The 53,745-nt window shown below is 68.2% G+C and carries 60 protein-coding genes (1 of these 60 only partly in view); 33 read left to right on the top strand and 27 right to left on the bottom strand.

Annotated elements, in window-relative coordinates; translation table 11 throughout:
- Positions 1 to 196 precede the first annotated feature (196 nt).
- The 3 genes from HPC46_RS17065 to HPC46_RS17075 all read right to left on the bottom strand — a co-directional run bounded on the left by HPC46_RS17065 (position 197) and on the right by HPC46_RS17075 (position 1,963).
- Entirely contained in the window at positions 197 to 508 is a 312-nt protein-coding gene (locus HPC46_RS17065) for a hypothetical protein (protein ID WP_179471954.1), read from the bottom strand.
- Between the two features lie 65 nt (positions 509 to 573).
- Positions 574 to 1,431 (bottom strand): cytochrome c biogenesis CcdA family protein, encoded by an 858-nt coding sequence (locus HPC46_RS17070; RefSeq protein ID WP_179471956.1) that lies wholly within the window; start codon positions 1,429 to 1,431, stop codon positions 574 to 576.
- A 4-nt stretch (positions 1,432 to 1,435) separates the two neighbouring features.
- Positions 1,436 to 1,963 carry a protein disulfide oxidoreductase gene (locus tag HPC46_RS17075; protein WP_179471958.1) on the bottom strand — a complete coding sequence of 176 codons (528 nt, stop codon included), beginning with the start codon at positions 1,961 to 1,963 and terminating at the stop codon, positions 1,436 to 1,438.
- A 113-nt stretch (positions 1,964 to 2,076) separates the two neighbouring features.
- Between HPC46_RS17075 and HPC46_RS17080 the strand changes: the two genes are divergently transcribed.
- Genes HPC46_RS17080 through HPC46_RS17090 form a run of 3 tightly spaced genes read left to right on the top strand, consistent with a single transcriptional unit; the run spans position 2,077 to position 5,020 of the window.
- Positions 2,077 to 2,706 carry a TetR/AcrR family transcriptional regulator gene (locus HPC46_RS17080; protein ID WP_325096693.1) on the top strand — a complete coding sequence of 210 codons (630 nt, stop codon included), beginning with the start codon at positions 2,077 to 2,079 and terminating at the stop codon, positions 2,704 to 2,706.
- Complete coding sequence (locus HPC46_RS17085) at positions 2,706 to 3,776, top strand: DUF1214 domain-containing protein (RefSeq protein ID WP_179471960.1); 1,071 nt, start codon at positions 2,706 to 2,708, stop codon at positions 3,774 to 3,776. Before HPC46_RS17080 ends, HPC46_RS17085 begins: the two co-directional genes overlap by 1 nt.
- On the top strand, positions 3,773 to 5,020 hold the full coding sequence (locus HPC46_RS17090; protein WP_179471962.1) for a sulfotransferase family protein: 1,248 nt from the start codon (positions 3,773 to 3,775) through the stop codon (positions 5,018 to 5,020). Before HPC46_RS17085 ends, HPC46_RS17090 begins: the two co-directional genes overlap by 4 nt.
- Here HPC46_RS17090 and mug read toward each other — a convergent pair.
- Positions 4,993 to 5,514 carry a G/U mismatch-specific DNA glycosylase gene (gene mug, locus HPC46_RS17095; protein ID WP_179471964.1) on the bottom strand — a complete coding sequence of 174 codons (522 nt, stop codon included), beginning with the start codon at positions 5,512 to 5,514 and terminating at the stop codon, positions 4,993 to 4,995. The genes HPC46_RS17090 and mug overlap by 28 nt on opposite strands.
- A gap of 91 nt (positions 5,515 to 5,605) precedes the next feature.
- Between mug and HPC46_RS17100 the strand changes: the two genes are divergently transcribed.
- Positions 5,606 to 6,466, top strand: coding sequence for an aldo/keto reductase (locus HPC46_RS17100; protein ID WP_179471966.1), 861 nt, complete (start codon positions 5,606 to 5,608; stop codon positions 6,464 to 6,466).
- Positions 6,467 to 6,589: 123 nt separating this feature from the next.
- Here HPC46_RS17100 and HPC46_RS35765 read toward each other — a convergent pair whose 3' ends face one another.
- Complete coding sequence (locus tag HPC46_RS35765; RefSeq protein ID WP_179471968.1) at positions 6,590 to 7,165, bottom strand: restriction endonuclease; 576 nt, start codon at positions 7,163 to 7,165, stop codon at positions 6,590 to 6,592.
- Between the two features lie 111 nt (positions 7,166 to 7,276).
- Here HPC46_RS35765 and HPC46_RS17110 point away from each other — a divergent pair, with 111 nt between their 5' ends.
- The 3 genes from HPC46_RS17110 to HPC46_RS17120 all read left to right on the top strand — a co-directional run bounded on the left by HPC46_RS17110 (position 7,277) and on the right by HPC46_RS17120 (position 9,440).
- Entirely contained in the window at positions 7,277 to 8,239 is a 963-nt protein-coding gene (locus HPC46_RS17110) for an LLM class flavin-dependent oxidoreductase (RefSeq protein ID WP_179471970.1), read from the top strand.
- 169 nt (positions 8,240 to 8,408) lie between these two features.
- The gene (locus HPC46_RS17115) at positions 8,409 to 8,840 is read left to right on the top strand and encodes an STAS domain-containing protein (RefSeq protein ID WP_179471972.1); all 432 of its coding nucleotides are present in this window, start codon (positions 8,409 to 8,411) and stop codon (positions 8,838 to 8,840) included.
- Positions 8,841 to 8,885: 45 nt separating this feature from the next.
- Positions 8,886 to 9,440, top strand: a complete 555-nt coding sequence (locus HPC46_RS17120; protein WP_179471974.1) for an Rv1352/Rv1906c domain-containing protein — start codon at positions 8,886 to 8,888, stop codon at positions 9,438 to 9,440.
- Between the two features lie 29 nt (positions 9,441 to 9,469).
- Here HPC46_RS17120 and HPC46_RS17125 read toward each other — a convergent pair whose 3' ends face one another.
- A complete protein-coding gene (locus tag HPC46_RS17125) occupies positions 9,470 to 10,249 on the bottom strand; it encodes a CDP-diacylglycerol diphosphatase (RefSeq protein WP_179472197.1) in 780 nt (259 codons plus the stop codon).
- Positions 10,250 to 10,375: 126 nt separating this feature from the next.
- Between HPC46_RS17125 and HPC46_RS17130 the strand changes: the two genes are divergently transcribed.
- From HPC46_RS17130 to HPC46_RS17140, 3 genes are read left to right on the top strand one after another with little or no spacing between them, the layout of a single operon-like run.
- Complete coding sequence (locus HPC46_RS17130) at positions 10,376 to 10,780, top strand: TOBE domain-containing protein (protein WP_179471976.1); 405 nt, start codon at positions 10,376 to 10,378, stop codon at positions 10,778 to 10,780.
- Positions 10,781 to 10,791: 11 nt separating this feature from the next.
- Positions 10,792 to 11,559, top strand: coding sequence for a molybdate ABC transporter substrate-binding protein (gene modA, locus HPC46_RS17135; protein WP_179472199.1), 768 nt, complete (start codon positions 10,792 to 10,794; stop codon positions 11,557 to 11,559).
- A gap of 21 nt (positions 11,560 to 11,580) precedes the next feature.
- Complete coding sequence (locus HPC46_RS17140; RefSeq protein WP_179471978.1) at positions 11,581 to 12,717, top strand: alkaline phosphatase family protein; 1,137 nt, start codon at positions 11,581 to 11,583, stop codon at positions 12,715 to 12,717.
- Here the strand turns inward: HPC46_RS17140 and HPC46_RS17145 are convergent.
- Together HPC46_RS17145 and HPC46_RS17150 are read right to left on the bottom strand one after the other, a co-directional pair.
- Entirely contained in the window at positions 12,708 to 13,340 is a 633-nt protein-coding gene (locus HPC46_RS17145) for a nitroreductase family protein (protein WP_179472201.1), read from the bottom strand. The two genes, HPC46_RS17140 and HPC46_RS17145, sit on opposite strands and share 10 nt — an antisense overlap.
- A 47-nt stretch (positions 13,341 to 13,387) precedes the next feature.
- Positions 13,388 to 14,668 carry a sensor domain-containing diguanylate cyclase gene (locus HPC46_RS17150; protein ID WP_179471987.1) on the bottom strand — a complete coding sequence of 427 codons (1,281 nt, stop codon included), beginning with the start codon at positions 14,666 to 14,668 and terminating at the stop codon, positions 13,388 to 13,390.
- A gap of 157 nt (positions 14,669 to 14,825) precedes the next feature.
- Between HPC46_RS17150 and yaaA the strand changes: the two genes are divergently transcribed.
- From yaaA to HPC46_RS17165, 3 genes are all read left to right on the top strand, one after another.
- Entirely contained in the window at positions 14,826 to 15,572 is a 747-nt protein-coding gene (yaaA, locus tag HPC46_RS17155) for a peroxide stress protein YaaA (protein WP_179471989.1), read from the top strand.
- Between the two features lie 20 nt (positions 15,573 to 15,592).
- The gene (locus tag HPC46_RS17160) at positions 15,593 to 16,222 is read left to right on the top strand and encodes a class I SAM-dependent DNA methyltransferase (protein WP_179471991.1); all 630 of its coding nucleotides are present in this window, start codon (positions 15,593 to 15,595) and stop codon (positions 16,220 to 16,222) included.
- Positions 16,223 to 16,373: 151 nt separating this feature from the next.
- Complete coding sequence (locus HPC46_RS17165) at positions 16,374 to 17,498, top strand: GGDEF domain-containing protein (RefSeq protein WP_179471993.1); 1,125 nt, start codon at positions 16,374 to 16,376, stop codon at positions 17,496 to 17,498.
- Positions 17,499 to 17,501: 3 nt separating this feature from the next.
- On the opposite strand, the gene HPC46_RS17170 is transcribed toward HPC46_RS17165, so the two are convergent.
- Positions 17,502 to 17,885: a nuclear transport factor 2 family protein gene (locus tag HPC46_RS17170; protein WP_179471995.1), complete on the bottom strand. Its 384-nt coding sequence runs from the start codon at positions 17,883 to 17,885 to the stop codon at positions 17,502 to 17,504.
- Positions 17,886 to 18,039: 154 nt separating this feature from the next.
- Between HPC46_RS17170 and speB the strand changes: the two genes are divergently transcribed.
- Positions 18,040 to 19,038 (top strand): agmatinase, encoded by a 999-nt coding sequence (speB, locus tag HPC46_RS17175; RefSeq protein ID WP_179472203.1) that lies wholly within the window; start codon positions 18,040 to 18,042, stop codon positions 19,036 to 19,038.
- Positions 19,039 to 19,061: 23 nt separating this feature from the next.
- Here speB and HPC46_RS17180 read toward each other — a convergent pair whose 3' ends face one another.
- Positions 19,062 to 20,189, bottom strand: coding sequence for a hypothetical protein (locus HPC46_RS17180; protein WP_179471997.1), 1,128 nt, complete (start codon positions 20,187 to 20,189; stop codon positions 19,062 to 19,064).
- Positions 20,186 to 21,505, bottom strand: coding sequence for a hypothetical protein (locus HPC46_RS17185; RefSeq protein ID WP_179471999.1), 1,320 nt, complete (start codon positions 21,503 to 21,505; stop codon positions 20,186 to 20,188). The genes HPC46_RS17180 and HPC46_RS17185 overlap by 4 nt, the downstream gene beginning before the upstream one ends.
- A 66-nt stretch (positions 21,506 to 21,571) precedes the next feature.
- On the opposite strand from HPC46_RS17185, the gene HPC46_RS17190 reads away from it, so the two are divergent.
- Positions 21,572 to 22,231 carry a hypothetical protein gene (locus tag HPC46_RS17190; protein WP_179472001.1) on the top strand — a complete coding sequence of 220 codons (660 nt, stop codon included), beginning with the start codon at positions 21,572 to 21,574 and terminating at the stop codon, positions 22,229 to 22,231.
- Positions 22,232 to 22,266: 35 nt separating this feature from the next.
- Here the strand turns inward: HPC46_RS17190 and HPC46_RS17195 are convergent, their stop codons facing one another.
- The 5 genes from HPC46_RS17195 to HPC46_RS17215 form a co-directional block, all read right to left on the bottom strand.
- A complete protein-coding gene (locus tag HPC46_RS17195) occupies positions 22,267 to 23,643 on the bottom strand; it encodes a CHAT domain-containing protein (RefSeq protein ID WP_179472003.1) in 1,377 nt (458 codons plus the stop codon).
- Complete coding sequence (locus tag HPC46_RS17200; protein ID WP_179472005.1) at positions 23,640 to 25,313, bottom strand: hypothetical protein; 1,674 nt, start codon at positions 25,311 to 25,313, stop codon at positions 23,640 to 23,642. Before HPC46_RS17200 ends, HPC46_RS17195 begins: the two co-directional genes overlap by 4 nt.
- A gap of 100 nt (positions 25,314 to 25,413) precedes the next feature.
- Positions 25,414 to 25,911, bottom strand: a complete 498-nt coding sequence (locus tag HPC46_RS17205; protein ID WP_179472007.1) for a lipoprotein LpqH — start codon at positions 25,909 to 25,911, stop codon at positions 25,414 to 25,416.
- Positions 25,912 to 26,002: 91 nt separating this feature from the next.
- Complete coding sequence (locus HPC46_RS17210; RefSeq protein ID WP_179472009.1) at positions 26,003 to 26,809, bottom strand: SDR family NAD(P)-dependent oxidoreductase; 807 nt, start codon at positions 26,807 to 26,809, stop codon at positions 26,003 to 26,005.
- Positions 26,767 to 28,029: an amidohydrolase family protein gene (locus HPC46_RS17215; protein WP_179472011.1), complete on the bottom strand. Its 1,263-nt coding sequence runs from the start codon at positions 28,027 to 28,029 to the stop codon at positions 26,767 to 26,769. Before HPC46_RS17215 ends, HPC46_RS17210 begins: the two co-directional genes overlap by 43 nt.
- A gap of 25 nt (positions 28,030 to 28,054) precedes the next feature.
- Between HPC46_RS17215 and HPC46_RS17220 the strand changes: the two genes are divergently transcribed.
- Complete coding sequence (locus HPC46_RS17220) at positions 28,055 to 28,927, top strand: AraC family transcriptional regulator (RefSeq protein ID WP_179472013.1); 873 nt, start codon at positions 28,055 to 28,057, stop codon at positions 28,925 to 28,927.
- A 212-nt stretch (positions 28,928 to 29,139) separates the two neighbouring features.
- Here the strand turns inward: HPC46_RS17220 and HPC46_RS17225 are convergent, their stop codons facing one another.
- The gene (locus tag HPC46_RS17225; RefSeq protein WP_179472015.1) at positions 29,140 to 29,853 is read right to left on the bottom strand and encodes a hypothetical protein; all 714 of its coding nucleotides are present in this window, start codon (positions 29,851 to 29,853) and stop codon (positions 29,140 to 29,142) included.
- Positions 29,854 to 30,069: 216 nt separating this feature from the next.
- On the opposite strand from HPC46_RS17225, the gene HPC46_RS17230 reads away from it, so the two are divergent.
- The 3 genes from HPC46_RS17230 to HPC46_RS17240 are packed head-to-tail and all read left to right on the top strand — an operon-like array spanning position 30,070 to position 33,019.
- Positions 30,070 to 30,519 (top strand): hypothetical protein, encoded by a 450-nt coding sequence (locus HPC46_RS17230; protein ID WP_179472017.1) that lies wholly within the window; start codon positions 30,070 to 30,072, stop codon positions 30,517 to 30,519.
- A gap of 55 nt (positions 30,520 to 30,574) precedes the next feature.
- Entirely contained in the window at positions 30,575 to 32,065 is a 1,491-nt protein-coding gene (locus HPC46_RS17235) for an amidase (RefSeq protein WP_179472019.1), read from the top strand.
- 39 nt (positions 32,066 to 32,104) lie between these two features.
- Positions 32,105 to 33,019: an alpha/beta fold hydrolase gene (locus HPC46_RS17240; protein ID WP_179472021.1), complete on the top strand. Its 915-nt coding sequence runs from the start codon at positions 32,105 to 32,107 to the stop codon at positions 33,017 to 33,019.
- A 32-nt stretch (positions 33,020 to 33,051) separates the two neighbouring features.
- Here the strand turns inward: HPC46_RS17240 and HPC46_RS17245 are convergent, their stop codons facing one another.
- On the bottom strand, positions 33,052 to 33,582 hold the full coding sequence (locus tag HPC46_RS17245; RefSeq protein WP_179472023.1) for a hypothetical protein: 531 nt from the start codon (positions 33,580 to 33,582) through the stop codon (positions 33,052 to 33,054).
- Positions 33,583 to 33,639: 57 nt separating this feature from the next.
- Positions 33,640 to 33,870, bottom strand: a complete 231-nt coding sequence (locus tag HPC46_RS17250; protein ID WP_179472025.1) for a hypothetical protein — start codon at positions 33,868 to 33,870, stop codon at positions 33,640 to 33,642.
- Positions 33,871 to 34,098: 228 nt separating this feature from the next.
- On the opposite strand from HPC46_RS17250, the gene HPC46_RS17255 reads away from it, so the two are divergent.
- A complete protein-coding gene (locus tag HPC46_RS17255) occupies positions 34,099 to 34,341 on the top strand; it encodes a hypothetical protein (RefSeq protein ID WP_179472027.1) in 243 nt (80 codons plus the stop codon).
- On the opposite strand, the gene HPC46_RS17260 is transcribed toward HPC46_RS17255, so the two are convergent.
- The 3 genes from HPC46_RS17260 to HPC46_RS17270 are packed head-to-tail and all read right to left on the bottom strand — an operon-like array spanning position 34,338 to position 36,769.
- Positions 34,338 to 35,600 (bottom strand): competence/damage-inducible protein A, encoded by a 1,263-nt coding sequence (locus HPC46_RS17260; protein ID WP_179472029.1) that lies wholly within the window; start codon positions 35,598 to 35,600, stop codon positions 34,338 to 34,340. The genes HPC46_RS17255 and HPC46_RS17260 overlap by 4 nt on opposite strands.
- A 25-nt stretch (positions 35,601 to 35,625) precedes the next feature.
- The gene (locus tag HPC46_RS17265) at positions 35,626 to 36,090 is read right to left on the bottom strand and encodes a hypothetical protein (protein WP_179472031.1); all 465 of its coding nucleotides are present in this window, start codon (positions 36,088 to 36,090) and stop codon (positions 35,626 to 35,628) included.
- A gap of 13 nt (positions 36,091 to 36,103) precedes the next feature.
- Positions 36,104 to 36,769, bottom strand: coding sequence for a GNAT family N-acetyltransferase (locus HPC46_RS17270; protein WP_179472033.1), 666 nt, complete (start codon positions 36,767 to 36,769; stop codon positions 36,104 to 36,106).
- Positions 36,770 to 37,054: 285 nt separating this feature from the next.
- On the opposite strand from HPC46_RS17270, the gene HPC46_RS17275 reads away from it, so the two are divergent.
- Positions 37,055 to 39,760 carry a glycoside hydrolase family 2 protein gene (locus HPC46_RS17275; RefSeq protein ID WP_179472205.1) on the top strand — a complete coding sequence of 902 codons (2,706 nt, stop codon included), beginning with the start codon at positions 37,055 to 37,057 and terminating at the stop codon, positions 39,758 to 39,760.
- Positions 39,761 to 39,856: 96 nt separating this feature from the next.
- Entirely contained in the window at positions 39,857 to 40,795 is a 939-nt protein-coding gene (locus tag HPC46_RS17280) for a DMT family transporter (RefSeq protein WP_179472035.1), read from the top strand.
- Here HPC46_RS17280 and HPC46_RS17285 read toward each other — a convergent pair.
- Complete coding sequence (locus HPC46_RS17285; RefSeq protein WP_179472037.1) at positions 40,763 to 41,188, bottom strand: PPOX class F420-dependent oxidoreductase; 426 nt, start codon at positions 41,186 to 41,188, stop codon at positions 40,763 to 40,765. The two genes, HPC46_RS17280 and HPC46_RS17285, sit on opposite strands and share 33 nt — an antisense overlap.
- Positions 41,189 to 41,247: 59 nt before the next feature.
- Here HPC46_RS17285 and HPC46_RS17290 point away from each other — a divergent pair, with 59 nt between their 5' ends.
- From HPC46_RS17290 to HPC46_RS17305, 4 genes are read left to right on the top strand one after another with little or no spacing between them, the layout of a single operon-like run.
- On the top strand, positions 41,248 to 42,672 hold the full coding sequence (locus HPC46_RS17290; RefSeq protein WP_325096694.1) for an FGGY family carbohydrate kinase: 1,425 nt from the start codon (positions 41,248 to 41,250) through the stop codon (positions 42,670 to 42,672).
- Positions 42,669 to 44,042 (top strand): NAD(P)/FAD-dependent oxidoreductase, encoded by a 1,374-nt coding sequence (locus HPC46_RS17295; protein ID WP_179472041.1) that lies wholly within the window; start codon positions 42,669 to 42,671, stop codon positions 44,040 to 44,042. Before HPC46_RS17290 ends, HPC46_RS17295 begins: the two co-directional genes overlap by 4 nt.
- Positions 44,039 to 45,259: an NAD(P)/FAD-dependent oxidoreductase gene (locus HPC46_RS17300; RefSeq protein WP_179472043.1), complete on the top strand. Its 1,221-nt coding sequence runs from the start codon at positions 44,039 to 44,041 to the stop codon at positions 45,257 to 45,259. The genes HPC46_RS17295 and HPC46_RS17300 overlap by 4 nt, the downstream gene beginning before the upstream one ends.
- Before the next feature lie 53 nt (positions 45,260 to 45,312).
- Positions 45,313 to 46,137 carry an HAD family hydrolase gene (locus HPC46_RS17305; protein ID WP_179472045.1) on the top strand — a complete coding sequence of 275 codons (825 nt, stop codon included), beginning with the start codon at positions 45,313 to 45,315 and terminating at the stop codon, positions 46,135 to 46,137.
- On the opposite strand, the gene HPC46_RS17310 is transcribed toward HPC46_RS17305, so the two are convergent.
- Positions 46,134 to 46,877 (bottom strand): glucose 1-dehydrogenase, encoded by a 744-nt coding sequence (locus tag HPC46_RS17310; RefSeq protein WP_179472047.1) that lies wholly within the window; start codon positions 46,875 to 46,877, stop codon positions 46,134 to 46,136. The two genes, HPC46_RS17305 and HPC46_RS17310, sit on opposite strands and share 4 nt — an antisense overlap.
- A 107-nt stretch (positions 46,878 to 46,984) precedes the next feature.
- On the opposite strand from HPC46_RS17310, the gene HPC46_RS17315 reads away from it, so the two are divergent.
- Entirely contained in the window at positions 46,985 to 48,061 is a 1,077-nt protein-coding gene (locus HPC46_RS17315) for an NAD(P)H-dependent amine dehydrogenase family protein (RefSeq protein ID WP_179472049.1), read from the top strand.
- 78 nt (positions 48,062 to 48,139) lie between these two features.
- Positions 48,140 to 48,481 carry an aminopeptidase gene (locus HPC46_RS17320; RefSeq protein WP_179472051.1) on the top strand — a complete coding sequence of 114 codons (342 nt, stop codon included), beginning with the start codon at positions 48,140 to 48,142 and terminating at the stop codon, positions 48,479 to 48,481.
- Here the strand turns inward: HPC46_RS17320 and HPC46_RS17325 are convergent.
- Positions 48,478 to 48,756, bottom strand: a complete 279-nt coding sequence (locus HPC46_RS17325; protein WP_179472053.1) for a hypothetical protein — start codon at positions 48,754 to 48,756, stop codon at positions 48,478 to 48,480. The genes HPC46_RS17320 and HPC46_RS17325 overlap by 4 nt on opposite strands.
- A gap of 70 nt (positions 48,757 to 48,826) precedes the next feature.
- On the opposite strand from HPC46_RS17325, the gene HPC46_RS17330 reads away from it, so the two are divergent.
- Both HPC46_RS17330 and HPC46_RS17335 read left to right on the top strand, forming a co-directional pair.
- Positions 48,827 to 49,297 (top strand): hypothetical protein, encoded by a 471-nt coding sequence (locus HPC46_RS17330; protein WP_179472055.1) that lies wholly within the window; start codon positions 48,827 to 48,829, stop codon positions 49,295 to 49,297.
- Between the two features lie 109 nt (positions 49,298 to 49,406).
- Complete coding sequence (locus tag HPC46_RS17335) at positions 49,407 to 50,534, top strand: nitronate monooxygenase (RefSeq protein WP_179472057.1); 1,128 nt, start codon at positions 49,407 to 49,409, stop codon at positions 50,532 to 50,534.
- A gap of 52 nt (positions 50,535 to 50,586) precedes the next feature.
- On the opposite strand, the gene HPC46_RS17340 is transcribed toward HPC46_RS17335, so the two are convergent.
- On the bottom strand, positions 50,587 to 51,030 hold the full coding sequence (locus HPC46_RS17340) for a hypothetical protein (protein WP_179472059.1): 444 nt from the start codon (positions 51,028 to 51,030) through the stop codon (positions 50,587 to 50,589).
- 380 nt (positions 51,031 to 51,410) lie between these two features.
- Between HPC46_RS17340 and HPC46_RS17345 the strand changes: the two genes are divergently transcribed.
- The 3 genes from HPC46_RS17345 (at position 51,411) to HPC46_RS17355 (ending at position 53,296) form a co-directional block, all read left to right on the top strand.
- A complete protein-coding gene (locus HPC46_RS17345; RefSeq protein ID WP_005148070.1) occupies positions 51,411 to 51,722 on the top strand; it encodes an STAS domain-containing protein in 312 nt (103 codons plus the stop codon).
- Positions 51,723 to 51,731: 9 nt separating this feature from the next.
- Positions 51,732 to 52,550, top strand: a complete 819-nt coding sequence (locus HPC46_RS17350) for an ANTAR domain-containing protein (RefSeq protein WP_179472061.1) — start codon at positions 51,732 to 51,734, stop codon at positions 52,548 to 52,550.
- A gap of 65 nt (positions 52,551 to 52,615) precedes the next feature.
- Entirely contained in the window at positions 52,616 to 53,296 is a 681-nt protein-coding gene (locus HPC46_RS17355) for a hypothetical protein (RefSeq protein WP_179472063.1), read from the top strand.
- Here the strand turns inward: HPC46_RS17355 and HPC46_RS17360 are convergent.
- Positions 53,293 to 53,745: the 3' portion of an SDR family NAD(P)-dependent oxidoreductase gene (locus tag HPC46_RS17360; protein ID WP_179472065.1), read on the bottom strand. Its footprint extends 267 nt past the window's final position; 453 of the gene's 720 nt are visible here — the last part of the coding sequence; its start codon lies beyond the right edge, outside the window — the gene reads right to left on this strand; it ends in the stop codon at positions 53,293 to 53,295. The genes HPC46_RS17355 and HPC46_RS17360 overlap by 4 nt on opposite strands.

Consider the following 53,745-nt stretch of genomic DNA (forward strand, 5'->3'; position numbering starts at 1 on the left):
AACTGGGCCTGCTCTACTTTCACCGCGCCTGGACCCGATTCCAAGCGACCTAACGAACCGCCGGATGCGAGGCCCGCACGTCCGGTGGTGTGAGAGGGGGCCGGTAGCCCCGGCCCCCTACTCGATTGGGTGGCCCAGCGTGCGTGTCGGTCCGGGACACGCCGTGCACGGCGTACCGCACCGCACATTCGCCGGGCTAGCGGCAGCCGCCCGCGCTGACCCAGCGGCCGTTGTAACCCACGCAGCCGGTCACCGGCGGCGGTGGCGGAGGCGGCGGCGGATAGTCCTCGGGCAGCGGCGCGTAGTACGACGGTGGTGGGACATAGGGTGCCATCACATCGGACAAGTTGGCGCAGCCGCTGACCGAGATTCGGCGTCCGGCGCTCGCGCACACGTCGGCGTGCGCCTCACCGCTTGGCGCAATGGTGACGATCGTGACCGGTACGCCGGTCAGTGCCAGCACCGTTGCGCCGGCAATCCCCCAGGTTCGCATCGAATGTCGTTTCATCCGTCTCTCCTCCCCTGCATCGTGCAGCGCAGTATATCGCCGGGGGTGTGTGCGACTGTCGGGCTTCAGGGCCGGTGCCGTCGGGCGCGCCGCACCCGCACCACCGCAGCTGCCGCGATCAGCACCGCCAGTGCGACGGCCCACGGCCAGGCGCTCGTGCGGTACACCCAGCCGGCGAGCGCACCCTGCAGCCGGCCGGCCGCGGCGATCACCGGATCGGCAGGATTGCCGTCCGCGCTGAACAGCCGAATCTCGTAGAGACCGTAGTAACCCACATAGAGACCGACCGCGATCAGCACGACACCGCTGATCCTGTTGATGTAGGGCATCAGCTGTCGCATCCGCTCCACGAGTGCCGAACTGGTGAAGGCGATCCCGACCGCGAGTACGCCGACCACCAACGCCAGCCCGGCGGCATAGGCCGCGTACACCAGCACGCTGCCCGCCACCGAACCGCTGCGGACCGTGCTGCCGGTGACCGCCAGGAACGGGCCGATGGTGCAGGACAGGGACGCGATCGCGTAACCCACCCCGTAGCCGAACATCGAACCCAATCGCGTCGTCGGCGCCCACCGCAACGAGGATCCCATCGCAGCCCCGGCCAGTTCGCGGCCGGTCACCAACCAAATGCCAAGGGAGACAAGGCAGATACCGATGACGATGGTGGCGTAGGGCAGATAACCCTGCACGACGGTGGCGACCGGTACCGTGAGCAGGCCGAACAGGCCGAAGACTGCAAGGAAACCCAGTGCCATCGCGGCGGTGGCCGCCAGTGCGCGCCCCACCGCGGCGCACCGTCTGGGGTCGGCGCCTTCACCGCGAACGACGAGGGTCAGGTAGGCGGGCAGCATGGCGAATCCACACGGGTTGAGCGCGGCGACCATACCCGCGGCCAGTGCCAGCCCGGTCAGGTTTGCGTCCACGGGGTTATGACGTCAGCGCTCGCACCCGGTCGCTGAGTTCCTGCTCTGACATCGCCGACGTCGGATTGTTGACGAACGTCGACGACCCGTCGGGACGGAGGAACACATACGCGGGTTGCCACGGCACGTTGAATCGCGCCCAGATTGATCCGTCCGCATCGTTGAGGTTGGTGAAGTTCAGGTTGTATCTCGACACGAACGCCTGCATTTGCCCGACGTCGGAACGCGCCGCCACCCCGACGAAGGTGACCTTCGGGTTGGCCGCCGCCACCTGGCTGACGTTCGGGGCTTCCTGGTTGCAGAACGGGCACCACGGCGTCCAGAACCACAGCACCGCGGGCTTGCCCTGCAGGCTGCTGCCGTTGAACGGCGCTCCGGTCAAGGTTGTTCCGCTGAAGGCCAATTGGTCCTCGGCGATGGCGGCCGGGGGTGCCGCGACCGCGACGGTCAGCGCGGCCGTCAGCACGGCGAGGGCCCGGAGGAGGTGGTGCAACCAGGTTTGCGCCCAGCGCGCGCCGCGGGACTGTGTCATGGCATGGCCTCCTGGCCGTCGGGACGGACTGCTCTTGGTGTCACGTTTACCCGGGGCCGCCTGGTTCAATCCGCGCATTGACAGTTTACGTTACGCACTGGAACATAATCCGCGTGACAGCCCCGGATCCTGAGGCCGCACCGGTACCACCCGAACCGGTGCGTGGCCGTCCCCGTGACCCGCGCACCGATGACGCGATCATGACTGCCACCCGCAGCCTGCTCGTCGACGTCGGCTACGACCAGGTGTCGATGGATTCGATCGCCCGGGCAGCCGGCGTGAGCCGCCCGACCATCTACCGGCGCTGGCCGTCCAAGGCACACGTGGTTTTCGAGGCCGCATTCGGCACCGACAGCGGCAGCGCCGGACTACCGCGGTCTGGAGACTTCGAGACCGACCTGCGCGAGTTCATCCGTGGCTCGGTGGCGTTCTGGCGTGAGCCGGTGGTCGAGGCCGCGACCATGGGAATCCTCGCCGAACGCCACCGCGACTCCGAATTGCACATCCGCACACAGCAGTTGCTCGACGACAGGATCCGGCGCGAGCTCGCCGACCTGGTCCGCGCCGGTGCCGAACAAGGCGTGGTACGCCCCGATATCGACACCGACACGCTGTTCAACGTGGTGGTCGGCACCACCTTCTACGGCGCTCTCGTCGATGGACGCGCGGACACCGACCGCTTGGTCGACAAACTCTGCTCCCTGGTCATGCGGGGCGCGCAGGCACGAGAAAAGGAATGCTGATGTCCCACGACGAATTGTCGCTGGCCTTTCACGAACTGCTCGAGGAGCTCGGCACGCTCGAACGCAAGTTCCTGACGGCCGATCCCCCGCTCGAGGAAGCCGACATCCTCGACGGCTATCGGCTGACGTTCAGCCTGCTGCGCGTCGCGGTCGACGCCTATGTCTGGGGAGACAAGGACAATCCGCGGTTCGTCGACGTCATCGGCCCCTATCAGCGGTGGGGTGGGGACAACTCCGACGCGTTCTATCAACTGGCGCCGATCGATCCCAACCGCACCTACCGGGTGACCGGCAATCGGGGTGACTCGGTCTACCTGTCGATCACCGTCTACGGCGGACCCGACGACGGCCACTACAGCAATCGCATCGTGGGAACGATGAACGACCGCTCGCTGCAGTTCGACGCCGACGGCAACTTCGACTTCACCATCAGCCCCCACCCGCAGCCCGGTGCGTGGCTCAAGCTGGAGGACGACGCCGTCGTCGCGCTGACCCGCGACTACCTGGAGAACCCCGACACCGACCGGCGCGTGCAGTGGACGATCGAGGCCATCGACCCGCCGGCCCGCAAGCAGGACTCCCGGGCCGACCTCACGCGCCGCCTTCGGTCCGCCCGGACGTGGCTGGGCGAGCAGTGCTCCTTCATCCCCACCCGGGTCGAGCCGCCCAACGAGATCGCCGAACCCTATCCGGTGCCCCAGCAGACCTACGGCTGGGCGGCGGGGGACGCCGCCTACGCGATGGGCGCCTACGAACTGCAGCCCGGTCAGGCGTTGATCATCGACGGCAGATCGCCGGACTGCGTGTTCTGGAATCTGTGCCTGTGGAATCCCTTCCTGCACACCTACGACTACACCTATGAGCGGGTGACGATCAACGGCGCGCACGTCACCTACGAGCCCGACGGGTCGTGGCGAATCGTGGTGTCCGACACCGATCCCGGCCACCCCAACTGGGTGTCGACGGCGGGGCGTACCAAGGGTCTGATCTGGCTGCGCTGGTTCCTGCCCGAGGAGACGCCGAAGCGACCGGTCTGCCGGGTCGTGGACGTGGCCGAGGTCTCCGCATGACCGCCGGCGTCCAGCGCCCCAAGCCGATCAAGTTCACCGATCTGGCCGACCCGGTCTTTCCCGAGGCCGCCCGGCCGATGCGGGAAGCGCTCGCCGGCTACGGGTCGATCCTGGAATTGACGCCAGAAGCGTTGCTGACGACGGCACGTGAGCGCACTGGGCTCGATGGCTGGGGTGACGACGCTTTTCGGGAGCGCCTCGACGTGCTGGCCGGATCGTTGCGGGAGGAGGCTGGGCTGTCCGATGTCGGCGTCGCCGTGGTGTTCGAGCAGTTGGTCGGCAACCTGGTCAACCGGCTCCGCTTCGAGGCGCTGGTCGCAGAGCATCCCGAGATCGAGGACGTCGAAATCGAACGGCCGATCATCATCTGCGGGCTACCCCGCACCGGGACCACCCACCTGCACAACCTGATCGCCGCCGATCCCAACCTGCGCTACCTGCCCTATTGGGAGAGCCTGGAGCCCTTCCCCGGCCCTGACGACACCGAGCAGGCCCGCCGCGAGCGATGTTCGACCGGGCTGGATCTGGTGGATACGTCGATGCCCGAGTTCAAGCGAATGCACGACATGACCGTCGACCATGCCCACGAGGAAATCCAGCTGCTGGCCAACGACATCTCCGGCATGCTGTTCGAAACCACCTACCACATACCAACGTTCGCCGCGCACTACAAATCCCACGACCAAGGGCCGTCGTACGCTCATCTCAAGCGGCAGCTGCAGGCCATGCAGTGGCTGCGCGGCGGAACGCGTTGGGTGCTGAAATCCCCACAGCACCTGGAGCAGTTCCCCACCTTGTACGAAACCTTCCCGGACGCAACATTCGTTGTGACGCACCGTGATCCGGTCGAAGTGACTCGCTCGATGCTCACCATGATCGTCTATGCATCCCGAATGGCCTGCGCGCAACCGGATCCCGTCAAGATCGCGCGGAATTGGCTCGACCGCGCCGACGACCTGTTCAGCGGCTGCCTGCGCGATCGGGACGTGCTCCCGGCCGGCCAGTCGATCGACGTGCGCTTCACCGACTTCATGGCCGACGAGCAGGGCACGCTCTCGGCGATCTACCGACTCGCCGATCAGCCCTACGACGACGACGTGCGCACAGCGATGGCGGACTTCATCGCCGCGCATCCGCGGGGACGCTACGGCGAAGTGGCCTACGACCTCGCCGACGTCGGGCTCGATTCCGCGGAGGTGGCCGAGCGACTGGGTGCCTACCGGGAGCGCTTCGTCGCCAGGTAGGTGTGCAATTCGGCATACGCCGAGACCAGTGCCTCGGTGGTGAACCGGCGGTTGCGGCCACTGGGGTTGGGTAGCACCCATGTCTGCGAGCCGGCCACCGTGGCCGATTGCAGCCCCCAGTTCACTGCCCCGGTACCGAGCACCACCGAGATCGCCGGCTTCCCCAGGAACGCCAGCATGCGTGGGGCGACCGCATGGATTTTCGCTTCGAATGACGACAGTGCCTGCCGAATCTCGCGTGCGGACACTTCGCGTGCCTCCGCCGTCGGGCGCGTCACGACGGCGGTTATCCCGCAACCGAATTGCAAAAGACTGCGTTCCTCGCTGGGCGCCAGCCGATGGTCGGTGAACCCCGCGAGGTGGATCACCGACCAGAACCGATTGGTGGGGCTGGAGAAGTTGTATCCGTCGGCCTGCGCGGTCAGCGCCGGATTGATACCGCAGAAAACGACATCCAAACCGCTGGCCAGGATGTCTGGCTGATATTTCGCCATCAAGAAAGAAGTGAAGCACGGGCGAGGTGGACAGGCCCGGGCACCGGTGCCACGCTCGACGTGGACCGAAGCGACGACGAACGGAGCCACCATGACTACCGCTGCAGCAGCCGGCACCATCACCATCGGCGACCTGACCGTGAACCGGCTCGGCTTCGGATCGATGCGGCTCACCGGCAAGGGCGTCTGGGGTCCGCCAGATGATCACGACGAATCCATTCGGGTCCTGCGTCGCGCTGTCGAACTGGGCGTCAACTTCATCGACACCGCCGACTCCTACGGCCCTTACGTCGCCGAGGAGTTGATCCGCGAGGCCCTGCACCCGTACGGGGACGACGTCGTGATCGCCACCAAGGCGGGGCTCCTTCGCACGGGGCCGGATGTCTGGATACCGCTTGGCAACCCCAGCTACCTTCGCCAAGAAGTCGAACTCAGCCTGCGTCGCCTCGGCGTCGATCGCATCGACTTGCATCAGCTGCATCGCATCGATCCAAACTTCCCGCTCGAGGACCAGGTCGGTGAACTCGCGAAGTTACAGCAGGAGGGCAAGATTCGGCATATCGGACTCTCCGAGGTTGACGTCGACCAACTCAAGGCCGCTCAGAAGATCGCGCCCATCGTCTCGGTCCAAAATCTCTACAACTTGACGACCCGCACGGCCGAAGCGCTGCTCGACGAGGCCGAAGCCCAAGGTATCGCGTTCATTCCGTGGTTCCCGCTGGCTGCCGGACCACTCGCCGAAACCGATGGTCCCCTTGGCTCGTTGGCCGCCGACCACGGCGCCAGTCCGTCACAACTCGCGCTGGCCTGGCTGCTGAAGCGCTCGCCGGTGATGGTGCCGATCCCCGGCACTTCACGTGTCGACCACCTCGAACCGAACGTCGCGGCCGCGGGGATCGAACTGACCGAGGAGGAGTTCGCGGCCATCGACGCGGCAACCGCAAGCACCTAGCGTCGCGGAATGTTCTGCCACCCCGGCACTGCGCAGGTCGCGGGGCGGGGTCGGTTTTTGTCGGTGGTTCGCACCAGTTCGATTCAGCGACCCGCCAACCGAGGACACCGGCGACCCAGCTGCCTAGAGCCTGGATCGAGACAACCGGGCCAGCCGGGTGCGATCGACCAGCACGCAGCCGTGCACGTCGGCGAGCTGTTCGGCGGCTCGGGTGTAGCGATGGTTGGACACCACCATCGTCGCTTCGCACTCATGGACGGCCGCTCCGGCCACCACCTGCTGGACCGCGGCGCCGTTGACCACGCGGTTCTGCCGCTTGCACTGCACCGCGGTCCGTACGCCGTCCCTGGTGGCGATCAGATCAACACCGAAATCACCAGTGGCCCTGGTTATTTCGACATCGAATCCGAGACCCCGCAGAACCGCCGCGACATAGCGCTCGAACTCCACCCCCGTCATGGCATCGACCGCCACCAGCCCGGTGGCGCGGTACAGCGCGTCCTGCCTGGCGGCGCGGCGATGGTCGAGCCAGGCCAGCAGCGCGCGCCAAGCGCACACCAGGACCGCTGTCGCGCTGAGTACAGCCAGCGCCCAGACCGCCTTGTTGAGCAGGCCGATGAACGTCAACAGCACTGTCGTGAGAATCCACAAACCCAGCCACTGCGCTGCCGTCCTGGCTGCGGCCGCCTCCTCGCGCACGGCGCCACCGTAGCGACGGGTACCGACAGCCGGCGCTGCGACGTGCGACAGCAGCCAAATCGTGACCGGCCTGAGTCGGGTTTGCCGTAACTGCGGCAATACAGTGCTGGGATGCTCGCGATTCTGCGCTTCAATTTCGCCTCACCAGGGGGCGAACCCGGCGTGCAGGGTGAATTACTCTCCGCCGCACTGGAGTTGGCGCAGTTTGGCGACCGGCACGGGATCGCGGCCATCAGTGTCGACGAGCACCACGCCACCGGGCACGGCTGGAGCTGCAACCCGGTCATGATCGCGGGCATGTTCCTGGCCCGCACGGCCAACATCTTTGCGAGCATCGACTGTGCGCTGGGACCACTGTGGCATCCGGTCCGGATGGCTGAGGACATCGCCCTGATCGACGGGATGAGCCGCGGCCGGCTCCACACCACGGTCGGGCTGGGTTACCGGGAAGTCGAGTACGAAGCTCTCGGGGTGGACTTCAGCCGCCGCGGCGAACTCATGGACCAGCTACTGGAAACCATGCTGGCATCGTGGGCGCAGGGCTCGAACGTGGTGTCGGGAACCTGGACCAAACCTCATCCCCCGCTCTATGTCGGCGGCGGCGTGCGGGCCACCGCCCGCCGTGCCGTGCGGTTCGGGTTGCCGCTGAGCCTGCCCGACCACCGTCCCGACCTCGCGGAGTACTACGCCGAGCTGTGCCGGGACGCCGGGCAACGGCCGTTCGTGCTCATGCCGCCCGCGGTCAACCGCGGGATGATCTTCCTGCATGAAGACCCCGAGCGGGCCTGGGCCGAGCTCGGCGAGCACATTTTGTGGGAGGCCGTCACCTACGGAGCGTGGTCAGACGACCCGTCGCGGTCTCTTATGCATCTGCCGGGTGTGCAGACTCTGGCCGAAGTACGGGCCTCCGGACGGTACCGATTCCTCACCCCCGACCAGCTGATCGACGAGGTGCGGGCCTCGGCAAACTACGGCCCGATCGTCATGCATCCCCTGGTTGGAGGCATGCCGGTGGACGAGGCCTGGAAGTCGGTAACTCTACTTACGGACGAAGTCCTGCCCGCCCTGCGTTAGCCATCCGGCGGTCGACGTTGCCCGATTTCACGAGTCGGGCCGAAAGTTGGTTCTTAACAGAGTTTTAGCCACAGCTCCCGGTCACCTTAAATTTGCGGCATAACGTTCAGGTCAAGTTGAGGTGGCCGACAGGTCGCCACACACGCAACAGGACCGAATGGAGCAGCCCATGACGAGCTTCACGTCGCGGTACGGCAACCCCACCGTCGACTACAAGGGCGCCCATATCCGAGCACACTCCCGCCATGTGGCGACCGTAGTCGCGGTGAGCGGACGCATCGACTCCGCCAACCTCGACCACATCGCCGACTATGCGAAGAAGCTGGTCCTCACCGACAAGCCGTTCGTTCTGGACCTCTCCGGCGTCACCTCGTTCACCCCGCAGTCGATTCGTTTGCTGTGTGATATCGACGACGTCTGCTCCTCGGTGGGTGTCGAGTGGGCCGTCGTCGCCGGCGACGCGGTGAACCGCCGCCTGCGCCGGGACAGCGACGTGGTCTTCCCGGTCGTGGGTTCGGTCGCCGAGGCCGAGCACGAATTCGACGACGCGATCCTGAACCGTCGCCGCTTCCTGCTTCCTCTGCTGAGCAAGACCGCTTAACTAACGGTTAGGTCGGCTATGCGTTGCCGGGTTACCCTGGTTGACGTGCGTGTAGTTACGAGTGCGATCGCTGCTGGTGCGCTGGCTCTGACGGCCGGCGCCGGTGTCGCGGCAGCCGACCCCACCACCACTCCGGCGCCCGTCCCGAGCACGTCCGACGCGCCGACCGGGCCCGCTCCCGGGCCGACCACGTCTGCCACGCCGACGTCGCCCGGGGCGACTCCGGCCCCGGCACCGGCCGGCGGACCCAAGACGTCAATGGACACTGACGGCACCTACCGGGTCGGCGTCGACATCGTCCCGGGCACCTACGCCACGGCCGGGCCGGTCGAAGGCAGTGCGTGCTACTGGAAGCGGGTCGGCGGGCCCGACGGTCAGACGAACCTGGACAACGGGCTGACCAAGAAGGCCCAGATCCAGCAGATCGATCCCGGCGACGCGACCTTCAAGACCGACGGTTGCCAGCCGTGGACGCTGACCGATGCCCCGCCGCCCGCGGCCCCCGGCCCGCTGATGTCACAACTTCAGCTGCGCCATTACCTCGACCAGCTCAACGGGATGGCCGGGGCATCCGGCAACGGGCAGCTGCCGCCTTACTGAGCGAGCGCACCGGGCCGCGGGATCCGCAGCTATTTGGCGGTGCCCGGCGACGCCGGCAGCGGCGGCGGGCAGGTGTCGTGGTCCTGCAGTTCTTCGCCGCCGGCACCGGTTCCGGCGTCGGCGCGGTCGGCCAGGATGACGAAGCCCGGCCGGCCCGCGGGGTCGGTGGCCCCGACCACGACCAGCGTGTACAACCCCATGTCGGCACGCGCGCCCTCGAGCCCGTCGGCGAGCAGCGTGAACGGGTTGGCGTCCAGATCGGCGCCGCCGACGGCCATCGCCCAATAGGTATGTCCGAGCAGCGGGATCGGAAGCGGCGCCCATGTCGGTCCGATGGCGCCGGCCACCGACCGCAGCGCGTCATGGACGTCGGTGCGCAGGCAATCAATGTGGATGTGCAACTGGTTCTGGGTACGCGCGACCGCCGAGTTGATGGCCAGGCTGATCCAGTCCCGTGCGATGGTGCCGCCGGCCCTCTGCTCGACGAATGACCGGGCCTGCCAGGCCGCGCCGAAATAGTTCGTCGTATCCGGGTTGAGGATCTGCGGGCTCTCCATCCCGGCGATGCGCGCGGTCGGGATCAGCAGGTACTGCCGGTCGCCGACGATGTCCTTGAGCACCGCATAGCCACCGGCCTCGCCGCGGCTGAGATCGACACGGGAGCAGGGTGCCGGGTCGTGCCACTGCCGCACGTCGATGACGCACCTGTCATGGACGATCGTCCACAACGCGTTGGGGTCCGCCTGCGCGGTGGCCGATCCGACCAGCGCGAGTGCCAGTGCCGCTGCCAGCGGTGCCCGTCCGCGCATGTGTCGCACGGCCACACCCTACGGTCGCACCCCGAAGTGCCGTTCGCGCGTCTGAATGATCCGCATCTGCGGATCTATCCGCCGATACAGACCGCAGTTGCGGATATGATCGGCTAGCATTCGGTCGTGCCGATGCTGCGGGTTCGGGAGGCCGCCGAGTTGCTCGGCGTGAGTGATGACACGATCCGGCGATGGATCGACGACGGGGAGCTGCCCACCGGCAGCGACCAGTCCGGCCGCAAGACCGTCGATGGTGCGGCGCTCGCCGCCTACTCCCGCAAGAACGCCGCCGCGGCGCCCAAAGACCCATTATCCGTTGCCAGTTCCGCGCGTAACCGGTTCGCCGGGCTGGTCACCAGAGTGGTCGCCGACACCGTGATGGCCCAGGTGGACATGCAATGCGGCCCGTTCACCGTGGTCTCGCTGATGAGTAGCGAGGCCGTGCGGGAACTGAACCTCGAACCGGGAAGCGTTGCGGTCGCCGTCGTCAAAGCCACCACGGTCATCGTCGAGACCTCGGGAGACTCGTGATCAAGAGGGTGATGCCGGCGCTGGCCGTCGGCCTGCTCATCGCCGCGACCGCCGGTTGCGGCTCGTCGTCGCAACCGGCTTCGTCGACGACGGCATCGGCGGCGCCGCAGAAGATCATGGTGTTCGCCGCCGCGTCGCTGAAGAAAACCTTCACCGAGATCGGCGATCAGTTCAGCAAGGACAATCCCGGTGCCGCCGTGGAGTTCTCGTTCGCGGGTTCCTCGGACCTGGTGACCCAGCTGACCCAGGGCGCCCACGCCGACGTTTTCGCCTCCGCCGACATCAGGAATATGGACAAGGCCGCGCAGGCGGGTCTGCTGTCGGGCGCACCGGTGAGCTTCGCCTCCAACACGCTGACCATCGCCGTGGCTCCGGGAAACCCCAAGGGCGTCAACGTGTTTGCCGATCTGGCCAAGCCGGGTCTCAACGTCGTGGTGTGCGCCCCGCAGGTGCCGTGCGGATCAGCCACGCAGACCGTCGAGACCAAGACTGGGGTCACGCTGAATCCGGTCAGCGAGGAGTCCTCGGTCACCGACGTGCTCAACAAGGTGACCAGCGGGCAGGCTGACGCCGGCGTCGTGTACGTCACCGACGCCGCAGGTGCCGGCGACAAGGTCGCCGCGGTGTCGTTCCCCGAAGCGGCGGGCGCGGTGAACACCTACCCGATCGCCACGCTCAGGCAGTCCGGAAATCCTGCTCTGGCAAGCAAATTCGTCGACACGGTGACTGGACCGGTCGGTCAGCAGATCCTGACGAAAGCCGGTTTCGGCACACCCTGATGCTGTGGCAGGCTCGAACCCGTGGACCTGCCGCGCCCGGACCCCGACACCTCGCACCTCGCCGACGTGGTGCCGTCGGTCCTGGCGGCGATGGGCGTGGCCGGGTTCGAGCGCCGTTTCGAGCTACCCGAGCCGATCGCCGGGGCCTGCGTCCTGTTGATCGACGGACTGGGTGCCGAACTCCTCGACGCCCACGCCGCGGATGCGCCCGTGCTGGCCGGGCTGCGTGGACGCACGCTGCACGTCGGGTTCCCGTCCACCACCGCGGCCGGGCTCGCCGCGGTCGGCACCGGCTGCCCATCGGGTGGACATGGCATGGTCGGCTACTCGTTCCGGCTCCCCGACGCCGGCGTCATCAACGCGCTGAGGTGGCGGCCCCACCCCTGGGGTGAGGATCTGCGGGAGCGGTCGGTGCCCGAGGACGTGCAGCCACTGCCCACCACCTTCGAGCGGGCGGCCTCGGCCGGCATCGCGGTCAGCGTGATCTCCGGTGCGGAGTTCACCGGCTCGGGCCTGACTCGGGCGGTGTTACGCGGCGGGCGCTACGTTGGCGTGCACGGACTCGGTGACCTGGCCGCCAAGATTCGCGCCACCGTGGCCGACGGTGGGTTCTGCTACGGCTACCACGCCGACCTCGACCTCATGGGCCACGCCTACGGTCCGGGATCAATGGCCTGGCGGATGCAGCTGCGCCAGGTCGACCGCTTGGTGGAATCCGTCGTCGACGGGCTGCCGCCCGGCGCCCTGCTCGCCGTCGTGGCCGACCACGGGATGGTGGCCGTCGACAGCGCCGGTACCGTCGACATCGATTCCAGCACAACACTTCTGGACGGCACGGCCGCGATTGGGGGCGAGCCCCGCGCCCGCCACGTCTATGTGCGCGACGGCGCTGACGCCGACGTCCTGTCAGCCTGGCGAGAAACGCTGGCCGACCACGCCTGGGTGGTCTCGCGCGACGAGGCGATCGCCGCCGGCTGGTTCGGCGGCGCTGTCGACGACCGGGTGCGACCGCGCATCGGCGACATCGTGGCCGCCGCCAAGGGACGGGCCGCGCTGGTGCGACGGACGGTCGAGCCGATGGAGTCGGCGTTGATCGGCCACCACGGGTCGTTGACCACCGCCGAGCAGCGGGTGCCGCTGTTGTTGGCCTACGGCTGAGCCGCGTCCGTGGCGCCCAGCAGATCGTCGGCGGGTCCGTCCCAGCGATCGAGGTTGACTGCTGCCGTCAGCGGGCGACGCCGCAGCGGTCCGTGGTGGCCCCGCGGCCAGCCGACCACCACGTGGCCGGCGATCAGCCAATCCTCGGGCACCCCGACGGCGTCACGCAGCAGCTCGGCCCCGCCGTAGGACGCCCACCCGGTCGGGCACGCCCCCAGGCCCTGAGCCCTGGCCGCCAGCAGGAAGTTCTGCATCGCCGGAAAGATCGAGCCACCGAGCAGCAGCTCCGACGCGGTCGGATAGTGCTGCTGGGCGAACAGCACAGAGGTGAATTCGCCTGCGCGATCGTGTAATTCATAGGTGGCCCGGTTGTTGCGGGCCTGCCTGCTCGTGTCGTCGGGCGCGGGCCGGCTCATGCCGTAGACGGGTTCGATGACCTCCAGGGCGCGCGCCGCCGCCGCGGCGACGACCGCGCGCTGCTCCGGCGAGCGCAACACCACGAACCGCCAGCCCTGCGCGTTCGCCCCCGAGGGCGCCCATGTCGCGGCCTGCAGGCAGCGGCCCAACGTCACGTCATCGACCGGTTCGGCGGTGAACCGCCTGATGGTGCGGGCGGTCGACATCACGTCCCAGATATCGCTGCTCGTTGCTCTCACGCTTCAGACGTCTATCAGATGCTGCGGCCGCCCGGAACGGCGGACTCGCGGAGCCGGGTCTTGTGCCGATACATGTCGACGTCGGCCCTGCGGATCAGTTCCTCGGCGTCGTCGGCCTGGCCCCAGGTCCATCCGACCGACGCGGTCAGGTGGAATTCGTCCAGCTCGAGGGTGTAGCGCCCGGTCAGCACCGAGCATACGGTCGCGGCCAGCTCGGCGACCACGGCCTCCTGCCCCGCCTCGGGGACGAAGACGACGAACTCGTCACCGCCGAGACGGTAGGCCGAATCCGGTTCCGGGACAGCGTCGTTGAGCCTTCGGGCCACCTCGGCGAGGACGGTGTCGCCGGCCGCGTGACCGTGCTTGTCGTTGACCTGCTTGAAGCCGTCCAGGTCGATGAAAATGATGCCGACGGGCGCTGTCGGCTGCGTGGTTCGGTGCTCTTCGATGTGAGTGATCAGCGCATGGCGGTTGTTCAGGCCGGTGAGCTGATCGGTCACGGCCAGCCTGGCGAGCTCGGCTTCGGCAAGCTTGCGGGCCGTCACGTCCTGGAACTGCGCGATGATGACGTCCTCTGCGCCGTATTCGCCGCCTGGTGCCAGCGCCGCGTTGCGCTGCATCCAAATCGTGCTTGCATCGGAGCGAAGGTAGCGCCGCTCGGAAGAGATCTGTGTTGCCGTGCCGTTGAGGAACGACTCGACCTCTTCTTCCCCGGTAGGGCGATCGCAGGGATGGACGTAGTCGCGAAAGTCCACGCCGGTGAGTTCCTCGGCGGTGTAGCCGAGCAGCCGGCACAAGGCCGGGTTGACCAAGAGGGTCCGCCCTGTGGTCGTCAGCACGGCCTCGCCGAACGGGGCGTTGGCGACGCTGACCGCGAACAGCCGCAGTGCTTCGTCACGGCTCCGCTCGGCCTCAACGCGTGCGGTGACATCGGTGACGAGCACATAGAAGCCCTGCACCTCGTCGTCGACGATGTCGGGGATGTACGACGCCTGCGTATAACGGGTCGCGCCCCGAGCGTCGACGAGAGTGCGCTCGAACAATTGCTCGCGACCGGCCAGTGCGCCCTCAATGTAGGGCAGGTTCAGCGCGTAGACCGCGTCCCCGAGCACCTCCCGAATGTGCCGGCCCCGGATCTCACCAGGTGACATCCCGAAGAACTCCACATAGGCGTCGTTGGCGATGACGTTGCGCATGTCCTTGTCCCAATACCCGATCAGCGCGGGCAGGCGATCGATGAGCAGCCGAAACCGTCGATATTCCTCGTCATGCGTCGGCTGTTTTTCGATGGACAACGAACACCCCCGAAACGGCAACGTGGACTTGTGCACCCCAGCAATCCACGAACGCCGCCGCTCAATTTACCTCGCCGTCAACACGAACTGGCCATTTCGCCGCCGACATCGCGACGCGCCCCGCGCGTCTGAACTCGTTCCCGCTACCGTCTGCGTCGTGATCGTTCTGCTTCCGCCGTCAGAGACCAAACGCAGTGGCGGCGACGGGCCTCCGCTCCGGTTCGATGAGCTGAGTAGCCCGGTCCTGGGCCCGTTGCGCCGGGAGCTGGTCGACGAACTCGTCGCGCTGGCCGGCGATCCCGCCGCCTGCCGCCGCGCGCTGGGCATCTCCCCCGCGCAGGCTGCCGAGATCGAACGCAACGCCACGCTGTTGAGCTCACCGACGCTGCCGGCGATCAACCGCTACACCGGGGTGCTGTACGACGCGCTGGACGTGGAGTCGCTCAAGGGCGCGGCCGCGGCCCGGGCCTGTGCGCGGCTGGCCGTCGGTTCGGCCCTGTTCGGCCTGCTTCGGGCCGACGACCAGATCCCGGCCTACCGGCTGTCGGCGTCGTCGAAGTTGCCCGGCCGCGCCACGCTGGCCGCCCGCTGGCGTCCCGTCCTGGAGCCCGTGCTGGCCGAACTGGCGGCCGGCGAACTGGTCGTCGACCTGCGCTCGGGGTCTTACGCGGCACTGGGCAAGCTGCCCCATGCGGTGCGCGTCGACGTCCTCGCCGAACATGCCGACGGCCGCCGTACCGTCGTCACGCACTTCAACAAGGCGCACAAGGGGCGACTGGCGCGGGTGCTCGCATCAAGCCGGTCCGAGCCCGGTGACGCGGCCGCTGTCGCTGCCGTGGCCCGTCGAGCCGGCATGCAGGTCGAACGGAACGGCAACGAGCTCACCGTCGTCGTGCCGGCCTGACCGGTGTCAGGATGGACCGCATGAGCGACGACGCTTGCGGAGCGCAGCGGGCGAGCACCCGCTGGCAGAAGTCGGCGGCACCGCGTGGCGACGAGTACGACGCCCGGTGGAAATCGTTGGCCGACGCCGGCCAGAACATCCACGGCGAGGCAGATCTGGTCGAAAGCATCCTGCGTGAATCCGGTGGCCACTCGGTCCTCGACGCGGGCTGCGGCACCGGCCGGGTGGCCATCGAACTGGCCAGCCGTGGATTTGTCGTGGCCGGGGTCGACGCCGACGCCGCGATGCTGGCCGCCGCCCGAGCCAAGGCACCGGATTTGCGGTGGATCGAAGCGGATCTGGCCGACCTGTCCACGGCCGGGGTCGACCGCGTCAACCTGGTGCTGCTGGCCGGCAACGTGATGATCTTCCTCGAGCCGGGCACCGAGGCACGGGTGCTGGCCGGACTGGCGGGGCGGCTGACACCCGGCGGACTGCTGGTCGCGGGATTTTCGGTGCGCCCGGACCGCCTGTCGCTGCAGCAGTACGACCGGGCGGCCGAGGCGGCCGGCCTGCTGCCGGTGGTGCGCTGGGCGACGTGGGATCGCGAGCCCTACGATGGCGGGGATTACGCCGTGTCCGTGCACCGGTTGCGCCGTTCGCCACGCTGAGGAAACTGTCGCCGGCGAAAATGCTGGTGAAACGGGGGGTGGCCAGTGCAGAAAGCGTTCGCTAGGCTCGTTACCCGACGCCGGTAGGTTGTCGACGAGATCGTTGCTGGCGAGCCTTGCTCCATCGGTGCGATCAGGGAGGGATGGGTTGATGCGATCGGCGTTTTCGGCCCGTCCCGCGAACCAGTACTACACCCTCACCGCGTTGCTGGCCGCCCGCGGCGCGCAGACCTCCACCTCCCGGGTGATCGCCGGAAGCGTCTTCACCCTGGGTCTCATCACGTTGTCGACGATCGGCAGCTCCGCGACATTGCAGTGGCCGGGCAGCCGAATATTGCTGGCCGGGGTCGCGGTCCTGTGTTTCCTGTCGACGTTCATCTGGCTGCGACATCGCTGGCCGACCAGGACGGAATCGGGCGTGCTGGTCGGCATCGCGGCTGTCGCCATTCCGATCGGGACCATCGCCCCGGTTGACCCGATGTACGGTCTGCTCGGCACGGCGGCGTTCGCGTTGATCATCGGATACACCGCCCTCTTCCACGGCCCACGGCTGTTGGCCGCGATCTTGACCATCGCCGTCGCCACCCTGGTCTATCTCGCCGTCCGGATGGCCCCGGTCGACCTCCCGCTCACCCTCGCCGGCGTCGCACTGATGTTGCTGCTCTACGTGTTCGCCGCGTTCTCCTGCCGGCTGGTGGTCTGGCTTACCGGCACCGACGACGGCGCCGATGCCGTCGAACCGCTCACCGGCCTGCTCAACCGTGACGCCTTCTATCTGCAGACCTCGACGCTGCTGGCCTCCCGTAACCGCGACGACGACCGCTACCTCGTGATCGGCGTGGTCAACATCGACAGCTTCGCGGCGATGGTGGCCGTCGCCGGAAACCGTGGTGGCAACCGGGCGCGGATCGCCGCGGGCCAGGCGCTGCGCGAGACGGTGCGCAGAGATGCGATCTTGGGCCACGTCGGCGAGGCTGAATTCCTTGTCGCCGACTGCTTCACCACCCCCGACTCGTCGCCGTTGATCGAGCGGATCCGCGGTGCGATCGCGGCGACACCGAGCGGGATGACGGCCAGCATCGGGGTGGTCAGCACGCCGCTGCGCCCGCTCGTCGAGCACCCGCCCCACGAAATCCTCGACGAGATCGTCGCGCTGGCCACCACGGCGATGTATGAAGCCCGCCGGGCCGGTGGCAACCAGGCCCGCTACGTGGTGCACCCGAATCTGAGCATCAACGACGACGAGACCGACGGCTACGACACCCCGATGCTGTGAATCTCAGCGGGCGGCGGGCGCAGCAGGCGAATCCGGGTCGATTTCCACGCCGTAGGACGTGATCGACGCGATCTCGGCGCCGGCGAATCGGCAGATGTGGCAACTGGAGACGATGGTGACGCCGTCCGGCCGCTGGTAGCGCCCGAGCACCTCGACGACGACGGTGTCGTCCTGTTCGACAGTCAGGCAGTGGTCCCACGTCGCGACGGTCCCGGCCAGACCGCCCGCGGTCTCGCGGCAGGTGCCGGTGACCGCGTCGGCGCCCTCCAGCACCGAGTAGCCGACGATCGTCCACTCCACGTCACGGGCCAGATGCGGGAGGGCCTCGTCGAATCGGTGCTGTGCGAAGGCGCGCGCGATCTCAGCCCGGTCGGTCGGTCCGCTCACTGCTCAACTCCTGTCGAAGGCGCTGTCGTCGAGGCTATCCCGGCACGCTGCGCGGCCGCACCAATGTGTACCGCGCCGAGCGTGGGGCGGCGGTAGTGTCTGCCCAATGAGCTCCGGCCACGATCCCTCACCCCAGCGTGAACTCCCACCCGGCATGACCGGGCAGCTGGATCTGCCCTACGCGGGCCTCGCGTCGTTCGGGCACCGTCCGTTCCTGACCGAGCCCGAGCAGTTGGACAGCTGGCAGCCGGATGTGGCGATCGTCGGAGCGCCGTTCGATGTCGCCACCACCAACCGGCCCGGCGCGCGCTTCGGCCCGCGCGCGATCCGCGCCACCGCCTACGAACCCGGCACCTATCACATGGATCTCGGGCTCGAGATCTTCGACTGGCTGGAGGTCGTCGACTTCGGCGACGCGCACTGTCCGCACGGTCTGACCGAGGTGTCCCACGCGAACATTCGCGAGCGGGTGCACACCGTCGCCTCTCGCGGCATCGTCCCGGTGGTCCTGGGTGGCGACCACTCGATCACCTGGCCGTCGGCCACCGCGGTCGCCGACGTGCACGGGTACGGCAATGTCGGGATTGTGCATTTCGACGCGCACGCCGACACCGCCGACATCATCGACGGCAACCTGGCCAGCCACGGCACCCCGATGCGTCGGCTGATCGAATCGGGCGCCGTGCCGGGAACGCATTTCGTGCAGGTCGGGCTGCGCGGATATTGGCCGCCGCAGGACACCTTCGAGTGGATGCAAGAACAGGGCATGGTGTGGCACACCATGCAGGAGATCTGGGATCTGGGCTTCAAGGAAGTGATGCGCCGCGCGGTGAGCGAAGCGCTGGCCAAGGCCGACAAGCTTTATGTCTCAGTCGATATCGATGTCCTCGATCCGGCTCACGCACCCGGCACGGGAACTCCCGAGCCCGGCGGAATCACCAGCGCCGACCTGCTCCGCATGGTCCGGCAGCTCTGCTATGAGCACGATGTCGCCGGCGTCGACGTCGTCGAGGTCGCCCCGGCCTACGACCACGCCGAACTGACGGTCAACGCCGCACACCGGGTGGTGTTCGAAGCGCTGGCCGGGATGGCGGCCCGCCGCCGCGACGCGGCCAACGTCAAGCCGGGCCCGCCGTCGCCGCTGGCGACCTAGATACCCGCTCCTGCCCGCCGGATCTAGTAGTCGGACTCGGCGGCCAGGATCTCGGCCAGGTAGGCGTCGGGCCCGGGTTCGGCCAGCCGCCGTCGGGCGAATTTGCGGACCCGGTCTCGGGCTTGCGCGGTCTCCGTCGTCTGTGCGCCGACGATCACGGCGGTCGACGACCAATCCTGATCCCACGCTTTGGCCGTGGTCACCGGCTGGCTGGTCCGGTCGATGAGGTCGATCTTGGCTCGTCCGGCATCGTCGAGCGACCCGGCAGCTGTGTATGCGCCACAACGAAATTCGACCGGGATACCATCCGACGAGCCGGGACCGATCACCGGGATGTGGAGTACTGCGCTGACTCGGTCGTCGTCGGCGATGACGGCCCAGCGGACGGTGCCCTCAGCGGCGTCGAACACGCCACCGGGAACTCCGGACCAGGCCATGGACGTGGCCCCCCGTGCGATCGATCCGGCCGTCGCGGGTCCACCGTCCGAGCCGGCGGCCAGCGCGTAATCATCTTGGTGCGCCGGTGCTGCGACGGCTGCCGCGCGGTCGGAGACCGCGTCGGCCAGCTCGGCCCAGCCCGGTGCGTCGACGCCGATGTCCTCGGCCAGCCGCACACACCGTGACACCAGCTCGAGTACGCGCGGGTCACCCACGAGCAGGTGCATGGCCAGCGCGTCGGCGTGCGGCGCCAGCAGTGCGGCGATATCCGCGTCGAGGCTGTCCTCCCCCACGAAGTCCTCGGCATGCGCTGTCACCAGCGCGATCTCGGCGTCCAGTAGGGCGGCGTCCAGGCCGAGGATGCCGTCGCGGATGCTGGCCGGCCACCATCTGCGAAGCCAGTGCCCGATGGCCAGCCGGTGCAGCCCGTCCAATGCGCCGGGGGTCACCTCGACACCCGAAAGATCCACTGCGGCTGCGGTTTCGGCGGTCTGCGCCGCGGCGGTGGCGACCGCGTGGTGGCCGGATTCGCCGACTACCCGCCACAACCAGTCGGCCCGGTCGGCGTCGGTGAGGGTTATCTGGGCGGTGGACTGCTCCTCATCGACGGTCCACGCCAGCACCGCGCCATCGACCTCCACCACCGCCAACAACGGCACTTCGGCGACCGCGGGACCGATGCGCCACAGCCCGGATTCGGCGACCAACCTCATTGCGCCACCTGAACTTCCAGCATGGACTTGATTCGTTGGCGGTGATCCAGGCTCACCGAACGGGCGACGCCCTCCAGCAGGGCCCGCAGGTCGTCGACGTCGTCGCAGGATTCCTGCCAGACGTCGCGGCCGTGCAGTCGTGCCCACAGCCGGCTCAGGTACGGCCGGGCGAAGTCGGCCAGATCGTCGACCACCTGACGCTGGCGCGGATGAAGCGGTTCGAGTGCGGCCAGGGCGCGCCGCGCATGCAGCACATAGGCCTCCTTGCGCAGCCTGGCCTGAATCGTCGCCGCCAGCTGATACCGGCTCACGGCCCGCTCGTCGAGCGGACTCAGCTGGCCGGCGATCTCGATCCCGGCCACCAGCGCGGCCTGCTTGTCCTCGCCCAGGAAACCCCAAGGCGCGCAAGCGCGGTCGACCTCTTCGGCGCACAGCAGCGGCACGTCGGGGAGCTCGTCACGATCCAGCGCCCGCCGCAGCGTCGCGCGGACACGGTCCACCACGCTGCGGTCCAGCGGCCGGTCCCGGTCCGACCCGCCGGACAACGGCGGCGCGGACAGCGGTAATGCCGAGGTCAGGCCCAGTTCGAGGATCGACCACGGTAGCGCCGACGGCTGGGTGCGGGCCTGGGCGCCCAGATTGTGCGGGGTCGCATCGGCGATCAGCGCCGACCACACCCGCTGGCGGGCCACGGTGGCGCGATGCCCCTCGGCCGGACCCAGCACCGTGGTCAGACCGGCCAGGAAGGGTCCGGTCATGCTGTCGTCGGCACGCACATCGGCCCAGCTGCGGTGCAATTGGGCCGACAACCGGGCGAGCACCTGCGGTGAGGCCACCAGCTCGTTGAGCACCTCGACGCCGGTGCGGTCACGGTCGTCGTGCACGGCGCGCAGTGCTGCCACCGCCGTCTGCTCGCCATCGGCACCAGGTGGCCCGTGGGTCACTGCGAGCTCGAAACAGATTGGGAAATAAAGATCTTGGGCGTTGCCGGCGGTGATGCGCAATCGGCGCCGCTGCGTCTTCATCAGCTCGAACCACGCCGCGGTCGAACGCAGCCGGTCGGCGTGGCCGGCGATCACGTCGGCGATCTGGCCGGCGACGTCGGAATCGACGAACGGCGCCGAATAGGCAGGGTTGCTGCGCAGTCGCAGCACCAGCGGGTCGAGGATCCGCTTCACCGTGCGGCGCAGTGGCCCGCCGTCGTCACCGCTGAGGACTTCCACACCGGGCCCCAATGCCCGCCACGCACGGTCGATCACGGCACGCCGCGGTTGCGACGTGCCGACGGCGATGACCGTGTCCGAGCCGGCGCTCATCGGGACAGGATAAGCGCAGCGGGAAGTTGGGTTCGGTAGCCGGTGACGGTAGGCACGCTGCTCACCATGTCTGATGCACTGCTGGGCGCCATCGCCGTCGTCTCCGCCATCGCTCTCGCCTCGATCATCGTCGCCGCCGGTCTCGGCGGGCAGCCGCCACGAACGCAACGCCCCCGCCGCACGCGCTGCCCGCGCTCGATCGGTGTCGGCACCGTTCAGATGGTGGCGGGTGCCGACGATCCCGTCATCGTCGTCGAAGTGGAGAGTGTTGCCGGCCAGCGCTTCACCGGGCGACTGTGCCATGGGCACGATGATCCGGTGGTTGCGGCACTGCGTCCCGGAGTGATCGTACTGGTGTCGTTCGACCCGGCCAGCCGCAAGCAGCTCGCGCTGGCCGACGATGCCATCGCCGTACGTGCGGCCGCCGACCAGGCGCTGCTGCGCCAGGGTGTGCTCACCGACGACCAGCTGGATCTGATCCGGTTCGGCACCCGCTCGTGCGGTGTGGTGACGGGGATGCGGCCCACCGGCCGCGAACGCGCCGACTACCGCGAGGTCGAACTGAACCTGATGGTCGCCCGCCCGGGTGGCGGCCAGTTCCCGGCCCGCGAAACCACCCTGGTGCCCGAGTCCGCGCTGGCCAAGGTCACCCCGGGCAGCATCATCGATACCTACTACCTGCCGGAGGACGAGTCCGCGATCGCGGTGTGCCTGCCCCCCGCCTGACCCGCTCACCGCTGCTCTGTCGCGGCCGCCGCCGCTCACCGGGCGCCCCCGACCGCGAAGGTGACCACCGCGGCCCAGTACAACGGGCAGGCGGTGGTATCGCCGTCGCGCCACCGCCGCATCTGCTCGCGCTGCCAGCGGTTCAGGCTCAAGACCGCGTCGTCGGCCTCGTGCGCGTCGTCGACGGCCATCACGACCTGAGCCATCGGATCCTCGGCGCGGCCGGTGAACCGGCGGTATCCGGCCGTCGTCGGCAGTGACCACAGCGTGGCGGTCACCAGTTCGCTGCCGCTGAGCACCATCGCCGCGACCAGGCCAGTCGCCTCGTCGAACTGATAGTCACCGCCGGAGCCGCACGCCAGCAGAGCCACCCGGGGCGGCACCGACAACTGCGCGGCCATCAGGTCCGCGGCCAGCAGCGGACGGTGGTCCCCCACCGGTTCGGCAGCGCCGTCGGCTGCCGACGTGCAGGCCAGGTGCAGGGCGGCGCGGTCGGCGTAGCCGTGCGTACGGTCGGCGGCACTGGCATGACCGACATACAGCATCCGGCTGGGGGCACGGTCCAGCAGGCTGACCAACCAGCCGCGGTCGGCGTCGCTGCGGCGGAACAACTCCACGGCAGCGCCGACCTCCGGCAGCACCGGACGGTGCGCGCGCAGGTCGTCGAAATGGCGCGACAGAGTGCTCTGCGCTGACGGCCGGCCCAGCACCGAACCCAGCGGTGAATCCGGGCGCTGACCCGGAACCCGGGGGTCCATCACGAGAAGTGCCGGTGCGTCTTTCTTTTCCCGCCAGCAGGAGGGTGTGCGAGGCGCATGGACGATATTGGGCGGCACCGCCATCACCACGTCGACCATCTCCATCAGGCGGAATCCTTCGGTGACGGCGTGGATGTCGGCGAGCTGCCACGGGATGCGTGCCGCGGTGGTGCCCTTGAACGTCACGGCCTCCTTGCGGGCGGCCACCAGCTCCTCGGGACTCGGGCCGGTCAACGGGACCGCCAACGCGCCCCACGGGATACGGGCCAGCCGTGCGCTCGGCGAGATGAACAGCACCGGCCGCGGATCGGCGACGGATGCCGATTCCCGGGTCGCTTCGCTCCTGCCCTCCGATGCGGAGAGCAGCTGCCAGGCCGGGGCGGCGATCAGCAGCACACCCAGGATGTAGGCGAGGGTCAACTCGCCCTCCGCCGAGGCGAACGGGCCGCGGGTGAGGGCGCGGTCGAGCGCCTCACTCAAGCTCTCGTCCCCGTCGGGGTCGGGCAACGCGCCGTTCAGCTCCTCGAGCGCGGCCAGCACGATCGGCTCGTGCACGACCCAGGTCACGGTGCGATCCGGCTGCCCGACAATCCGCAGGCTGGCATACGTCGCCACGCCCACGTCGGCGAACCTCAACACCAGGGTCGTACTCATGGCCACGTCGACCAGACCGGCGCGTCGGAGGTGACGGCCTGGCCGTAGCGGTTCTGCGCCAGAAGTCGGTACCTGACCAGAATGGGGCTCCCGTCCGGCTCCATCTGCAGGGGTGGCAGCGCACCCAAAGTGGTCTGCGTCAGCGCGTCGACCACGAACCCACCGGCGGCCAGTGCCTCCTCGTCCCAGGTCTCGACGGGGACCGTCACCGTCGCCGGGGCGTCCCACCCGCCTGCTTCTCCGCGGGGCTCGTTGGCGAAAGTTCCTCGTGCGCAGTGATATTCGATAAGTTCGCTGAGAAGGGCGTCGTTCTCCCACTCCCAGGCCACCGAGAAGGCGCCGGCCAGCATGCGTGCCGAGACCTGTGAGGCCCACCGCCAGCGCGCATCGGCATCGGTCATGGCGTAGCGCACGGAGTCGACGGCCAGGGCGGCGGGGATCTTGAGGTCGGCGGCCTTTTCGAGCTTGGCCAGGGCGCTGCGGTGGCGTTCGCTTCCGACGTCGAAACGCGTGACTCCGAGCGAGGCCACCTGACGTTCCTGCAGCTGCTGCCAGTCGTCATTGGACGGATCGCCGATCCCGTCGAAGTTCAGGTCGGCCAGGGCGTCGGCGCGCCAGATCGAGCCGAGGTGGTCGTCGAGCCTGGCGTACTGCAACCAGCTCGACCGCGGCCAGCTGTCGAGGAATTCGCGAGCCTCGGTCACTTGCTGCACGGCCGCGGCAAAGTCGCCGCGAAACACCGAGATCCAACTGCGCTGCATCAGGATGCGGTGGATGTAGAGCGGGCGGCCCAGTTCGCGCCACTGCAGTTCGGCGTGGCCCCAGGACTCGTCGGCTTCCTTCAACCAGCCGACGCCCAACCGGGTGAGTCCGAAGTACAGCCAGCAGCGGGCGACATCGTTGGCCCGCGAGTGCTCGGCGATCACCGGGTAGGCGGATCCGACCAGTCGTTCGGTGGACTCGTGGTCGCCCCGCAGCCAGGTGGCCGCGGCGGTCTCGAGTTCGGCTCGCGCCCAATACAGTTGCCATCCCCGGCGCTGCGCCCGCGCGCCCGCCCGGCGCAACCACTCGTCCCCTTCGGCCAGCCGGCCGGTCTCGACGCAGAACCGGCCGTAGGCGATACCCGCGGCGACCAGTAGCTGGTCGGCCTCGTCGGTGCCATCGGTCAGTCCCTCGACGACCGGAATGATGTTCTGCCACAGTGTCGCTGCCGGTACATGCAGATCGTCGTCGCACAGCGCCGTCGCGCACAACACAGCCGCCAGGGTGGCCAGGTGGTGCTGCTCGGGTGCCAGGTCGGCGAACCGGTGAGCCGCCTCATCCGCCTGCAGGCCGGCGAGTTCGGCTGCGGCTTCTTCGTGATCGCCCGCGGCCGCGGCCAGGCCGGTGCGCAGGAAGCGGGCCCGCAACGTGAACCGGGCGACCATGTGGTCGGTGTCGGGGTATTTGGCCAGGCAATCCGACATCCGCTGCAGGCATTCCCGGGTGCCGTCGTATGCCGTTCTGGTGAGATAGATTTCGCCGAGCTGGGCAAAGACCTCCAGTGCCAGATCGTCGCGATCCTCGCGCTCGATCTCCTCCATCAGCGACAGCAGAAGCTCCTTGGCCGCTTCCTCTTTGGCGGCGAGAGCAAGCTGGCGGGCTCGCTGTAGCTCACCGATAATGGACACGGCTGCATCATAAATCGCGCGCAAGCGGGTCTGGAGATAACGGCGGGACGGCGGACGTGCCTGGCACGTCCGCCGCCGGTTGCCCGGGGTGCTTGTCACGTCACTTGCAGGTGACGGTGATTTCGAACTTCTTGCTGATCATGCCGGCCATCGGGTTCTTCATGTCGGCGCCGGCCGCCTCACCGGTGATCGTGTAGGTGCTGCCGTCCACCTTCACGTCGGCCGAACCGGTGCCCATGCCCCCGGCCTGGCTGACTGCGAGGGCGTTGCCATCGACGACCATCCCCAGGGACTGGACCTTCGGCGGCTGACCGTCGGTCATGACCACGCCGAGCCCCTGCTGGCCGCCCACCGCGCCGCTGGCGATATTGATCGTGCCGCCCTGCTTCACGCAGGTCACGGTGTTGAGGTCGAGGCCCTGCAGGTCACTGCCGTCGACCTTGACCGACGTCGTCCCGCCGGAGGCGACTGTGGCACTCGACGGTGCGGAACCCGTCGCTGAGCTGGTGCCCTTGCTGCTGCTGTTGTTGTCGGAGCAGCCAACCAGCATCACGCTGCAGCCGACCACACCGATACCGACCGCGAGAATTCGCTTCACCTGTGTTCCCTTCGTTCGCGGCGCCTCGGTGGCGCCGTCACGAAGCAAGTACAGGCGGCGGCGGTGGCTACCGATCCCAAACTTCCGGGGTCTAGCGAAGGACGGTCCCGCCGTCGACGTTGATGACCTGGCCGTTGACCCAGGCCGCATCGTCGGACAGCAGGAAAGCCACCATCGCAGCCACATCATCGGGGTCGCCCACCCGCGGACTGCGCATCCGGCGCAGGGCCGCGCTCTCGAGGTCGGGCCACTGCGGTGCCGATCTGATGGCCTCGGTGGCGGTGAAGCCGGGAGCGACGGCGTTGCACCGGATCCCGTCGCGGCCCCACCGTGAGGCGACGTGGCGGGTCAGGGCGCCGATCCCGGCCTTGGCCGTCGCGTAGGCCGGGCGGGCCGGCTCGCCCTGGAACGCCGCAGCTGAGGACATGTTCACGATCGCGCCTCCGCCGCGTGAAAGCATTTGCGGGATGGCATATTTCATCGCAGCGAGATAGCCGCGCAGGGTCACCGTCATGGTGCGGTCCCAAATGTCGAAGTCGATGTCGACGACATCGGTGTCGCCACGCAGCGCACTCATGTCTGCGCCGACGTTGAACAGCAGGTCCACACCGCCGAACGCGGCGACCGCAGCGTCGATCAGGCCCCGCACCGACTGCGGGTCGGCCAGATCGAACGCCACTGCGACGGCGCTGCCCCCGGCATTGGTGACCGCGCCCGCGGTAGCGCCGGCTCCCTCGGCGACAACGTCGCCGATCACCACCCGTGCGCCCTCGGCAGCCAGCCGGCCCGCGGTGGCGGCACCTAGCCCGCTGGCACCACCGGCGACGACCGCGACTTTTCCGGCCAGCCCCCGGCTCACGCCTTGGCCAGCTGCTTCTCGGCGTACCGGGCGGCCCATTCCTTGCGGGAGCGGATGGAGGTGTCGACGTCGCCGGCCTTGGCCCGCAGGCCCTTGACTGTGGCGTCTTCTTTGGCGGTGCGGGCGAAGGGATCCCAGCTGAAGAACCGGCAGGAGTTCTCCCAGGTGATCTTGTTGATATCGGAATCCGAGGCGCCCGCGGCGTTCAACTCGGCAAGCACCTGCTCGGGGGCATCGGGCCAGAAGCAGTCCGAGTGCGGGTAGTCGCACTCCCAGGCGATGATGTCGATGCCGATCTCGTGGCGCAGTTTCAGCGATGTCTTGTCGGTGACATAACAGGCCAGCGAATGGTCGCGGAACACCTCGCTGGGCATCTTGTCGCCGAAGTCGCGCCGCAGCCACTTCTGGTTGGTGTAGTGCCGGTCGCTGCGATCCAGATAGAACGGAATCCAGCCGATACCGCCCTCGGAGAAGGCGAACTTCAGATCCGGATAGTTGCGCATGGCCGGTCCCCACAACAGGTCCTGGGCGCACATCGCGGACACCTGGGTCGCCAGGATGATCATGTTGTCGATCGGTGCATTGGGGGCCATGCTGATCGCGCCGAAGCCGGTGCCGATGTGCAGGCACATCACCACGTTCTCCTCGGACAGCGTGGTGAACACCGGACCCCAGTAGTCCTCGTCGTGGTAGCTGGGCAGGCCCTCCAGATGGGGCAGCTCGGGCATGGTGACCGCCCGGCAGCCCTTGGCGGCCACCCGGCGGATCTCGGCGCACATCCCCTCGGGCGTCCAGGTCGGCAGGATCGCGATCGGGATGAAGCGATCCGGGTAGGAACCCGCCCACTCGTCGATGTGCCAGTCGTTGTAGGCCGACACCATGACGAGTGTGACGTCTTCGCGAGTCATGTTCAGGTGCCGGGCCGAGAAGCCGGTGAACGTCGGGAAGCACATCGAGGCCAGGATGCCGTTGCGGTTCATATCCCGGACCCGCTCGTGCACGTCGTAGACGCCGGGACGCATCTCGGCGAATCCGGCCGGATCGCGGCCCCACTCCTCGGCCGGCCAGGACACCACCGCGTTGAGACCGCTCACGCCCTGGGGGCGGCCCTGGTACATCCACTGGTCGACGCCCTTGTCATCGGTCACGACGATCGGGGCCTCGGGCTTGAACTTGGCCGGGACGTGGTTGAGGAACATGTCGGGGGGCTCGACTACGTGGTCGTCGATGCTCACCAGAATCAGGTCGTCGACATTCATGGGTTAAGTTGTACCCTCGATAATCGTGACCGTCTCCGCACATTCGGCCAGAGACTTGGCCGGAACGGCCAAAATTAGCCGGGGTGCTCAACCGGCCAACATCGGCCAGGTGGAGCTGCGCCGGGGCGGGCGCGTCCTGGCCGGCAGCTACCTGTACGAGGGAGAGCTGCTGGTCACCGGCTGGCATTTTCACGATGTGCACCAGATCGAGTACGCGATCGGCGGCGTGGTCGAGGTCGAGACGACGTCGGCGCACTACCTGCTGCCGCCCCAGCAGGCGGCCTGGATCCCGGCCGGCCTGGAGCACCAGGCGACGATGAACCCGTCGGTCAAGACGCTGGCCGTGATGTTCGACCCGGAACTGATCCCCACTGCCGGCGACCGTGCCCGGATCCTGGCCGTCTCGCCGCTGATCCGGGAGATGATGCTCTACGCGCTGCGGTGGCCGATCTACCGGGGCGCAGGCGCCGCCGAAGAGGACAAAGCGTCCGACGGGTTCTTCCGCACGCTGGCCAACCTGGTGGCTGAGGCACTGGATCACGAAGCACCGCTGAGCCTTCCGAGTTCTGATGACCCGGTGGTCGCCGCGGCGATGGCATACACCAAGGAACATCTGCAGTCGGTATCGCTGCAAGAAGTGTGCAAAGCCGTCTCGGTCTCCGAACGCACACTGCGGCGGCAGTTCCAGAACGAGGCCGAGATATCCTGGCGCACTTACCTTCTGCACGCCAGGATGCTGCGGGCGATGGCACTGCTGGCTGCGCCCACGCAGAGTGTGCAGCAGACCGCGACGGCCGTCGGCTTCGACAGTGTCGGCTCGTTCACCCGGGCGTTCAGCCAGTTCTGCGGGGAGACCCCGTCGTCATACCGACGGCGTGTCACCAGCGCCGGTGGGTGAGGTGACCGCGCGCCGATGGCTGCGCTCGTGCCAGCGCAGGCGCAGCAACAACAATCCGCGGTGCGCCTCGAAGCCCAATGACAACGGATGTCGCCACGGGCCCGATCGTGTTCGCCGTGTTTGTGTCACACCACCACTGTGCCAGCCGGACGACACCGGTCGCCGAGACACACGCCCCGATGTGCCGTTTGTCACCTGAAGTTTGTTGTCCGTCAAGAATCCTCGTCAACACCGGTGATCGCGGCGACCAGCATGCCGAGTTCGCCACCCAGAGCCCCGCGGACCTCCCGGCCGGCCCGCTTGGCCGACTCGCTGACATCGCCGCGAGCGGCGAGGCTGGTGGCCCTCAATTCCGCGACGTTGCGGTCGAACACCTCGCGAACATTGTCGCCCGCAGTAGCGGCTGCCGCCACCGCGAATGCGCCGTCGAGTGCCGAACCGGCGACCGTGCCCTGCGCCGAGGCCAGCGAGCTCGCGACCTCGCCGGCATATCCGAGGACAGCGACCGGCAGGGCGGCTTGATGGCCGACGTAGGTGGTGACCGCGGCACGTAGCCGGCCGCTCGCCTCGCCGAGCACGTCCTGCACACCGGTGCCGGTGCGCTCCCACGCCGCCGCGATGGTCTCGCCGTCTTGAATGGCACCGGCGAAGGTTGCGGGCGCGTGCGCGATAGCGGTGGTGACATCCGTTGCGGCGTCGATTAATTGGCTGCTCAAAGCCTGGCCGGCGGCGATCTGGCGCTCGAGGACCTGACGGATGGCAAGCGTCATTCGTTCGTCCCGCTCGCTGTGCTCACCGTCTTCGGTTGTCTCATCAGGTGTTTCACCCGGCAGGAGTTCGGCGTCGAGCACTTCGGCGACCTCGACGACGTCGTCGGCGGTCGGAACGGCGTTGACTGTTTCGGACTCGGTCGTGGATTCAGACATGCGCCCAGTCAACTCGTCCGGGCCGACGCGACGATATCGGTGACGTGACGAACGGGACTCCGGCAGGCAAAGAGCAGGCGGCCCGGCTTTCTCTGGCTACCAGGATGCAACCAGCTGTCATCCAGCTTGTTGCCAGAGAGTGGTCCTATTCTCAGCTTTCGCGTCCCGGCGACTGTGACGCTGCCTATCGAAGCCCAGCGGTGGAGGTCGATCGCTATGACCAAGCTCATCCGACTCGGACTCGGCGCCCTCGGCGTCGGTGCGATGTCGCTCACCTTCGGATCCGGTGTGGCGCAAGCCGACGACTATGCCGGACAGTCTTATTCGGATGCCTCCTCGGCCATCAGCGGTGCCGGAGAGAAGGCCGTGATCGCCACAAGCGTCGGAGACGGCGTCAACCAGGGTGACTGCGTAGTGACGCACTCGCAGAAGGCGCCCTGGCTCAAGGGTGACAACTTCTCCCCGGTCACCGACACCGTGCTGCTGTATCTGAATTGCGACGCCAAACTCGCGACGGCGGGTAAGTCGGGCAACTCGCTGGCCAGTCCGGAAGGACGCGCGGAAAAGGAATCCGAGGACGAGGAGGCCGCCAAGGAAGCCGCCGCCCAGCAGGCCGCTGCCCAGCAGAACCAGTCGAGCGAGTTGCTCGCACCCGGCGGCGACTGACGATCTCGCGCCCCGGCTTGCCGCCGAGGCGTTCGGCGGCAAGGATTTCGTGGCAATGGATGCCAAACACGCCGCTGAACTCGCCGATCTCGACGCCATCGGGCAGGCCGCGCTGGTCGCGTCCGGGGAACTGACGGCCGAAGAACTGCTCGACGCGGCGATCACCCGGGCCGAGGCCACCCGTGGGCTCAACGCGATCATCACCGATCTCTTCGAACGCGGCCGCGATCAAGCCGCCGCCCTCGATCGGTCCGGAGCGCTGCGCGCCGGCGCGGCCGGTCCACTGGCCGGAGTTCCCTTCCTGCTCAAGGATCTTGGCGCGTCGCTGGCCGGGGCTCGCGAGGCCATGGGTTCGCGGGCGCTGCGCGACCACGTCGCGACGCAGACCGCATGGATCGTCGAGCGGTACCTGGAAGCCGGCCTGGTGGTGTTCGGCAAGACCAACACCCCCGAATGGGGAAACCACTGCACCACCGAACCGTCGCTGTTCGGTCGCACCGCCAATCCATGGTCACCGGACATCACCCCGGGCGGCTCCAGCGGCGGATCGGCTGCCGCGGTGGCCGCCGGGGTGGTGCCGGCCGCCTCGGGCGGCGACGGGACCGGCTCGATCCGGGTGCCCGCGGCCTGCTGTGGACTGGTCGGGCTCAAACCCCGCCGTGCGCGCACGTCGTTCGCTCCGTCCGGGCACCTGCTGGAGGGGCTGGCCGTCGAGCACGCCCTGACCCGCACGGTCCGCGACAGTGCCGCCCTGCTCGATGCGGTGACCGGAGGCGCGCCCGGTGATCCCTACAACGCGCCGTTGCCGGCCCGGCCATTTCTCAGTGCGATCGGCCAGTCGCCGCCACAGCAGCGGATCCTGATCGCCACCGACTCGCCCTTCCCCGGCCCGCCGACCGACCCCCGCGTTTCGGCTGCCGTCGAAAATGCCGGGCGCGCACTGGAATCGATCGGCCATCACATCGAGCCGGGGGCGCCGAGTTTCGACCCCGACGCCGTCGCCACCGCGATCGCGGTGCTGCACAACGTGAGCAATGTGCAGCTGTACAACCTCGCCAGATCTCACCTGCGCCGCGACCCGCGCGAGGACGAATTCGAGCCCAGCAGCTGGGTGATGATGCGCGAGGGCTTCACCACGGCGGGGGTCGACTATGCCGATGCCATCGACACCATCCACGCCCAGACCCGCCAGTTCGTCGCCGGGATGAACGCCCATGACGTGCTGCTGGTGCCGACGCTGCTGGCACCGCCGCCGGGCTACGGTGTCCTGGATCAGCCGCGCGGCACCACGCGGGCGTTCTTCGACGTCGAGTTCGCCCACACCGGGTGGACGACGATGGCCAACGTGACCGGCTGGGCGGCCATCTCACTGCCGTTGGCGATCACCGGGGACGGCCTGCCGATCGGGGTCCAGCTGATGGCGCCCGACGAGACGATCCTTCTGCAGCTCGCCAGCCAACTCGAAGCCGCCGTTCCATGGGCGCAGCGGCGACCGCCGGGATGGCTCGGCTCACTCGACTCCTTCAGCGGTGGGCCCTTTGGATGAACCGCACAGCGGAAATCGCCCGCGTGACACACTGTGCCCATGGTTGTCTCTATCGCCCGTCCGAAGCTGGAGGGCAATGTCGCTGTCGGTGAAGACCGCCAGATCGGGTTCGCCGAATTCGGCAGCGCCCAGGGCCGGGCTGTTTTCTGGCTGCACGGCACCCCGGGAGCCAGGCGCCAGATTCCGATGGAGGCCCGGGTCTTCGCCGAACAGAACGACATTCGGCTGATCGGGATCGACCGGCCGGGTATCGGCTCGTCCACCCCGTTCCAGTACGACAATGTGCTGGCCTTCGCCAGCGACCTGTCGATCATCGCCGACACCCTGGGCGTCGACAAGATGGCCGTCGTCGGCCTGTCCGGCGGTGGCCCGTACACCCTGGGCTGCGCGACCGCGATGCCCGACCGGGTCGTGGCCGCCGCGGTGCTCGGCGGGGTGGCCCCGACCGTCGGCCCGGACGGCATCGGCGGCGGGTTGATGAAGGTGGGCACGGCCGCTGCGCCGCTGATCGAGATCGCCGGGGCTCCGCTGCGGCTAGCGGCCGTCAGCCTGATCCGGCTGATCAAGCCGGTGGCCGAACCGGCCCTGTACCTCTACGCGGGCATTTCCCCCGAAGGCGACCGCAAGATGTTGGTCCGCCCCGAATTCAAGGCGATGTTCCTCGACGATCTACTCAACGGCAGCCGCAAGCAGATGGCGGCGCCGTTCGCCGATGTCGTGGTCTTCGCCAGGGACTGGGGATTCCGGCTCGACGAGGTCAAGGTGCCGGTCCGCTGGTGGCACGGCGACCGCGACCACATCGTGCCGTTCGCGCACGGCCGGCACGTGGTGTCCAAGCTGCCCGACGCGGAGCTGTACGAGCTGCCCGGTGAGAGTCACCTCGCCGGCCTCGGCCGCGCGGAGGACATCCTGCGCACCATGCTCAAACTGTGGGACGACGCCGAGAACCCGTGACCCAGCAGTGAATTCGCCTCGTGGGCAACCGACTAGGTGCCCAGCTGGCTCTTGATCAGTGCGTCCTGATTCTGGCCGAACTCGACGACTAGGTCCTGAGGTACCGGATCCCCGGCGGGGCCGGTGAACTCGAGCGACGAGGCCGCATTGCCCTCGGTGAAATACAGCACGCTCAGCGAGCGCGTGCCATCCGGGGAGGTGCCGGTGATCAGCTGTCCGTTCGTTCCGACCGGAACCGAGACGGTCTTGGAGTTGGCCACCGGCGTGGCGGCCTGTGCGGAACTGATCGCACCCGCGGCCGCACCTGGATCACCCAGCACCCATACGGTGTCGGCGATCGTGCGCCCGTCGCGATGGGTGTACATCGTCATGGCGCCGGGCTGGCCGCCAGGATTGAGGACCGGCGGGGCCGCGGTGTAGGCCAGTGAGTCGGTCACCACGTTCGGGTCGATGAGCAAGACGGTGTAGTCACCGGGATCTGCTGCGGCCAGGCCGGTACCACATGACATGCCCGCTGAGAGCAGAGCTGCGGCGGTCAGACCGCCGATACGACGTGAGGTCATAGAGGATCTTCCATTCGGGAAAGTTTTTTCTGGCAGGTCAATTCGTCGCAATTGCGATCAGCAGGGGTAGCAGCCCCAGCCGCGCCATCCGTCGCGCCAGAAAAAGCCTGCGCCACAACCCATGTTGCCCGTGCCGCCCTGGCAGTCCAGCGCGGTGATGATGGGCGGCGAATTATGCGGCGCCGAGGGCGTCGCGTTGTTGGTCGAAGCCGCATTGGCGGTAACTGCACCGGCCAGCGAGCCGAACATCATGCTTGCGGCGGCAATACCCATGATGAATTTACGCATTGAATCTCCCCAAATTCGGGTCGCGCTGAAAGGGACTTACTTACGCTACGGCAGGTAATCGACCGTGAACGGCAATTCGGGCGGTTTGTTCACCAATGATTCGATTCTCCTGTTCTCCGGTAATGCCCAATGCCCCCATGTGCGAGGGCCGGAAGTCCCTGTCGGCCGGGCAATGCCGCGGGAGAAGCTGATTGGCGTAACGCCAACCCGCCATCGAAAGGTTCCGCTATGAATGACGCCCTCGCCGAGCGCAATTACGCCTGGCGGATGATCCGCACCGCACGCCTGTCTCAATCCACCGCGGTGCATGCGGACGGTGCCGACATCGTCACGGTGCTCAGTGAAGCCCTCGACGCCGGCCTGGGACGCGCCGAAATCATCGTCGAACTCGCCGATCTCGGGGCGCGCATGTTCGCGCTGTGTAATCCCGCCGATCTCACCGACGACGAAGCCGCGGTCTGCTCCGCCTAACCGCCAAGCAGCGTGCGCCGCAACAGGTGCATCGCCACCGTGGTGGAGCGCTCGCGGATATCGCCGCGCTCCCCCGGCAGCCGCACCTGCCGGCTGACCGTGGTGCCATCGGCCAGCATCACGCAAAACCACACGGTCCCCACCGGTTTGGCGTCCGTTCCGCCACCCGGTCCGGCGATGCCGGTGATCGCCACCGCGGTGTCGGCCGCGAACCGCCGCAGCACTCCTGCCGCCATGGCCTCGGCGACTTCCTGTGAGACCGCGCCGTGGGTGTCGATGAGCGCCGGGTCGACGCCCAGAACATCCACCTTCGCCTCGTTCGCGTACGCCACGATCGCACCCGCAACGTATGCCGACGAACCGGGCTGGTCGGTCAGGCGGGCCGCCAGCAGGCCGGCGGTGCACGATTCCGCCGTCGCGATCCGCCGCCCCGCCAGCAGGTGGGCGACCTGGTCGTCGACCCGCGAACCGTCTTCGGAGAACACCAACTCCCCGTGCCGGGCCCGCACCAAGTCCATCAGCTTCCGATAGGCCTCGACGCTGTGCGGCTCGTAGCGGGTGACCATTTCCACTTCGCCGCGCCGCAGGCAGGTGGTGATCTCCAAATCGCCGAAGCCCGGAATGCTTTCGGCCTCGCGCAGCGTTTCGGCCAGCCCGGATTCGGCCAGCCCGAACATCCGCACCGTGTCCTGGCGGTAGACGGTCCGTCCGGCGATCGCCTGCTGGACGGCGTCGTCCGACATCGCGGCCGGCCACATCGCCTGCAGCTCGCGCGGCGGTCCGGGGAGAACCAACACCGTCGGCGTGCCGGGCACCACGACACCGGGCGCGGTCCCGACCGGGTCGAGGACATGCGCGTCCACCGGCACCATCGCCTGCTTGCGGTTGGCCGCGCGAACAGCGTCGAAATCGACACCGCTGAAGCGGGCCATCAGGTTCTTCAGGATCGCGGCGATCTTGGCTTCCAGTTCCGCGTCGAGCCTCAGCTCGCGACCGCAGAAGCGGGCCACCGTCTCGACGGTCATGTCATCGGCGGTCGGCCCGAGGCCTCCTGTCGTGACGATCAGGTCGACGCCCTCGGCGGCCAGGAAACGCAACTGTGCCTCGATATCGGCCGCCCGGTCACCGCAGATGGTGATGTGGGCCAACTCGACACCCAGCTCCAGCAGCCGGTCGGCGACCCACGGGCCGTTGGCGTCCGCCACCCGGCCGGTCAGGACTTCGGTGCCGGTGACCACGATTCCCGCTCGCACGCTCATACCGTGCGAGGTTACGCAGTGCCGGTCAGGCGACGGGATCGGGCGTCAGCCCGGTGGCCTCGCCGAGCGCCTGCAGCCACGCGCTGGTGTCGGGAACGTAGAAGCCGACCTCGCCGCCCGCGGTGCGCAGCACCAGATGCGTCCAGCCGCCGACGACACTGCCCTTGAACACTTTCGAGCGCCGCAGTCCGGTGATCGTGTCGAGCGGGACACTGATGGTGGTTCCGGTGAACGTCACGAAGACCACGCGCCTGCGGGTCAGTGCGATACGGCCGCTGTTCTTCACCGTCGGGAAGCCCGGCGCGGTGGCGCCCCGGTAGTTGCCCTTCTCCAGCGGGCGGATGATCGTCTCGGCCGCCAGCTCGGTGTCGAGTTGTTCGGCGGCGGCGCGGTACTTGTTGCGATAGATCAGCACGATCGGCAGCGCGATGAGCGCCAGAACGACCGCGACACCGACAACGATGAGGATGATGGTGATCGCGATGTTCATGATCGGCTGCCTATCAGCGTGGCGCCGCGCCGGGTGCCCGGATCACAAGCGGCACAGCGGGGAACGCCGCCGCCATCTCGGTGCGTGATTTGCGAAGGGCACTGGTCCCGTATCCCTTCTTCCGGTGATCGGGATGAATCCAGATCCGTACGTTGACCTCGCCGCCGACCAGCTCGCCGAAGACCATGCCCACCTTGTGCTCGCCGTCGATCGCGACGAACCACGCCGCCTCTTCCGCGCTCAAACGGTCACGTGCCGAACGGATTTCATCGTCGATATTGCCGGCGGGCGCGCCAGAACCGTCACCGGCGGCGCCGACCTCCTGGGTTCGGGTGGCGAAGATATCCCGGTCGCTGTCATCGGAGAACGGGCGAAGCTGCAGGCTCTCGTCCGAGCTTGCCGGGCGCTCGCCGAGCGTGAACGACAGCTGGCTGTTGAGATCGTTGATCTCGGCGGCGATGCGGTCGCGCGAAGCCTTGGTCACCTGATCGAAGGACAGCCCGAGTACGGCTTCGCTGCCCAGGCGCGACGTGCCGAGCAGGGCGGTGATGGCGTCCACCGCCGCGGCCCGGTCATCGGCGTCGACGATGATGTCGAGCACTTCATGGCGGCGTTCGAGGGCCTTCAGCAGGGCGTCGGCAATCTCGCGGCGGGCGGCGGCGCGGTCGAGGTCGGTCATGGCCCAAGCCTAGTTCGACGGGCCGAGTTCGGCGGGGTCCGCGCAAACTCCGGCACCGACGTGCACCGTTCGTCGCCGACGTGCCGGGCGGTGCCGCAGTGCGCATCATGAAGGGAGCCGTCTGCGGCGCCGCCGGATGAGGCGGGCGCACCGCGGCTCTGCCAAGATGAACGCGCGGCAGATGATCGGTTGCGCCGGGGTGTCCCTGTCGCAGATCTCGACACGAGGAGCTTGGGGACGGTGGCGAAGACCTTCGGGACGATCGTCGTCATCCTGCTCCTGCTCATGTGTACCGGTGATGTGCGGTTGTTCAGCGCTTCGCAGCCCAAGCCCGCGCAGGACATCGAACTGGCCGACGGCTGGCGGCTCACCTCGGCGCAGGATCTGCCCGACGACGGTGCGGCGATCTCGGCCAACGGCTACGACGCGGCGGGCTGGCACCCGGTGCGGCGGATGCCGGCAACCGTGCTGGAGACCCTGCAGGACGACGGTGTCTACCCCAACCTCTACTACGGCAAGAATCTGCTCGAGGATGTCCCGCAGGACCTCTACCAGCAGGACTGGTGGTATCGCACCACCTTCACCGCGCCCGGCGACTACCCCAACTACGTACTGGACTTCCCCGGGATCAACTACCGCGCCGAGGTCTGGCTCAACGGCCACCGCGTCGCCGACAGCGCACACGTCGTCGGGATGTACAACGACCACGAACTCGACGTCACGCGCTGGATCACGCCCGACAAGCCGAACACCCTGGCCGTCAAGGTGACCCCGGAACGGGCCATCCAGGACGTCAACGGCGTCGAGCTGGCGGACAGCTGGTACGACTGGATCAACTGGCGCTACCTCGGCTATCGGGGGCCGGACAAGAACCCCGCCAACGGCAACTCCTTCGTGCCCGACCGCAACGCCGGGATCTGGAAACCGGTGTACCTCAAGACGTTCGGAGCAGTATCGATCGGCGATGCGACGGTCAACACCGAGCTTCCGCTGCCCGACACCGACCATGCCCGGCTGACGGTCTACGCACCACTGCGCAACTACTCCGCCGACAAGGCGCGCGGCGTCCTGCGCGCCACCATCTCGCGAGACGGCAAGGCGCCCATCCACGTCGAGGAGCCGGTCACGCTGATGCCCGGCGAGCAGCGTGAGATCGCGCTGCGCCCCGACCGATTCGCGGCGCTGGTGGTCGACCACCCCGACCTGTGGTGGCCCTACACGATGGGCCGGCCCGACCTCTACGACCTGAAGCTCGAGTTCGTCCAGAACGGGAACCCCACCGAGGTGTCGACTCTGAAGTTCGGCATCCGGCAGATCACCCAGGGTCGCGACTCCGACGACACGTTCGCCGAACTGGGCACCGGCGGCAACTTCTACCTTCAGGTCAACGGCAAGAACTTCCTGGTCCGCGGTGCCACCTACACACCCGACCTGCTCTACAAGTACGACCCTGACCGCGACGCCGCGATCCTGAGCTACGTCAAGGACCTCGGGCTGAACATGCTGCGGCTGGAGTCCAAGATCTCCTCCCAGCGCTTCGTCGAGATGGCCGACGAGCTCGGCATCCCGCTGATGTACGGCTGGATGTGCTGCAACCAGTGGGAGAAGTGGCAGCAGTGGGACGACGAGGATCGCCGCGTCGCGCAGGAGAGCCTGCGCAGCCAGATCGCGATGCTGCGCTCACACGCATCGGTGTTCGTCTGGGCCAACGCCAGTGACGGTCGCCCGCCCGCCGAGGTGTTGACCAACTACCACCAGATCCTGTCCGACCTGCACTGGCAGAACGCCACCGTGGACACGGTGTCGTCGCTGAACCGCGACGCCGACGGCCAGCAGCTGTGGGACGGCATCCAGATGGCCGGCCCCTACACGTGGCGCCCGCCGTCCTACTGGTTCAGCGGCCGGTACGGGGCGGCCCGCGGGTCGTCGGCCGAACAGGGCGACAACGAACACATCCCACCGTTCGCGAGCCTGCAGAAGTTCATCCCACCGGACAAGCTGTGGCCGATCAACGACACCTGGTTCTTCCATGCCGGATCGGATCCGCAGAATTCCCGGCTGACCAACGTCCAGCGCGTCATCGACCGACGCTACGGTCCGTCGACCAACGCGCGCATGTTCGCCGCCAAGGCCCAGTTGGCGCACTACGAGGCCACCCGCGCACAGTTCGAGTCGTTCGCCGCCAACGGCTGGGACGGCCACAAGATGACGATCTACTGGATGCTCAACAGCCACTGGCCGTCGTTCTTCGGCAACATCTTCGACTACTACCTGCGCCCCGGCGGTGCGTACTACGGCGCGAAGAAGGGCCTGCAGCCGCTGTCGGTGGTGTTCGACTCCTATGCCACCGGTAACCACCGCCAGGCCCGGGTCACCGTCGTCAACCAGACCCAGGATTCGCGGGAGGACCTGCGTGTCCGGGTGCGCACCTACGACCTGAAGGGCGCACTGCGCGACGACCGGGCCTCAGAGAACATCAGCGTCGATCCCGGCGGTGCGGTCCCGGCGATGACGCTGCCGCCGGGTCCGGCCGACTCCCCCGTCTTCTTCGTGCGCGCCGAGTTGCTCGATCCGACCGGCACCGTACTCGCCGACAACGTGTACTGGCAGTCCCGGCAGGCCGACGACGTCGGGCCCAACGACGCGGCGTTCAACGCCAACCAGGTCAGCTGGGCCGATATGACCGCGCTGAACTCGATGCCCAAGGTGCCGCTGCAGATCACCGCCACCGGCGGTGAGAACGGTGGGCGCGACGTCACCATCGAGCTGCACAACCCGACGAAGCGGATCGCCTTCTTCGAGCGGGCCGAACTGCTGTCCGGCCCGCTGGCCGACGAGATTCTGCCGATCGAATACGACGACAACTACGTGACCGTCTTCCCCGGCGAGACCGTCACGATCAAGGGTCGGGTGCCCAAGTCCGGACCCGCCCCCAGCTGGGTCAGGGTGACCGGGTACAACAGCACACCGGTGGTCGTCGAAGTCCGCTGACACGCACGTCGGGCTCACGATCGGTCACCGTCTGCGCGCGTGCCCTACATTCGGTCCTAGCGTCGACACCTCACCCAAACTCCGAAGGGACGGATCTTGCTGGAGCACGCGCTCGTGGTGGCAGCCGCCCTTGCCGCTGCGGTGTTCGCCGCCATCGGCATCGTGGTGCGCCAGCGGGCCACCATGGACGTGCCCCGTGATCAGGGTGTCAGCACCGTCATGTGGTCGACCCTGCTGCGCCGGCCGCTGTGGTGGGCCGGCACCGCCTCCGCGGTGACGGGGTACGCCTTCCAGGCGGTCGCACTGGCCTACGGGTCGCTGCTGTTGGTCGCGCCGCTCATGGTCTCGGCGCTGCTGTTCGCTTTGCCGCTGAGCGCGCGCCTGGCCCACCGGCGGGTCTCCCGCGGCGAATGGGGCTGGGCCGTGGTGCTGACGCTCGCCCTGGCGGTGTTCGTGGCCCTCGCTCGCACCAAACCGGGTGACTACGAGGGTGCGGAAGTACCCGCGATCGTCGTGACCGGGATCTGCCTGGTGTTCGTCGCCGGTTGTTTGCTGGTGGCGCTTCGGCTGTCGAACTGGCGGCGCGCGATCCTGCTGGCCGTGGGGGTCGGTGTGCTTTTCGGGGTGGTGGCGGTCCTGACCAAGCTCGTGATGCACATCGTGCGTGAGGGCAGCATGCTGCGTCTGATGACCACCCCGGTGCTCTACGTGGTGATCGCCGTCGGGGTCATCGCGACGCTGCTACAGCAGTCGGCCTTTCACGCCGGGTCGCTGCGCGCCGCGGTCCCGGCGATGCTGGTGCTCGAACCGGTGGTCGCCGTGCTGCTCGGTGAGGTCGTGCTGCAGGAGCACCTGGCCGTCAGCAAGCCCGCCGCGGTCGCGCTGGGCTTCGCCGTCGCCGCCATGGCCACCGCCACGATCGCACTCGGGCGCGACGAGGGCGCCTGGGAGGAAGAACTGGAAGCACAGGCCCAGAGCCGGGTGCCGGGGCCGGCCGAGGCGTCAGCCCGCCCAAGGCCCGACGCCACCGACTGAGTCGATCGTGATGCGGGTCAGATAGCCGGGCGGTGCATCGGCGGGCGGGAACGGTACACCCTCGGCCGAGATCATCGCCTTGGCGAGTTGCCGCAGCAGCTCGGGCGCCCCGCCCTCGACGATGCGCGCGGTGCCGGTCACCGACAGATACGGCCGCATCACCTCGCCAGGCGCGGTCGACACGATCGTCAGCGCGACGCGCTCGTCGCGGCGCACATTGCGGACCTTCTTGTGTTCACTGAGGTGAGCGGTCACCAGCTCATCGCCGTCGTCACCGGACTCCAGCGCCACCCACACCAGCGACACCTGGGGGCTGCCATCCGGGTTGAGGGTGACCAGCGTGGCGTCCGCGCCGGATCCGATCAGGGCGCGAGCCGCATCGTTGAGCTTCATCTGGCGTGCAACACCGCTCGGCGCGAAGCATTCCCGCGCCGCGTGGTTGTATGGCTGCCGTGACGGTCCTCGCCATCGACCAGGGCACCTCGGGCACCAAGGCGATCGTGGTGGACCCGGCCGACGGCATCGTCGGTTTGGCCGAGGTACCGGTGCATCCGCGCTACCTCCCCGGCGGCGGCGTCGAGCAGGACCCCGGCGAGCTCCTCGAGTCGGTGCTGTCCGCCGGGCGGTCGGCCGTCGCACAGGCCGACCGCGCCATCGAAGCCGTGTCGCTGGCGAATCAGGGTGAGACGGTCCTGGCGTGGGATCCCGGCACGGGGCAGCCACTGACCCCCGCGATCGTCTGGCAGGACCGCCGCGCGGAGTCACTGTGCGCCGAGCTCGGCGGGCACGCCGAGATGATCGCCGCGCGGAGCGGCCTGGTGCTCGACCCGTACTTCTCGGCGCCCAAGATGAGCTGGCTGCGCCGGAACGTCGAGACCGGCGGGGTGGTCACCACATCCGACGTGTGGCTGCTGCACCGGCTCACCGGGCAGTTCGTCACCGATGCCACCACCGCCAGCCGCTCACTTCTGGTGGAACTCGGCGGCCGCGACTTCGACGGGGAGCTGCTCGGCCTGTTCGGCCTGGCCGGCGAGCGACTGCCGAGTATCGTAGGCAATGACGAAATCATCGGAACGACAGGCTCTTTCGGTTCTGAGATACCCGTCGGCGGTGTGGTCGTCGACCAGCAGGCGGCGCTGCTGGCCGAAGGCTGCCTGCTTCCGGGGATGGCAAAGTGCACCTTCGGCACCGGTGCGTTCCTGCTGTCGAACTGCGGTGGCGACCCGGTCCGCTCGACAACGGGTCTGACCACTTCGGTGGCATGGCGGATCGGCGGTGACGACACCTTCTGCGTCGACGGGCAGGTCTACACCGCCGCCTCGGCGGTGCGGTGGCTGTCGTCGCTGGGAATCATCGGCGGCGCCGAAGATCTCGACGCCGTCGCAGCCGACGACGATGACGGCGTGTTGTGTGTGCCCGCCCTGGCCGGATTGGGCGCCCCGTGGTGGCAATCCAGCGCCACCGCAACGTTTTCGGGCATGACACTGGCCACCGGTCGCGGCCATCTGGTGCTGGCCGTGCTGCAAGGCATCGCCGCACAGATCGCCGAGTTGGTGACGGCCATCGGCACCGACACCCAGGCCCCGCTGACCCGGCTACGCGCCGACGGCGGCCTGACCCGGTCTGCGGCGCTGATGCAGGCGTGCGCCGACATCCTGCAAGTGCCCGTCGACGTCTACCCCTCCGCCCATGCCACCGCGCTGGGTGCCGCAGCGCTGGCCCGGCTCAGCCTCGACCCGGCACAAGGCCTGCCCGCCGTCGTCGGAACCTGGAGTGCCGCAGCCGGATTCGAACCCCGATGGGATGCCGGCCGGGCCGAGGAATTCCGTTCTCGCTGGCGTGAACTGGCCGCCACCACCTATTCGGCGGCGAGATGAGCACCGACTACGACGTGGCGGTGATCGGGGCAGGCATCGTCGGCTCGGCGATCGCCCGCGAGCTCGGCGGGCGACGGCTGTCGGTGGCGCTGCTCGAGGCCCGCGACGACGTCGGCGACGGCACCAGCAAGGCCAACACCGCGATCCTGCACACCGGATTCGACGCCAAGCCAGGCACTCTCGAATCGCGCTTGGTCCGGCGCGGCTACGCACTGCTCTCGGAGTATGCCGCCGCCACCGGCATCCCGGTCGAGCGCACCGGTGCGATCCTGGTGGCCTGGGACGACGAGCAGCTGGACACCCTGCCCACCCTCAAGGCCCAGGCCGAGGCCAACCGGTACGAGCGCTGCGAACTCGTCGATGCCGCAACGGTATACGAGCGAATCCCGAACCTCGGGCCCGGCGCGCTGGGCGGACTGAGCGTGCCCGACGAGTCGATCATCTGCACCTGGTCGGTGAACCTCGCGCTGGCGACCGATGCGGTGAATCGTGGTGTGGCACTGCACCGTGGCTGCCGCGTGCAGTCCGTCGACGTCGGCGGGGACGCGACCACGTTGCACACCTCGGCGGGCCCGATCAGCGCAGGGTGGGTGGTGAACGCGGCCGGGCTCGGTGCCGACGTGATCGACGGACAGTTCGGTTTCTCCCGCTTCACGGTCACCCCACGCCGCGGCGAGCTGATCGTCTACGACAAGCTGGCCCGGTTGCTGGTCGACACGATCGTGCTGCCGGTGCCGACCGCGCGGGGCAAGGGCGTGCTGGTCAGCCCGACCATCTACGGCAACGTGATGCTGGGCCCGACATCGGAGGACCTCGCCGATCGCACCGCCACCGGCACCAGCCGCGACGGGCTGCAGTCGCTGCTGGACAAGGGCCGCCGGCTGATGCCGCGGCTGCTCGACGAAGAGATCACCGCCACCTACGCCGGACTGCGCGCGGCGATCGACCACGGCGACTACCTTATCGAGGCCGACCCGGCCCAGCGCTACCTCCTGGTCGGCGGCATCCGCTCCACCGGGCTGACCGCGGGGATGGCCATCGCCGAACATGCTCTGGGCCTCCTGGGCCGGGCCGGCTTGGACGCCGAGCCCCGAGCCGCGGTCCCCGATCCGCCGCGGATGCCCAACCTCGGTGAGGCGTTCTCCCGGCCGTACCAGGATGCCGCGGCCATCGACGGTGACGCGGCGTACGGGCGGATCGTCTGCTTCTGCGAACGCGTCACCCGGGGCGAACTGCGCGACGCCTGCCGGTCGGTGATCCCGCCGGCAGGCCTCGACGGCCTGCGCCGGCGGACACGGGTCATGAATGGCCGCTGCCAAGGATTCTTCTGCGGCGCCGAGGTGCAGCATCTGTTCGAGGCGCTGCGATGAGCGTCGACATCGTGATCGTCGGCGGCGGCCCGGCCGGGCTGACGGCGGCGGCTCACCTCGCCGGCCGTCACACCGTCGTCGTCCTGGAACGGGAGTCGGTCGCCGGCGGCATCCCCCGGCACAGCGACCACCTCGGTTACGGGATCCGCGACCTGCGGACGGTGCTGAGCGGGCCGGACTATGCGCGGCGGCTGGTGGCGCGGGCGGTGACCGCGGGTGCCGACATTCGCACCGATGCCATGGTCACCGGCTGGGCGGGCGAGCGCGCGCTGGAGGTCACCTCGCCGAGCGGCCGGGAGGTCATCGAGGCGGCCGTGGTGGTTCTGGCCACCGGTGCCCGGGAACGGCCGCGGCCGGCCCGGCTCATCGCCGGGGACCGGCCGGCCGGGATCTACACCACCGGCCATCTGCAGAACCTGGTGCACCTGCACGGGCGAGGGGTCGGTCGGCGCGCCGTCGTTGTCGGTGCCGAACTCGTCAGCTATTCGGCAGTTCTCACACTCCGGCATGCCGGCTGTCGCACCGTGCTGATGACCACCGAGCACCGGCGCCCGGAGTCGTATGTCGCGTTCACCGCCGCCGCCCGGGCCGCACTCGGTGTTCGGGTGGCCACGCGTACCACGGTGACCAGGATCATCGGCGCACCCCAGCTGCGGGCGGTGGAGATCGAGAACATCGACACCGGGGCGCGGCGAATCGTCGACTGCGACACGCTCATCCTGACCGGCGACTGGATCCCCGACCACGAACTGGCCCGGACGGGCGGCCTCGCCATGGATACCCGGGCCGGGATCCCTGTCGTCGATACGGCATTGCGTACCAACCGAACCGGCGTGTTCGCCATCGGCAACCTGGTGCACCCGGTGGACACCGCCGATGTGGCCGCCCTCGATGGCCGCCACGTCGCCGATCGGATCCATGCCCACCTGGCGGGCCACCGCGGGCCGACGGGTGGTGTGCGGCTGGTGGCGCAGGCCCCGCTGCGCTGGATCAGCCCGGGCCTGCTGAGCGACGGTGCTCCTCCGCGTGGCCGGCTGCTGGCGTGGACCGACACGTCGTTACACAGCCCCGTCGTCACCGCGCACCAGGACGGGCGGTTGCTGGCCCGGCTTCGGCTGCCGTGGCCCGCCTCGCCGGGCCGGATGTTCCGAATCCCGGCCCGGATCGTGGCGAGTGCAGACCGCGACGGCGGACCGGTCTCGGTGGCGGTGCGCTGAGCTGATCCCCGGGTCGCTCCGCTCTCCCCCGCCGCGAGAATCGGCATGATGGTGTGGTGACGGTGTCATCGAATCCACTCGCCCAGATCGCCGAAAGCCCACCCGGTGCGGCGGTCGGGGCGTTCTTCGACCTCGACGGCACCCTGGTGGCCGGATTCACCGCGACCGCGCACGCCAGCGACCGGGTCCGCCGCGGGCAGGCCAGGATCGGCGAGGTCATGGGCGTGATCGAAGCCTCGGTGCGCTACAAACTGGGCCGCATGCAGTTCGAGCGGCTGCTGGTGCGGGCCGCGGGGTATCTGCGGGGCGAGTCGCTGGTCGAGCTGGACGAGATCGGTGAGCGGCTCTACACCGAACAGGTCGAGGCCCGGGTGTATCCGCTGATGCGTGAGGTCGTCGACGCCCACCGGGCTCGTGGCCACACCGTCGTGCTCAGCTCGTCAGCGCTGACCATCCATGCCGAGCCGGTGGCCCGTGCGCTGGGCATCGACCACGTGGTCTGCAACACCTTCGAACTCGACGACGACGGTCGGTTGACCGGGACCATCAACAAGCCGATCGTGTGGGGGCGGCAGAAAGCCGCCGCGGTGCAACGGTTTTGCGACGCCAACGAGGTCGACCTGGCACGCAGCTACTTCTATGCCGACGGTGACGAGGATGGTGCGCTGATGGCCCTGGTCGGCCATCCCCGCCCGGTCAATCCCCGGCCCGGCCTGGCGGCGAAGGCCGCCGCCAACGACTGGCCGGTGCTGCGTCTGGCGATTCCCGGCCGGCGCAGCGGTGCCGCCCACGTGATGGGCCACTTCCCCGCACTCGGGCGGGCCGCCCTGGGGGCAGCGTTCGCGCAGCTGGCGCTGCGGGTGCGCCGACGAGACTAGGGCATCGCGCGGTGCGGGACGTCGGTGATCAGGCCGCCGTCGACGACGTACTCCGAACCCGTGGAGAACGACGACTCGTCACTGGCCAGGAACACGATGAACGTGGCGACTTCCTCCGGCTTACCGGGGCGGCCCAGCGGGGCGCTGACCATGTCCTCGGGCAGGTGCTTGGTCATCGGAGTGCGGATGAAGCCGGGGTGCACGGAGTTGACCCGGATGTTGTCCGATGCCAGCTCGAGGGCCGCCGACTTCGTCAGGCCGCGAAGGCCCCACTTGGATGCGACGTAGCTGTGCACCCAGGATGCGCCGCGCATGCCCTCGATGGACGACACGTTGATGATCGAGCCACCGCCTGCGGCCTTCATCGGCTCCAGAACCGCCTTGATGCCCAGTAGCGCGCCGGTCAGGTTGACGTCGAGGACCTTCTTCCACCGCTCGACGTCGAGTGATTTCAGTGGCGCGACCTGGACGATGCCCGCGTTGTTCACCAGCACGTTGACCTTGCCGAACTCGGTGATCGCGGTCTCGACGGCGGCCTGCCACTGATCGGCGTCGCTCACGTCGAGGTGCACGTAGCGGGCAGCGTCGCCGAGCTCGTCGGCCAGCTCCTTGCCCTTGTCGTCGAGGATGTCCCCGATCAAGACCTTGGCGCCCTCGGCGACGAGCATCCGCGCGTCAGCGGCACCCATCCCCTGTGCGCCGCCGGTGATGATGGCCACTTTGTCGTCTACGCGTCCCATGAGGCGTCAGGCTACCGGTCGCGCCTGCTCCGAGGTAGAACCTGTTCCAGTTTTGCGTGCCAGTGCGCATACTGAACGCACCGCACACCCCAGCATGAGGAGAAGTTATGGCCATCCGCGTTGCCCACATCGGCACCGGAAACGTCGGACGGATAGCCCTATCCGAGCTGATCGAGAACCCCGGGTTCGAGCTGACCGGGCTGTGCGTGTCGGCCGACGAGAAGGTGGGTAAGGACGCGGGTGAGTTGGCCGGCCTGGACGTCAAGACCGGGATCCTGGCCACCAAAGACCTCGACGCGGTGCTGGCCACCGAGCCCGAGTGCGCCGTCTACTGCGCGATGGGCGACACCCGCATGCCGCAGGCCATGGAGGACGTCCGCAAGATTCTGGCCGCCGGCATCAATGTTGTCGGCTCGGCTCCGGTGGTGTTGCAGTTTCCGTGGGGGTCGATGCCCGACAAGTACATCGAACCACTGGAAGAGGCTGGCCGCCTTGGTAATTCGAGCATCTTCATCAACGGAGTCGACCCCGGCTTCGTCACTGACCTCGTCCCGCTGGCGATCGCCAGCACGTGTCAGAGCATCGAGGCTGTGCGCTGCATGGAGATCGCCGACTACGCCACCTACGACGGCGCCACCGTGATGTTCGACGTCATGGGATTCGGCAAGCCTCTCGACGAGGTGCCGATGTTGTTCCTGCCCGGCGTACTCGGCATCGCCTGGGGCTGCGGCATCCGCCAGCTGGCCGCGGGGCTGAACATCGACCTGGACTCGATCACCGAGAGCTACGAACGTGAGCCTGCCCCAGAGGCTTTCGACGTCGCCGCCGGTCACATCCCCAAAGGCGGGGTGGCTGCGGTGCGGTTCGAGATCAAGGGCATGGTCGGCGACCACGCCGCGATCGTCGTCGAGCACGTCACTCGCCTGCGTGAGGACCTACGCCCGGATTGGGCGCAGCCGGCCCAGCCCGGTGGCTCCTACCGGGTGGAGATCACCGGCGAGCCGTCCTATGTCGTCGACATCTGCCCGACGAGCCGCAAGGGCGACCACAACTACGCCGCCATCGCCGCGGGCGCCGGCCGGATCGTCAACGCCATCCCCGCGGTGATCGCCGCCCCGCCGGGCATCCGCACGACGCTGAATCTGCCGCTGGTGTCCGAAGTGGAGTTGTTCGCCAAGCCCTGAGGCGCGCGTTTGGCCGCCGCGACGCCCGGGTAGATACCCAGCACTGATTATCGACGGGTGCGTAAGGGAGGCATGGACATGGCGGCGAAGCGCGTGATCCTTCTGCTGGGTGCGGTGCTGCTGGTGGCCGGGGTCATCTCGCTGTTGGTCCCGGTGTCCACATCCGACGGCAACGGCGGCAGCATCGGCTGCGGCAATGCCATCTCGGCGGACCTGTCGTCGGCGCGCCAAGCCAACGACAAGGGCATCGTCGCCAACGTGCCGATTCTCAACGAGATCGTTCCGCACACCGACTTCGTGGCGCAGTGCCAGTCCGCGGTATCGCAGCGACGAGCCTGGTCCATCCCGCTGACCGTGATCGGTGTGCTGGTGGCCGCCGGCTCACTTGTCGTCGGCGGACGCGTCGGTACCAAGGCTTAGGGGCGATAGCCCGGGACGATGAGAGTGCCCGGGTAATTCACGTAATACGACAGGCAGATCGGGTTGTGGCGGCACGCGATCAGCGCCCCGGCATCGGGGGCCGCGCCGATCACCTGAGTCTTGCGCGGCGGCAGGCCGCAGTTCACCACGTACGGATTGAGCGGAACGACCCCGTTGGTGCAAGCGGGTGCGGCAGCGGCCGGCGGAGTGCTGGCCGGGGCGAGCGTCAGCGACACAGCGGCTACGCCGACCAACGCCAGCTTCGTGAAAATCATGGCGCACCCCCGCTAAAAGCAGACAATCAAACGCTACTCCTTTCTGCGCGAGTTCAAGGGCGGAGCCGCGATGGGTGTGCTGACTTCTCTACTGACCGCATGCAGCGGTTTTCTGCTCGCGGTGCTGTGGATGGATCTGATCTTCGACAGCCAGCTCCGCTCGCACGACCGTCGCGTCGAGCAACTTCCCGACGCTGCCCTGGCCTCGATCGCCGGCTACTACCACCGGGCAACGACGACATCGCAGCCGATGGGTGGCCTCATCGCCGTCGTGATGGTCGTCCTGCTCGCTGCGCTGGCCGCCGAGGCGGTGGTCGGGGCCGGCCCGGGCTGGCTGCTCGGGATCTCGGCGGTGCTGGCCGGCGGGCCGATCGTGCTCGCGCTGGCGCGCACCGTGCCCAACGCGGTCCGGTTGGGCCGGCGCACCGACACCGCCGCCGAGCAGACCCGGCTGGCCCGGGCGATCTATCGCGACCACACCGTGTGCGGGCTGAGCATGCTGGTCTTTCTGGTGCTCTGGCTCGGCTGGCTGGGCCGATAGCCATTCGTCAGCCCGCCGATGGTGGATACCTGCAAATGGCGCACCACCGACGTACTAAACTAGAACACGTTCCAGTCTGGTTACGCCCCCGCTTGAAGGAGCCGGTTCCATGCACACTGCCCTCTGCGATGAGCTCGGTATCGAGTTCCCCATCTTCGCGTTCACCCATTGTCGTGACGTCGTCGTCGCCGTCAGCAAGGCCGGCGGCTTCGGTGTTCTCGGTGCGGTCGGCTTCTCCCCCGAACAACTCGAGATCGAGCTGAAGTGGATCGACGAGAACATCGGCGACCACACCTACGGCGTCGACATCGTCATCCCCAACAAGTACGAGGGCATGGATTCGACGGACCTGTCGCCCGAGGTACTGAAGAAGACGCTGAACGACCTTGTCCCGCAAGAACACATCGACTTCGCCAAGAAGGTCCTCGCCGACCACGGTGTGCCCGTGGAGCACAGCGACGACGATGCCCTGCAGCTGCTGGGCTGGACCGAGGCGACCGCCACCCCGCAGGTCGAGGTCGCGCTCCAGCACCCGAAGTGCACCCTGATCGCCAACGCGCTGGGCACCCCGCCCGCGGAGATGATCAAGCACATCCACGACGAGGGCCGCAAGGTCGCCGCGCTGTGCGGGTCGCCGTCACAGGCGAAGAAGCACGCCGAAGCCGGCGTGGACATCATCATCGCCCAGGGCGGCGAGGCAGGCGGGCACTGCGGCGAGATCGGCTCGATCGTGCTGTGGCCGCAGGTCGTCAAGGCGGTGGCACCGGTGCCGGTGCTGGCCGCCGGGGGTATCGGCAGCGGCCAGCAGATCGCCGCGGCCCTCGCACTGGGTGCGCAGGGAGCCTGGACCGGCTCGCAGTGGGTCATGGTCGAGGAGTCCGAGCACACCGAGGTCCAGCACGCCGCCTACGCACGGGCCGAGAGCCGGGACACCGTGCGCAGCCGCTCGTTCACCGGTAAGCCCGCACGCATGCTGCGCAACGAGTGGACCGAGGCCTGGGAGAAGGAGGGCAACCCCAAGCCACTCGGAATGCCGTTGCAGTACATGGTTTCCGGCATGGCCGTGGCCGCCACGCACAAGTACCCCAACGAGAGCGTCGATGTGGCATTCAACCCGATCGGCCAGGTCGTCGGTCAGTTCACCAAGGTCGAGAAGACCGCAACGGTGATTCAGCGCTGGGTGCAGGAGTACCTGGAGGCCACCGGCCGGCTCGAGGAGCTCAACGCGTCGGTCTAGAGCGGATGTGATTGTGCCGCCAGGGTTTTCACCCTGGCGGCACTGTCATTTCTCAGCTGGCCGGGTAGAAGTCGTTGCCGTTGCCCCAGTCGCCGGAATGCATGGATCCCGGCTGCCAGCCCCGCGCGCCCAGGCACAGCATGGGCAGGCCATCGGGCGACTGCGCCGCGGCCTGCGACCCCGGGCACGGCGAGCCGACGGCTTGCACACCGTAGATCTTGGGCGAGAGCACCCAGAAGCCGACGCCCTCGGGCGGGCGGTCCATCCCGATCGGGGACTGCCCGGGAATCCAGCGGCATGCCAACGGCTCGCCACCGGGGCCGCGGCCGAACACGAACCGGTCCCAGCGATAGCACGGTGCGCTCAGGTAGGCCTCGTAGCTCATGCCCGGCGGATCGCCAGGGAACGGCCCGTGGGGCTCGTCGGCGGCGGCAATCGGCGCCACTGCCAGCGCGGTGCCTGCGACGGCTGCTGCGATGACGAATTCGCGGAGCATCTATCCACCCTCTAGTTCTCTACCGCCGGGTCCTGTGCCCCCGCCGGCCCTGGGCTGAGCCTAACGGCTGTGGCAGGTGTGCTTGAGGTGAAACCGCAAAGGCGCGCGAGTAAACGCCGATTGTGACGGCTCCGCAAGATTTGCCGTCTTCGACTGCTCGGTCCGCACCGAAGCTTGCTAAGCTGCGGCGATTGCGTCGTCGGGGGTGAAGAGGACGACGGGAGAATTTCCGTGGCAAAGGCATGTGTTGCCTTTTGTGCTGCCGAGACGATGATGATGACAACGACTCGCGGGCTCGGGCATACAGTTGTGCTGACCGTATCGCCGGTCGCCGCCACCGTACTGGGAACCACCGTCGAGAAGCTCGAGGAGTTGCGCTGATGGCAGAGGCCCAGTTCCGGGTCACGGTGGTCGCAGATCCGGCCTCGCCGCACGTGATCGCCTCCGGTGAGATCGATCTGGCCAATGTCGGCGAATTCCAGGACGTGATGGCCAAGGCGGCGGCGGACTCCGCCATGTTGACCGTCGACCTCGTCGCCGTCAGCTACTGCGACAGCGCCGCAGTGCGTGCCCTGTTCGCCCTGGCGGCCACGACCGCGCTCACGATGATCGTGGCCGCGGAGGGCCCGATCAGGACCTTGCTGGCGATCTCCGGCCTGGACCGCGTGGCAACCGTCGTCGCCAAGGAGTGAGCCAGCACCATGCCTGTCCCTGAGTTCCATCCACGCGAGGAGTCCCAGCAGGGTGAGTTGTTCGAACGGATCCTCGAACGCGTCCACCTCGACCTGCCGGAAGCGATCGGGCTGGCGATCACCATGCACGACCGGCGCCTCGACGAAGACGAGATGACCCTGATGGCCGCCCGCGGATATGGCGGCGAGGTCGTCGAAGCCCAGCTGTCGGGACTCGGCGGCCCGGTCATCGATGCATTCGTCCACCAGATGCCGGTGCTGAGCCTCGATCTGTGGGCCGACGAGCGCTGGCCGGAGTTGAGTCTGCCGGCCATGGAAGCCCGGATACCCGAACACAGCGCCGCCTGGCGCGAGGTTCGCGGCTCGGTCGCGGTGCCCGGGGTGTGGAAGGCCGACGGCACGGTGGTGCTGTCGTGCGTGCTCGAGCGGCCGGCCAGCGCCGGCACGGTGACCACCCTGATCGGATACGAGCAGCTGGTCTCCGCGGCGATGGTGTCGGCAGGCGCCGAGGGCGACGGCACCGCGATCGCCGACATGCTGGCGGTGCTGCAGTCGCGCGGTGCCATCGAGCAGGCCAAGGGCGCGATCATGGGCCGGCTGGCCTGCGATGCCGACACCGCGTGGGCGACGCTGCGCCGGGCCAGCCACGAATCGAACGTCAAGCTGCGTTCGCTGGCGGTGGCGCTGGTCGAGCACATCAGCGGCGCACCGGCCGAGCAGCCGGCTGCGGGGTCGCCGATCGTGCCGACCGACCAGGCCCGGCATGCCGCAGGCCTGCTGTGGGCGGTCCTCACCCACGACTCGACACCGATCGAACCGGCCGGCTGAATTCTCCGGGAGAAACGCCGTCGCACCAGCGCGGTAATTGTCGCGTGAGGTGGTTCGCTTAGCCCATGTCAGCTCACGATCCGCACCCCGCCTCCCCGACGTCGAGATTTCTGCCGTGGGTGGGCATCGGGGGCGTTGTCGCGGCGGTCGGGGTGGTGGTCGGGGTGACCGTTGCGACGGGCGCTTCGGATACCCTGCCCGTCGCGCAGGCGGCGCCCACCACCCTGACGACGTCCCCGTCGACGTCGGCATCGGAGACCGCGACGACGACTGCCAGCACGACGGCAACCACGAGTGCCACGACGACGACGTCTGGTGCGCCGGCGTCCTACGAGGCCGACTCCCGCGGCTACGTCGACACCCTCGCGCGCTGCGACGAGAACCAGACCCTGATGGCATACGGCCGAACCACCAAATCGCTGGTGGTGATCTGTGTGAACCGCGACGGCGGACTGGAGTATCGCGGCGTGCGGCTGTCCGACAACGCTCCCCTGCACCTGCCCATCACCCGTACCTCCGACGGGACACTGGTCGCTTCGAATGACGGTGTCACCTACGCGGTTTCACCGACCCAGATCCTGGTGTCCTCCGGCGACGACGTGATCTACAAGGATTCGTGGATCGAGTTCAAGGAAGCCAGCTTCTCGCAGTCGAGCACTTCGTCGAGCGCTACGACGACCGTCAGCACGACCACGGTGACGGTGACGTCGTCGGTGACCCCGACGACGACGAAGCCGGCCGGTTAACCGGGCGAGGTGTTGCGGCCGCCGTTGACGCCGAGGATTTGGCCGGTGATGTAGCCGGCTTCGTCGGAGATGAAGAACGCGCAGGCAGCCGCGATGTCCTCGGGCCGGCCCATGCGGCGCACCGGAGTGGCGTCGATGGTGGCCTGGATGTCACCCATGTTTCCGCGGGCTTCGGCCTTGCGCAACATGGGCGTGTCGATGAAGCCGGGCGGAACGGCGTTGACCGTGATGCCGGCCGGACCGTATTCCAGGGCAAGGCTTTTCGTGAGGCCGTTGACGCCGGACTTGGCCGCGACATAGGCCGACATGTACGGCACACCAGAGTGGGTGCTCGACGAGGAGATGTTGACGATGCGGCCCCAGCCGGCCTCGATCATGTCGGGCAGGACGGCCTGGATGGTGTGGAAGACCCCGTTCAGGTTGATGTCCACGGTCCGTTGCCACTCCTC

Source organism: Mycolicibacterium vinylchloridicum, assembly GCF_013404075.1.
GTDB classification, from domain to species: domain Bacteria; phylum Actinomycetota; class Actinomycetes; order Mycobacteriales; family Mycobacteriaceae; genus Mycobacterium; species Mycobacterium vinylchloridicum.

Bases quoted from the DNA above. Each gene is read 5' to 3' on its own strand.
- HPC46_RS17065 (WP_179471954.1), bottom strand. From the start codon at position 508: ATGAAACGACATTCGATGCGAACCTGGGGGATTGCCGGCGCAACGGTG.
- HPC46_RS17075 (WP_179471958.1), bottom strand. From the start codon at position 1,963: ATGACACAGTCCCGCGGCGCGCGCTGGGCGCAAACCTGGTTGCACCAC.
- HPC46_RS17085 (WP_179471960.1), top strand. From the start codon at position 2,706: ATGTCCCACGACGAATTGTCGCTGGCCTTTCACGAACTGCTCGAGGAG.
- HPC46_RS17090 (WP_179471962.1), top strand. From the start codon at position 3,773: ATGACCGCCGGCGTCCAGCGCCCCAAGCCGATCAAGTTCACCGATCTG.
- mug (WP_179471964.1), bottom strand. From the start codon at position 5,514: ATGGCGAAATATCAGCCAGACATCCTGGCCAGCGGTTTGGATGTCGTT.
- HPC46_RS17100 (WP_179471966.1), top strand. From the start codon at position 5,606: ATGACTACCGCTGCAGCAGCCGGCACCATCACCATCGGCGACCTGACC.
- HPC46_RS17110 (WP_179471970.1), top strand. From the start codon at position 7,277: ATGCTCGCGATTCTGCGCTTCAATTTCGCCTCACCAGGGGGCGAACCC.
- HPC46_RS17115 (WP_179471972.1), top strand. From the start codon at position 8,409: ATGACGAGCTTCACGTCGCGGTACGGCAACCCCACCGTCGACTACAAG.
- HPC46_RS17125 (WP_179472197.1), bottom strand. From the start codon at position 10,249: ATGCGCGGACGGGCACCGCTGGCAGCGGCACTGGCACTCGCGCTGGTC.
- modA (WP_179472199.1), top strand. From the start codon at position 10,792: ATGCCGGCGCTGGCCGTCGGCCTGCTCATCGCCGCGACCGCCGGTTGC.
- HPC46_RS17145 (WP_179472201.1), bottom strand. From the start codon at position 13,340: ATGTCGACCGCCCGCACCATCAGGCGGTTCACCGCCGAACCGGTCGAT.
- HPC46_RS17160 (WP_179471991.1), top strand. From the start codon at position 15,593: ATGAGCGACGACGCTTGCGGAGCGCAGCGGGCGAGCACCCGCTGGCAG.
- HPC46_RS17165 (WP_179471993.1), top strand. From the start codon at position 16,374: ATGCGATCGGCGTTTTCGGCCCGTCCCGCGAACCAGTACTACACCCTC.
- speB (WP_179472203.1), top strand. From the start codon at position 18,040: ATGACCGGGCAGCTGGATCTGCCCTACGCGGGCCTCGCGTCGTTCGGG.
- HPC46_RS17180 (WP_179471997.1), bottom strand. From the start codon at position 20,189: ATGAGGTTGGTCGCCGAATCCGGGCTGTGGCGCATCGGTCCCGCGGTC.
- HPC46_RS17185 (WP_179471999.1), bottom strand. From the start codon at position 21,505: ATGAGCGCCGGCTCGGACACGGTCATCGCCGTCGGCACGTCGCAACCG.
- HPC46_RS17190 (WP_179472001.1), top strand. From the start codon at position 21,572: ATGTCTGATGCACTGCTGGGCGCCATCGCCGTCGTCTCCGCCATCGCT.
- HPC46_RS17195 (WP_179472003.1), bottom strand. From the start codon at position 23,643: ATGAGTACGACCCTGGTGTTGAGGTTCGCCGACGTGGGCGTGGCGACG.
- HPC46_RS17210 (WP_179472009.1), bottom strand. From the start codon at position 26,809: ATGGGCCGCCCGGTACGCCGAGAAGCAGCTGGCCAAGGCGTGAGCCGG.
- HPC46_RS17215 (WP_179472011.1), bottom strand. From the start codon at position 28,029: ATGAATGTCGACGACCTGATTCTGGTGAGCATCGACGACCACGTAGTC.
- HPC46_RS17225 (WP_179472015.1), bottom strand. From the start codon at position 29,853: ATGTCTGAATCCACGACCGAGTCCGAAACAGTCAACGCCGTTCCGACC.
- HPC46_RS17230 (WP_179472017.1), top strand. From the start codon at position 30,070: ATGACCAAGCTCATCCGACTCGGACTCGGCGCCCTCGGCGTCGGTGCG.
- HPC46_RS17235 (WP_179472019.1), top strand. From the start codon at position 30,575: ATGGATGCCAAACACGCCGCTGAACTCGCCGATCTCGACGCCATCGGG.
- HPC46_RS17240 (WP_179472021.1), top strand. From the start codon at position 32,105: ATGGTTGTCTCTATCGCCCGTCCGAAGCTGGAGGGCAATGTCGCTGTC.
- HPC46_RS17245 (WP_179472023.1), bottom strand. From the start codon at position 33,582: ATGACCTCACGTCGTATCGGCGGTCTGACCGCCGCAGCTCTGCTCTCA.
- HPC46_RS17250 (WP_179472025.1), bottom strand. From the start codon at position 33,870: ATGCGTAAATTCATCATGGGTATTGCCGCCGCAAGCATGATGTTCGGC.
- HPC46_RS17255 (WP_179472027.1), top strand. From the start codon at position 34,099: ATGAATGACGCCCTCGCCGAGCGCAATTACGCCTGGCGGATGATCCGC.
- HPC46_RS17260 (WP_179472029.1), bottom strand. From the start codon at position 35,600: ATGAGCGTGCGAGCGGGAATCGTGGTCACCGGCACCGAAGTCCTGACC.
- HPC46_RS17265 (WP_179472031.1), bottom strand. From the start codon at position 36,090: ATGAACATCGCGATCACCATCATCCTCATCGTTGTCGGTGTCGCGGTC.
- HPC46_RS17270 (WP_179472033.1), bottom strand. From the start codon at position 36,769: ATGACCGACCTCGACCGCGCCGCCGCCCGCCGCGAGATTGCCGACGCC.
- HPC46_RS17275 (WP_179472205.1), top strand. From the start codon at position 37,055: ATGTGTACCGGTGATGTGCGGTTGTTCAGCGCTTCGCAGCCCAAGCCC.
- HPC46_RS17285 (WP_179472037.1), bottom strand. From the start codon at position 41,188: ATGAAGCTCAACGATGCGGCTCGCGCCCTGATCGGATCCGGCGCGGAC.
- HPC46_RS17295 (WP_179472041.1), top strand. From the start codon at position 42,669: ATGAGCACCGACTACGACGTGGCGGTGATCGGGGCAGGCATCGTCGGC.
- HPC46_RS17300 (WP_179472043.1), top strand. From the start codon at position 44,039: ATGAGCGTCGACATCGTGATCGTCGGCGGCGGCCCGGCCGGGCTGACG.
- HPC46_RS17310 (WP_179472047.1), bottom strand. From the start codon at position 46,877: ATGGGACGCGTAGACGACAAAGTGGCCATCATCACCGGCGGCGCACAG.
- HPC46_RS17315 (WP_179472049.1), top strand. From the start codon at position 46,985: ATGGCCATCCGCGTTGCCCACATCGGCACCGGAAACGTCGGACGGATA.
- HPC46_RS17320 (WP_179472051.1), top strand. From the start codon at position 48,140: ATGGCGGCGAAGCGCGTGATCCTTCTGCTGGGTGCGGTGCTGCTGGTG.
- HPC46_RS17325 (WP_179472053.1), bottom strand. From the start codon at position 48,756: ATGATTTTCACGAAGCTGGCGTTGGTCGGCGTAGCCGCTGTGTCGCTG.
- HPC46_RS17330 (WP_179472055.1), top strand. From the start codon at position 48,827: ATGGGTGTGCTGACTTCTCTACTGACCGCATGCAGCGGTTTTCTGCTC.
- HPC46_RS17335 (WP_179472057.1), top strand. From the start codon at position 49,407: ATGCACACTGCCCTCTGCGATGAGCTCGGTATCGAGTTCCCCATCTTC.
- HPC46_RS17340 (WP_179472059.1), bottom strand. From the start codon at position 51,030: ATGCTCCGCGAATTCGTCATCGCAGCAGCCGTCGCAGGCACCGCGCTG.
- HPC46_RS17345 (WP_005148070.1), top strand. From the start codon at position 51,411: ATGGCAGAGGCCCAGTTCCGGGTCACGGTGGTCGCAGATCCGGCCTCG.
- HPC46_RS17350 (WP_179472061.1), top strand. From the start codon at position 51,732: ATGCCTGTCCCTGAGTTCCATCCACGCGAGGAGTCCCAGCAGGGTGAG.
- HPC46_RS17355 (WP_179472063.1), top strand. From the start codon at position 52,616: ATGTCAGCTCACGATCCGCACCCCGCCTCCCCGACGTCGAGATTTCTG.